Source organism: Macrococcus sp. GL_134, from assembly GCF_057834705.1.
In genome coordinates this window covers 1,787,118-1,843,037 of record NZ_CM174409.1, presented here as the reverse complement: position 1 = coordinate 1,843,037, position 55,920 = coordinate 1,787,118, and the positions used below count along the sequence as shown (strand labels likewise).

General features: G+C 41.0%; 66 protein-coding genes and 1 pseudogene (2 of these 67 running past the window's edge). 42 read left to right on the top strand and 25 right to left on the bottom strand.

Annotated features, from left to right (window positions below; translation table 11 throughout):
* Both AC3IPL_RS09725 and AC3IPL_RS09720 read right to left on the bottom strand, forming a co-directional pair.
* A pseudogene (locus AC3IPL_RS09725) lies at nt 1–113 on the bottom strand (recombinase family protein); its annotated part reaches 436 nt to the left of the window's first position; the annotation flags it as partial.
* 253 nt (nt 114–366) lie between these two features.
* Nucleotides 367–2,292 (bottom strand): heavy metal translocating P-type ATPase, encoded by a 1,926-nt coding sequence (locus AC3IPL_RS09720; RefSeq protein WP_162485230.1) that lies wholly within the window; start codon nt 2,290–2,292, stop codon nt 367–369.
* Nucleotides 2,293–2,659: 367 nt separating this feature from the next.
* Between AC3IPL_RS09720 and AC3IPL_RS09715 the strand changes: the two genes are divergently transcribed.
* The gene (locus AC3IPL_RS09715) at nt 2,660–2,974 is read left to right on the top strand and encodes an ArsR/SmtB family transcription factor (RefSeq protein ID WP_048728532.1); all 315 of its coding nucleotides are present in this window, start codon (nt 2,660–2,662) and stop codon (nt 2,972–2,974) included.
* A 172-nt stretch (nt 2,975–3,146) separates the two neighbouring features.
* On the opposite strand, the gene AC3IPL_RS09710 is transcribed toward AC3IPL_RS09715, so the two are convergent.
* Both AC3IPL_RS09710 and AC3IPL_RS09705 read right to left on the bottom strand, forming a co-directional pair.
* Nucleotides 3,147–4,010: an IS3 family transposase gene (locus tag AC3IPL_RS09710; RefSeq protein WP_232779643.1), complete on the bottom strand. Its 864-nt coding sequence runs from the start codon at nt 4,008–4,010 to the stop codon at nt 3,147–3,149.
* 11 nt (nt 4,011–4,021) lie between these two features.
* Nucleotides 4,022–4,549: a helix-turn-helix domain-containing protein gene (locus AC3IPL_RS09705; RefSeq protein WP_086039228.1), complete on the bottom strand. Its 528-nt coding sequence runs from the start codon at nt 4,547–4,549 to the stop codon at nt 4,022–4,024.
* Between the two features lie 113 nt (nt 4,550–4,662).
* On the opposite strand from AC3IPL_RS09705, the gene AC3IPL_RS09700 reads away from it, so the two are divergent.
* The 3 genes from AC3IPL_RS09700 (at nt 4,663) to AC3IPL_RS09690 (ending at nt 7,361) form a co-directional block, all read left to right on the top strand.
* Complete coding sequence (locus tag AC3IPL_RS09700; protein WP_489240865.1) at nt 4,663–5,406, top strand: class I SAM-dependent methyltransferase; 744 nt, start codon at nt 4,663–4,665, stop codon at nt 5,404–5,406.
* Between the two features lie 18 nt (nt 5,407–5,424).
* Nucleotides 5,425–6,051, top strand: coding sequence for a YczE/YyaS/YitT family protein (locus AC3IPL_RS09695; protein ID WP_489240864.1), 627 nt, complete (start codon nt 5,425–5,427; stop codon nt 6,049–6,051).
* 233 nt (nt 6,052–6,284) lie between these two features.
* Complete coding sequence (locus tag AC3IPL_RS09690; protein WP_489240863.1) at nt 6,285–7,361, top strand: hypothetical protein; 1,077 nt, start codon at nt 6,285–6,287, stop codon at nt 7,359–7,361.
* 31 nt (nt 7,362–7,392) lie between these two features.
* Here the strand turns inward: AC3IPL_RS09690 and AC3IPL_RS09685 are convergent, their stop codons facing one another.
* Nucleotides 7,393–7,899 carry a helix-turn-helix domain-containing protein gene (locus AC3IPL_RS09685; RefSeq protein ID WP_489240862.1) on the bottom strand — a complete coding sequence of 169 codons (507 nt, stop codon included), beginning with the start codon at nt 7,897–7,899 and terminating at the stop codon, nt 7,393–7,395.
* Nucleotides 7,900–8,044: 145 nt separating this feature from the next.
* On the opposite strand from AC3IPL_RS09685, the gene AC3IPL_RS09680 reads away from it, so the two are divergent.
* From AC3IPL_RS09680 to AC3IPL_RS09665, 4 genes are all read left to right on the top strand, one after another.
* On the top strand, nt 8,045–9,328 hold the full coding sequence (locus AC3IPL_RS09680; RefSeq protein WP_489240861.1) for an MFS transporter: 1,284 nt from the start codon (nt 8,045–8,047) through the stop codon (nt 9,326–9,328).
* Between the two features lie 10 nt (nt 9,329–9,338).
* Nucleotides 9,339–10,280, top strand: a complete 942-nt coding sequence (locus AC3IPL_RS09675; protein ID WP_489240860.1) for an ornithine cyclodeaminase family protein — start codon at nt 9,339–9,341, stop codon at nt 10,278–10,280.
* 116 nt (nt 10,281–10,396) lie between these two features.
* On the top strand, nt 10,397–10,876 hold the full coding sequence (locus tag AC3IPL_RS09670) for a glutathione peroxidase (RefSeq protein ID WP_489240859.1): 480 nt from the start codon (nt 10,397–10,399) through the stop codon (nt 10,874–10,876).
* Between the two features lie 79 nt (nt 10,877–10,955).
* Complete coding sequence (locus tag AC3IPL_RS09665; protein WP_489240858.1) at nt 10,956–11,216, top strand: hypothetical protein; 261 nt, start codon at nt 10,956–10,958, stop codon at nt 11,214–11,216.
* Nucleotides 11,217–11,250: 34 nt separating this feature from the next.
* On the opposite strand, the gene AC3IPL_RS09660 is transcribed toward AC3IPL_RS09665, so the two are convergent.
* The gene (locus tag AC3IPL_RS09660) at nt 11,251–11,481 is read right to left on the bottom strand and encodes a helix-turn-helix domain-containing protein (protein WP_489240857.1); all 231 of its coding nucleotides are present in this window, start codon (nt 11,479–11,481) and stop codon (nt 11,251–11,253) included.
* 194 nt (nt 11,482–11,675) lie between these two features.
* On the opposite strand from AC3IPL_RS09660, the gene AC3IPL_RS09655 reads away from it, so the two are divergent.
* Nucleotides 11,676–11,969, top strand: a complete 294-nt coding sequence (locus AC3IPL_RS09655; RefSeq protein WP_489240856.1) for a hypothetical protein — start codon at nt 11,676–11,678, stop codon at nt 11,967–11,969.
* A gap of 43 nt (nt 11,970–12,012) precedes the next feature.
* Here AC3IPL_RS09655 and AC3IPL_RS09650 read toward each other — a convergent pair whose 3' ends face one another.
* Complete coding sequence (locus tag AC3IPL_RS09650) at nt 12,013–12,297, bottom strand: hypothetical protein (protein WP_489240855.1); 285 nt, start codon at nt 12,295–12,297, stop codon at nt 12,013–12,015.
* A 289-nt stretch (nt 12,298–12,586) separates the two neighbouring features.
* Here AC3IPL_RS09650 and AC3IPL_RS09645 point away from each other — a divergent pair, with 289 nt between their 5' ends.
* A complete protein-coding gene (locus AC3IPL_RS09645) occupies nt 12,587–13,588 on the top strand; it encodes an aldose epimerase family protein (protein WP_489240854.1) in 1,002 nt (333 codons plus the stop codon).
* A 563-nt stretch (nt 13,589–14,151) separates the two neighbouring features.
* Here the strand turns inward: AC3IPL_RS09645 and AC3IPL_RS09640 are convergent.
* Complete coding sequence (locus AC3IPL_RS09640; RefSeq protein WP_489240853.1) at nt 14,152–15,318, bottom strand: MFS transporter; 1,167 nt, start codon at nt 15,316–15,318, stop codon at nt 14,152–14,154.
* Between the two features lie 185 nt (nt 15,319–15,503).
* Here AC3IPL_RS09640 and AC3IPL_RS09635 point away from each other — a divergent pair, with 185 nt between their 5' ends.
* Nucleotides 15,504–16,514 (top strand): hypothetical protein, encoded by a 1,011-nt coding sequence (locus tag AC3IPL_RS09635; RefSeq protein WP_489240852.1) that lies wholly within the window; start codon nt 15,504–15,506, stop codon nt 16,512–16,514.
* Nucleotides 16,515–16,555: 41 nt separating this feature from the next.
* Here the strand turns inward: AC3IPL_RS09635 and AC3IPL_RS09630 are convergent, their stop codons facing one another.
* The gene (locus tag AC3IPL_RS09630) at nt 16,556–16,759 is read right to left on the bottom strand and encodes a hypothetical protein (RefSeq protein WP_489240851.1); all 204 of its coding nucleotides are present in this window, start codon (nt 16,757–16,759) and stop codon (nt 16,556–16,558) included.
* A gap of 23 nt (nt 16,760–16,782) precedes the next feature.
* On the opposite strand from AC3IPL_RS09630, the gene AC3IPL_RS09625 reads away from it, so the two are divergent.
* A complete protein-coding gene (locus AC3IPL_RS09625; RefSeq protein WP_489240850.1) occupies nt 16,783–17,583 on the top strand; it encodes a TcaA NTF2-like domain-containing protein in 801 nt (266 codons plus the stop codon).
* Between the two features lie 48 nt (nt 17,584–17,631).
* On the opposite strand, the gene AC3IPL_RS09620 is transcribed toward AC3IPL_RS09625, so the two are convergent.
* The 7 genes from AC3IPL_RS09620 to AC3IPL_RS09590 form a co-directional block, all read right to left on the bottom strand.
* Nucleotides 17,632–17,841, bottom strand: a complete 210-nt coding sequence (locus AC3IPL_RS09620) for a hypothetical protein (protein ID WP_489240849.1) — start codon at nt 17,839–17,841, stop codon at nt 17,632–17,634.
* A gap of 11 nt (nt 17,842–17,852) precedes the next feature.
* On the bottom strand, nt 17,853–18,044 hold the full coding sequence (locus tag AC3IPL_RS09615; RefSeq protein WP_489240848.1) for a hypothetical protein: 192 nt from the start codon (nt 18,042–18,044) through the stop codon (nt 17,853–17,855).
* Complete coding sequence (locus AC3IPL_RS09610; RefSeq protein ID WP_489240847.1) at nt 18,044–18,232, bottom strand: hypothetical protein; 189 nt, start codon at nt 18,230–18,232, stop codon at nt 18,044–18,046. Before AC3IPL_RS09610 ends, AC3IPL_RS09615 begins: the two co-directional genes overlap by 1 nt.
* Nucleotide 18,233: 1 nt before the next feature.
* Entirely contained in the window at nt 18,234–18,425 is a 192-nt protein-coding gene (locus AC3IPL_RS09605) for a hypothetical protein (RefSeq protein ID WP_489240846.1), read from the bottom strand.
* Between the two features lie 54 nt (nt 18,426–18,479).
* The gene (locus tag AC3IPL_RS09600; RefSeq protein WP_489240845.1) at nt 18,480–18,668 is read right to left on the bottom strand and encodes a hypothetical protein; all 189 of its coding nucleotides are present in this window, start codon (nt 18,666–18,668) and stop codon (nt 18,480–18,482) included.
* Between the two features lie 71 nt (nt 18,669–18,739).
* A complete protein-coding gene (gene trhA, locus AC3IPL_RS09595) occupies nt 18,740–19,402 on the bottom strand; it encodes a PAQR family membrane homeostasis protein TrhA (RefSeq protein ID WP_489240844.1) in 663 nt (220 codons plus the stop codon).
* Nucleotides 19,403–19,460: 58 nt separating this feature from the next.
* On the bottom strand, nt 19,461–19,841 hold the full coding sequence (locus tag AC3IPL_RS09590) for a YkvA family protein (RefSeq protein ID WP_489240843.1): 381 nt from the start codon (nt 19,839–19,841) through the stop codon (nt 19,461–19,463).
* Nucleotides 19,842–20,266: 425 nt separating this feature from the next.
* Here AC3IPL_RS09590 and AC3IPL_RS09585 point away from each other — a divergent pair, with 425 nt between their 5' ends.
* Together AC3IPL_RS09585 and AC3IPL_RS09580 are read left to right on the top strand one after the other, a co-directional pair.
* Nucleotides 20,267–21,322 (top strand): LysM peptidoglycan-binding domain-containing protein, encoded by a 1,056-nt coding sequence (locus AC3IPL_RS09585; protein ID WP_489240842.1) that lies wholly within the window; start codon nt 20,267–20,269, stop codon nt 21,320–21,322.
* 82 nt (nt 21,323–21,404) lie between these two features.
* Nucleotides 21,405–22,031, top strand: a complete 627-nt coding sequence (locus AC3IPL_RS09580) for a hypothetical protein (RefSeq protein WP_489240841.1) — start codon at nt 21,405–21,407, stop codon at nt 22,029–22,031.
* A gap of 67 nt (nt 22,032–22,098) precedes the next feature.
* Here AC3IPL_RS09580 and AC3IPL_RS09575 read toward each other — a convergent pair whose 3' ends face one another.
* Together AC3IPL_RS09575 and AC3IPL_RS09570 are read right to left on the bottom strand one after the other, a co-directional pair.
* Nucleotides 22,099–22,800 carry a thermonuclease family protein gene (locus AC3IPL_RS09575; protein WP_489240840.1) on the bottom strand — a complete coding sequence of 234 codons (702 nt, stop codon included), beginning with the start codon at nt 22,798–22,800 and terminating at the stop codon, nt 22,099–22,101.
* Nucleotides 22,801–22,917: 117 nt separating this feature from the next.
* Nucleotides 22,918–23,544: a thermonuclease family protein gene (locus AC3IPL_RS09570; protein ID WP_489240839.1), complete on the bottom strand. Its 627-nt coding sequence runs from the start codon at nt 23,542–23,544 to the stop codon at nt 22,918–22,920.
* An 81-nt stretch (nt 23,545–23,625) separates the two neighbouring features.
* On the opposite strand from AC3IPL_RS09570, the gene AC3IPL_RS09565 reads away from it, so the two are divergent.
* From AC3IPL_RS09565 to AC3IPL_RS09480, 18 genes are all read left to right on the top strand, one after another.
* Complete coding sequence (locus AC3IPL_RS09565) at nt 23,626–24,600, top strand: YeiH family protein (protein ID WP_489240838.1); 975 nt, start codon at nt 23,626–23,628, stop codon at nt 24,598–24,600.
* 220 nt (nt 24,601–24,820) lie between these two features.
* Nucleotides 24,821–26,221 carry an EVE domain-containing protein gene (locus AC3IPL_RS09560; protein WP_489240837.1) on the top strand — a complete coding sequence of 467 codons (1,401 nt, stop codon included), beginning with the start codon at nt 24,821–24,823 and terminating at the stop codon, nt 26,219–26,221.
* Nucleotides 26,222–26,524: 303 nt separating this feature from the next.
* Nucleotides 26,525–26,746, top strand: coding sequence for a hypothetical protein (locus AC3IPL_RS09555; protein ID WP_489240836.1), 222 nt, complete (start codon nt 26,525–26,527; stop codon nt 26,744–26,746).
* 246 nt (nt 26,747–26,992) lie between these two features.
* The gene (locus AC3IPL_RS09550) at nt 26,993–27,361 is read left to right on the top strand and encodes a transcriptional regulator, SarA/Rot family (protein ID WP_489240835.1); all 369 of its coding nucleotides are present in this window, start codon (nt 26,993–26,995) and stop codon (nt 27,359–27,361) included.
* A 190-nt stretch (nt 27,362–27,551) separates the two neighbouring features.
* Nucleotides 27,552–28,235, top strand: coding sequence for a YveK family protein (locus AC3IPL_RS09545; protein WP_489240834.1), 684 nt, complete (start codon nt 27,552–27,554; stop codon nt 28,233–28,235).
* A 3-nt stretch (nt 28,236–28,238) separates the two neighbouring features.
* The gene (locus AC3IPL_RS09540; RefSeq protein ID WP_489240833.1) at nt 28,239–28,931 is read left to right on the top strand and encodes a CpsD/CapB family tyrosine-protein kinase; all 693 of its coding nucleotides are present in this window, start codon (nt 28,239–28,241) and stop codon (nt 28,929–28,931) included.
* A gap of 30 nt (nt 28,932–28,961) precedes the next feature.
* On the top strand, nt 28,962–29,984 hold the full coding sequence (locus AC3IPL_RS09535; RefSeq protein ID WP_489240832.1) for a polysaccharide biosynthesis protein: 1,023 nt from the start codon (nt 28,962–28,964) through the stop codon (nt 29,982–29,984).
* 9 nt (nt 29,985–29,993) lie between these two features.
* On the top strand, nt 29,994–31,103 hold the full coding sequence (locus AC3IPL_RS09530) for a polysaccharide biosynthesis C-terminal domain-containing protein (protein ID WP_489240831.1): 1,110 nt from the start codon (nt 29,994–29,996) through the stop codon (nt 31,101–31,103).
* 2 nt (nt 31,104–31,105) lie between these two features.
* Complete coding sequence (wecB, locus tag AC3IPL_RS09525; RefSeq protein ID WP_489240830.1) at nt 31,106–32,236, top strand: non-hydrolyzing UDP-N-acetylglucosamine 2-epimerase; 1,131 nt, start codon at nt 31,106–31,108, stop codon at nt 32,234–32,236.
* A gap of 4 nt (nt 32,237–32,240) precedes the next feature.
* A complete protein-coding gene (locus tag AC3IPL_RS09520; RefSeq protein ID WP_489240829.1) occupies nt 32,241–33,533 on the top strand; it encodes an O-antigen ligase family protein in 1,293 nt (430 codons plus the stop codon).
* The gene (locus AC3IPL_RS09515; RefSeq protein ID WP_489240828.1) at nt 33,520–34,827 is read left to right on the top strand and encodes an MATE family efflux transporter; all 1,308 of its coding nucleotides are present in this window, start codon (nt 33,520–33,522) and stop codon (nt 34,825–34,827) included. Before AC3IPL_RS09520 ends, AC3IPL_RS09515 begins: the two co-directional genes overlap by 14 nt.
* Nucleotides 34,828–34,853: 26 nt before the next feature.
* Nucleotides 34,854–35,984: a glycosyltransferase family 4 protein gene (locus AC3IPL_RS09510; protein WP_489240827.1), complete on the top strand. Its 1,131-nt coding sequence runs from the start codon at nt 34,854–34,856 to the stop codon at nt 35,982–35,984.
* 2 nt (nt 35,985–35,986) lie between these two features.
* Nucleotides 35,987–37,282: a nucleotide sugar dehydrogenase gene (locus AC3IPL_RS09505; RefSeq protein ID WP_489240826.1), complete on the top strand. Its 1,296-nt coding sequence runs from the start codon at nt 35,987–35,989 to the stop codon at nt 37,280–37,282.
* Nucleotides 37,282–38,463 carry a glycosyltransferase family 4 protein gene (locus AC3IPL_RS09500; RefSeq protein WP_489240825.1) on the top strand — a complete coding sequence of 394 codons (1,182 nt, stop codon included), beginning with the start codon at nt 37,282–37,284 and terminating at the stop codon, nt 38,461–38,463. The genes AC3IPL_RS09505 and AC3IPL_RS09500 overlap by 1 nt, the downstream gene beginning before the upstream one ends.
* On the top strand, nt 38,463–39,356 hold the full coding sequence (locus AC3IPL_RS09495) for an NAD-dependent epimerase/dehydratase family protein (protein ID WP_489240824.1): 894 nt from the start codon (nt 38,463–38,465) through the stop codon (nt 39,354–39,356). Before AC3IPL_RS09500 ends, AC3IPL_RS09495 begins: the two co-directional genes overlap by 1 nt.
* A 5-nt stretch (nt 39,357–39,361) precedes the next feature.
* Nucleotides 39,362–39,922: a sugar transferase gene (locus AC3IPL_RS09490; RefSeq protein WP_489242344.1), complete on the top strand. Its 561-nt coding sequence runs from the start codon at nt 39,362–39,364 to the stop codon at nt 39,920–39,922.
* A 248-nt stretch (nt 39,923–40,170) separates the two neighbouring features.
* Complete coding sequence (locus AC3IPL_RS09485) at nt 40,171–40,734, top strand: YdcF family protein (protein WP_489240823.1); 564 nt, start codon at nt 40,171–40,173, stop codon at nt 40,732–40,734.
* Between the two features lie 83 nt (nt 40,735–40,817).
* Complete coding sequence (locus AC3IPL_RS09480; protein WP_489240822.1) at nt 40,818–42,221, top strand: APC family permease; 1,404 nt, start codon at nt 40,818–40,820, stop codon at nt 42,219–42,221.
* Nucleotides 42,222–42,260: 39 nt separating this feature from the next.
* Here AC3IPL_RS09480 and icaB read toward each other — a convergent pair whose 3' ends face one another.
* The 5 genes from icaB to AC3IPL_RS09455 form a co-directional block, all read right to left on the bottom strand.
* Nucleotides 42,261–43,127 (bottom strand): intercellular adhesin biosynthesis polysaccharide N-deacetylase, encoded by an 867-nt coding sequence (icaB, locus tag AC3IPL_RS09475; RefSeq protein WP_489240821.1) that lies wholly within the window; start codon nt 43,125–43,127, stop codon nt 42,261–42,263.
* Nucleotides 43,120–43,587, bottom strand: coding sequence for a hypothetical protein (locus AC3IPL_RS09470; protein WP_489240820.1), 468 nt, complete (start codon nt 43,585–43,587; stop codon nt 43,120–43,122). Before AC3IPL_RS09470 ends, icaB begins: the two co-directional genes overlap by 8 nt.
* A complete protein-coding gene (gene pgaC / locus AC3IPL_RS09465; RefSeq protein WP_489240819.1) occupies nt 43,545–44,786 on the bottom strand; it encodes a poly-beta-1,6-N-acetyl-D-glucosamine synthase in 1,242 nt (413 codons plus the stop codon). The genes AC3IPL_RS09470 and pgaC overlap by 43 nt, the downstream gene beginning before the upstream one ends.
* Before the next feature lie 14 nt (nt 44,787–44,800).
* Nucleotides 44,801–45,604, bottom strand: a complete 804-nt coding sequence (locus AC3IPL_RS09460) for a GGDEF domain-containing protein (RefSeq protein ID WP_489240818.1) — start codon at nt 45,602–45,604, stop codon at nt 44,801–44,803.
* Between the two features lie 463 nt (nt 45,605–46,067).
* The gene (locus AC3IPL_RS09455) at nt 46,068–46,253 is read right to left on the bottom strand and encodes a hypothetical protein (protein ID WP_489240817.1); all 186 of its coding nucleotides are present in this window, start codon (nt 46,251–46,253) and stop codon (nt 46,068–46,070) included.
* A gap of 108 nt (nt 46,254–46,361) precedes the next feature.
* Between AC3IPL_RS09455 and AC3IPL_RS09450 the strand changes: the two genes are divergently transcribed.
* The 4 genes from AC3IPL_RS09450 (at nt 46,362) to AC3IPL_RS09435 (ending at nt 48,978) form a co-directional block, all read left to right on the top strand.
* The gene (locus tag AC3IPL_RS09450; RefSeq protein ID WP_489240816.1) at nt 46,362–46,601 is read left to right on the top strand and encodes a hypothetical protein; all 240 of its coding nucleotides are present in this window, start codon (nt 46,362–46,364) and stop codon (nt 46,599–46,601) included.
* 65 nt (nt 46,602–46,666) lie between these two features.
* Complete coding sequence (locus AC3IPL_RS09445) at nt 46,667–47,596, top strand: LCP family glycopolymer transferase (protein ID WP_489240815.1); 930 nt, start codon at nt 46,667–46,669, stop codon at nt 47,594–47,596.
* Between the two features lie 88 nt (nt 47,597–47,684).
* Nucleotides 47,685–48,278, top strand: a complete 594-nt coding sequence (locus AC3IPL_RS09440) for a DUF4004 family protein (RefSeq protein WP_489240814.1) — start codon at nt 47,685–47,687, stop codon at nt 48,276–48,278.
* Nucleotides 48,279–48,282: 4 nt separating this feature from the next.
* Nucleotides 48,283–48,978: a hypothetical protein gene (locus tag AC3IPL_RS09435; RefSeq protein WP_489240813.1), complete on the top strand. Its 696-nt coding sequence runs from the start codon at nt 48,283–48,285 to the stop codon at nt 48,976–48,978.
* A 260-nt stretch (nt 48,979–49,238) separates the two neighbouring features.
* Here AC3IPL_RS09435 and AC3IPL_RS09430 read toward each other — a convergent pair whose 3' ends face one another.
* A complete protein-coding gene (locus tag AC3IPL_RS09430; protein ID WP_489240812.1) occupies nt 49,239–49,919 on the bottom strand; it encodes a hypothetical protein in 681 nt (226 codons plus the stop codon).
* A gap of 216 nt (nt 49,920–50,135) precedes the next feature.
* On the opposite strand from AC3IPL_RS09430, the gene AC3IPL_RS09425 reads away from it, so the two are divergent.
* From AC3IPL_RS09425 to AC3IPL_RS09400, 6 genes are all read left to right on the top strand, one after another.
* Nucleotides 50,136–50,522 (top strand): Dps family protein, encoded by a 387-nt coding sequence (locus AC3IPL_RS09425; RefSeq protein ID WP_489242342.1) that lies wholly within the window; start codon nt 50,136–50,138, stop codon nt 50,520–50,522.
* 130 nt (nt 50,523–50,652) lie between these two features.
* Nucleotides 50,653–51,315, top strand: coding sequence for a deoxyribose-phosphate aldolase (gene deoC / locus AC3IPL_RS09420; RefSeq protein WP_489240811.1), 663 nt, complete (start codon nt 50,653–50,655; stop codon nt 51,313–51,315).
* Nucleotides 51,316–51,358: 43 nt separating this feature from the next.
* Entirely contained in the window at nt 51,359–52,660 is a 1,302-nt protein-coding gene (locus AC3IPL_RS09415) for a pyrimidine-nucleoside phosphorylase (protein WP_489240810.1), read from the top strand.
* Nucleotides 52,661–52,671: 11 nt separating this feature from the next.
* Entirely contained in the window at nt 52,672–53,853 is a 1,182-nt protein-coding gene (deoB, locus tag AC3IPL_RS09410; protein WP_489240809.1) for a phosphopentomutase, read from the top strand.
* Complete coding sequence (locus AC3IPL_RS09405) at nt 53,846–54,193, top strand: DoxX family protein (protein WP_489240808.1); 348 nt, start codon at nt 53,846–53,848, stop codon at nt 54,191–54,193. Before deoB ends, AC3IPL_RS09405 begins: the two co-directional genes overlap by 8 nt.
* A 177-nt stretch (nt 54,194–54,370) precedes the next feature.
* On the top strand, nt 54,371–55,261 hold the full coding sequence (locus AC3IPL_RS09400) for a nuclease-related domain-containing protein (RefSeq protein WP_489240807.1): 891 nt from the start codon (nt 54,371–54,373) through the stop codon (nt 55,259–55,261).
* A 392-nt stretch (nt 55,262–55,653) separates the two neighbouring features.
* Here AC3IPL_RS09400 and AC3IPL_RS09395 read toward each other — a convergent pair whose 3' ends face one another.
* Nucleotides 55,654–55,920, bottom strand: the 3' portion of a protein-coding gene (locus AC3IPL_RS09395) for a hypothetical protein (RefSeq protein WP_489240806.1). Its footprint extends 3 nt past the window's final position; the window shows 267 of its 270 coding nt (coding positions 4–270); the start codon falls outside the window, past its right edge; its stop codon occupies nt 55,654–55,656.

Here is a 55,920-nt window from a genome sequence, read left to right as displayed (position 1 = left end):
ATTTTTTCAGTAAGGATCTCATTGCAATTTTGTTCATTGAGTAAATCTAGTTGTCGGTTTAACTCTTGTGATCGTGTACTCACTCTAGCATAGCCATATATATATCCATTCATAAAACTCATCCTTTTTTTGATTTTATTGTATCATAAATGGTTGTTAAAGATTCATACATAAAGAAAAAAGTTTTGATACTGAAAAGGACTACTTTTTTAGTAAAAAAACAGTCCTTAAAAATCGTATCATAATCGATTATTTTTGAGACAAAGTAATTTATAAAAAATATGCCTCTAACGTTTTTAGAACGTTAAAGGCATATTAACTTCAGACAGTTATTACTATACCCTAGCTTTATGGGTTTTGATAGAATTAATTAGATTTTAATAAACGAAGTCCATTCAGAATAACGACCAACGTACTTCCTTCATGAAGGAAGACACTAATTGCAATATCCGTCAAACCTAAGAAACTAGCAATAATTAAAAAGACAACAACGGCCATTGAGAAAAAAATATTTTGCCAAATGACACGATTCATTTTGGTTGCAATATTATGAGATTGTACCAATTTGGATAAATTATTCTGCATTAAAACCAAATCAGACACTTCTACTGCTACATCTGTTCCTTCCCCCATGGCAATACCTACATCTGCATTAACAAGGGCAGGGGCATCATTTACACCATCACCCACCATTGCTGTTACGCCGTATTTCTCTTTTTGCTCGTCAATAATTCGAGATTTATCTTCTGGCATGACATTCGCGATTACTTCATCTATTCCTAATTGTTCTGCAACTGCTTTTCCTGTCATTTCTGAGTCACCAGTAATTAAAGTGGTGTGTATGCCGTGTTCTTTAAAGTAATTAATAGTTTCTTTTGCATGTTCACTTGGAATGTCCATGAGAGCTATAAGTCCAATGACATTCTCATCTTCTGCTACGTATACGACTGTCTTACCTTCTGATGCCCATTCCTTATTTAAACGAATATATTCATTTTCAACATTGTCAAACGAAGTTGGTTTTCCAATCCGATAATTTCTTCCGTTATAATCTCCCGTCAACCCTTTACCAATCTGATTTTCTACTTCAATGGTAAGCTTATTTTTTTGTTCAAACTTTCTTAGAATGGCATCTGCTAAAGGGTGATTGGATTCTTTTTCAAGAGCCACTACGATATCAATAATATTTTCTTCATTCACAGAATCGGCAAAATAATAATTGGTTACTTCTGGTTTTCCTTTGGTCAAAGTTCCCGTCTTATCAAACGCAATTGCTTGAGTATCAGCTAATTGAGACAGATAAGAACTACCTTTTGAAAGGACACCTTTTTTGGCCAGGTTAGAGGTTGTTGATAAGGTTACCGATACGGTAGCTGCTGCTAAAGCACAGGGTGAAGCTGCAACTAAAAGAACCAATCCCCTATAAATACTTTGTGACCATGTCCAATCAAGTAGAACAGGAGCCAATAACACGAACAGGGGAATGGCAATTAAAACAACTGTGACGTATTTCGGTTCGAATTTTTGGATAATACTCGCAGCTTTTGTTTGATTATCTTGGTTCTGGTTCACTAATTGTAAAATTTTTGAAAATACTGTATCTTCGTTTTCTTTGGTGACTTCCATTGTAAACGTGCCTGTCCCATTAATCGTACTCCCAAAAACGGTATCTCCTTTTGTTTTTTCATTGGGTATACTTTCACCATTAATAGACGATTCATCAATGGAAGTAGAGCCAGATAAAATGACTCCATCAATGGGTACTTGGTCACCGTTTAGTACTTGAAGTTGGTCCCCAACTGTTAATTCACTGACGTCAACAATCTTTGTATTCCCATCAGGCAAAATTAACCGAGCAGTTGTTGGGTTCATTTCGAGTAATTTCGTTATTTCTCGTCTACTTCTTCCTTCAGCGTAATCTTCCAGGAAATGTGCGCCTGAAAAAATGAGAATCAACAACGTTCCTTCCCAAAAATTCCCTATCGCTGAAGCTCCTATAGCCGCTAATCCCATTAAAATATGAGAATTAGGCGTAAACTTATTATTTGCTTTTGTATTCTCAATTGTCTCTCCAAGACCTTCCAGAACAATGACATGATAGCCCGCACTAATTGTGGCGAGTGAGAACATGATGTTTTTAATTAATTGATATTCTCCACTTAAGAACAATGCAACAATTGCCAATGCCAAACCAATAAAGTATAGAATAATAGGCATCTTCCCGTGATTGTGATCATGGTCGTGGTTATGTTTCTCTTTTTCCTGTGAATGTTGCTCTTTGGTAGTTTCCATTTCTATCACCTTTCTATTAAATTTCTTTGATTTTTGTTGACTTTTTTGTGCCTTGCAAATTCTGAGCTCGTTTGTTTGCTTAAGTAAGGCAAGGATTCATATGGTTTGGGCTTATCCAGTCTCCATCTCCTTTTATTTGTAAATCGGAATGATTATGATAAAGATATGAAGTTACATTCATATGTTTACAAAATCATAATAACTCACTGTATGAGTTTTGTCAAGACAAGATGCTTCTTATTCAAATGGACTACTATTGCTGATACAAAAGTCTTAATTTTGTCTATAAACAAAAAACTAGCATCGTTTTACTCATGTGGTATTATATATATATGAATGGAAAATCATGTGAGAGGAATAAGATCATATGGATACATCAACAACTTCGCCAATCAATAAAGAGAAGATCCAATCAATAAGCAAAGTATTCAAAGTGATTAGTGACCCTACACGCTTGTCAATTCTCTTTCTTTTACAGAAAGAAGAGCTCAGTGTTGGAAACATTGTGCTTGCATTGGATATGGAACAGTCCGCGATTTCACACCAACTAAAAATATTGAAAGATTCACGTTTAGTGAAGGCAAGAAGAGAAGGGAAAAGCATGGTTTACAGTCTTGATGATCTTCATGTTTTCAGTATTCTCGAACAAGTCTTAACTCATATCAATGAACAAGAACAATAAAAGCTAATAAGGTATAAAAGGTTCTGTTGCAAAGTTTTAAATAAAGAATAAAATCCCTTACGGTATCTATGATTTAAGCTGGGATTCCCAATAATACCTTGATTTCAGTACAGACCGAAAACCCGAAGAGAGTGCCTTCTTTTGTAGTGAACCCAAAAAGTTGAACTTTTTATTAAGCTACTTTCATTAAAGCAAGATTTCTGTATTCTACAGGAGTCTTGCTTTTTAATTTTCTCTTCTTTCTGACTAAATTATAATACTCCATATAGTCAATAATCTCCTCTTCTAGTTCATCATAAGAATCAAATGTTTCTCCATAAAACATTTCTTGTTTTAAAATACCAAAGAAATTCTCCATCGGAGAATTATCAAGACAATTACCTTTTCTAGACATGCTTTGAATAATTCTATTCTTTTTCAAAGATTGTACCCAAGATTTATGCTGATATTGCCACCCTTGATCGGAATGGATTGTAGTTCTATAGGGAAGGTCTGGAATTACATTAATTGCTTTTAACAATGATTCCATAACGAATTCCAATGTTGGACGCTTACTAATTGAATAAGAAATAATCTCTTTCGAACATACATCAAAAATTGTTGACAGATATAGCTTAGTTCCATTTTTAATGTTGAATTGTGTTACATCAGTAAGTAATTTTTGATATGGGCGATTAGTTACGAATCTGCGATTCAATTTATTCTTAGCTGTTTTGCCAACTTTCCCTTTGTACGACTTATATGTTCTATTTCTATGCTTAAACTTTGTACAAAGTAAATTATTTTCTCTCATTATTCTAAGAACTTTTTTATGGTTAACTACAAAACCTAACTCTCTTAGTTCGTCGGTTACTGTACGATAACCTATCCTATTTTTATGTTTGTTAATGATTTCTTTAATCAAAGTAATTAAATAATTGTCTTTATGTTTAGTGACACTAAGTCGTAATTTCCAATAATGGTATACACTTTTCGCTATCATAGCTACTGATAATATTTCTTTTAACTTATAGTTAGATTCATTCCTTAACTCAATAATAGCAGCTACTATTTCTTTGTTTGATTTTTTCGAGCTAAGGATTGTAACTTTTTTTCGAGAGCAATTGCGATTTCTAATCTCCTGTTTTCCTCACGTAAGCGTATTAATTCTTGTCGTTCACTTTCGTTTAAACTAGTGTTATCAACCTTTTTATTTTTCATAGTTTTAGACGCACGACCCTTCGGTTTTGATTCTAAACCTAGGATACCATATTGATTGTATTTCATCTGCCACTGAGCTATTAAAGTAGGATTAGTAATATCAAAGATTCTAGCAGTTTCTTTATATGAAAGTTGATTAGTAATTCTATACTGAATGATTCTTAATTTTTCATCTGTTGAATATTTCTTTCTGGTCATACTGGATATAAGGCCGTCAATACCGAAGGTATCAAATTGGTAAGTCCATGTTTTTAGTTGTGAAGGATCGATATCATATTTGTTACTTAATGAATCATAACCAATATTTCCTTCTTTATATTCTTTGATTAGTTTTAATTTAAAATCAAGATCATGCTTTTTATTCAAAATAAACACCCCTAAAGTTGAATTTTAAGGTTCAACTTTAGGGGTGCACTTCAGATTGGAAAGGTTTTTTTGTGGTATATATGTGTTAAGCGATCCAGAACGGATTTAAGGAGACTGAAACGATGGCTAATAATTTCTTTGATGACAGGACGTTTTTCAACAAATATGATGAGATGCCGCGCTCACAAAAAGGACTGACAGCGGCAGGAGAGTGGGAAGCTTTCCAGAAGATGATTCCTGATCTTGAAGGTGCGCATGTGCTTGACCTCGGCTGTGGTTACGGCTGGCACTGTGAATATGCGGTGGAGCAAGGGGCAGCACATGTCGTTGGTATTGATATTTCTGAGAAGATGATCGACCGCGCACAGACGCAGCCGAACGCTGACAAAGTCACTTATATTCGAGGAAGTCTCGATAACTTGGAAGAGCTTGGCTTTGAGGCACATGAATTTGATGTCGTCATGAGCAGTCTAGCCCTTCATTACTTGCCGAGCTTCAATGATATCGTCGAACAAGTGAAAGAAGTACTGACGATCAACGGTACGTTTGTGTTCAGTGTGGAGCATCCAATCTATACTGCAGATGGTTCCCAGGACTGGATTTACGACGAAGACGGCAGCAAAGTAAGCTGGCCCGTCGATCACTATCATCGTGAAGGCGAACGGCTGACGAATTTCCTCGGGGAACCTATTACGAAATATCATAGAACATTAGCTCATTATTTAAGTGTATTGATCGAACATCATTTTGTCATTAAAGGCATTGATGAGCCGGTGCCATCAGAACGACTGATGGACGAAAATCCGGAAATGAAAGATGAATTGAGACGGCCTATGATGCTGATTATCTCTGCCAGAAGAAAGTAAAATAAAAGGAGCAGTACAATGTATGTAGGACAGTATCGCGTCAGATGGATGTTTTTTGTAACCGGCCTTGCGATTATCGGGCTTGGCATCACCCTTATGCTGAGAGGGAAGCAGTTCGGCCTCAGCAGCTGGGACGTGCTTCATTACGGATTATGGAAGCAGTTCGGTCTGACGATCGGTCTTTGGAGTATTATCATGGGCATTGTCGTTATACTGCTCACAGTGCTGTTCACACACCGCCTGCCGAGACTCGGCGTCTATGTCAATATGCTGACGATCGGTACATTCATCGACATATTTAACGGCTTGCTGCCGGACGTCCATGGATTTTCAGCGCAGATGATAACGTATATACTTGGCATCATCGTGATGACATTCGGCATTGCGCTGTATATTACCCCGCAGCTCGGCGCGGGACCGCGTGATACATTCATGCTGCTCCTGGTTGAGCGGACGCGATTAGATCTCAAGACCGCGCGAACCATCATGGAACTCGTCGTGCTGCTTGTCGGCTGGCTGCTCGGGGGCCCGGTCTTTATCGGGACTATTTTTGTCACTTTTATGATGGGACCTTTCATCCAAATGTGGCTGCCCTATACACGACGGCTGCTTGAACGATGGGTGACAGTGCACGAAGCACTATAAAAAATGAGCCCGCCTAAAAAGGGGGGCTCATTTTTCGCATCATTAAATCGGCCGGCTGTGTGATTCTCGCCCTTGATGAAACAGCGACACTTACACGACCTATTTTGGTATAAATTCAAAGTCAATGTGACGTCATGATTTTATGTATGTTACAATTAATAATTGAATATGAATGAACAGTATACGTATATACTGAATTTATAATAGAAGTAGAAGACTAGTTGAGGTGTATGATGTTAGAAAAACAATTGGATTTGACGACTATGGACAGTGCCCAGATTCGTAAATTTGAGCGGCCCCTTGCTCACTATTTGACTGAACTGAAAAATGATGAATTAAAAGACATCTGCAAATTCTTCGGAATCAAAGGTTATTCCAATAAGAATAAGGATACATTGGTGACGATGATCACTGAATTCGTGTTCAAAGACAACGAAGCGGCAGACAAAATGTTCAATGATATGTCGGTGGAAGAGTACAACGTGCTGAACCATCTGCTGATTTCAGACCATTTTGCTGATGAATTCAACGGCCGGATGCAGCCGCAGCACCTGATCTTTACAAATGGCAGCTATGCCTTCATGCCATCTGACGTCAAAGAATATTTAAGAGCATATGTCGTTGAGAAAAGCAGCGCAGAAGAACAGGACGATGAAGTGAAAGCATTGGTCAGCGCAGTGAACTTGTATGGTTATTTCTCGCTTGCGCATTACAAAGAAGTGCTGAAGACGTATTTCGACATTGATATGACAGTGGAAGAATTGAAAAGCGAGCTGTCCGGTGTAGCAACGCTGAAAGACAACTTCATATTAAACCCATTGATGTCTGAAGGGATGTTCAGCGGTGAAGGTGTAGACAAAGAGCGCATGTATTATCTACCTGACAGCTGGGAAGAATTCCAGAAATATTTCGCCTTTGAATATCACCCGGGCACTGAAGAGCTGAACGCCTTGCTCAGCTACCTGGACGATTATTTGACGAGCCCGATGCGCCGCAAAGATCTGACAGATTCCTTGATCGTCATGATGAAAGTGATGGATCATCCGAAAAACTTGATGAACATCATTACGGATCTTGTCAGCGAAGGCATTTTGACACCAGTGCCAAAGCAGCCGACAGAACTGTATATGATCGCGGCATTCAGAACAATCCGCAACTGGCATCTCGGCGGCCACAAGATGATAGAAGTCGCTGAAACAGTCGCAAAAACGCCGGCTCAGACACAGGAAAAACGCGTCATCAACAAACAGGTCAAAAAGAAAAGTAAGAAACGCAGAAAAAGCCGAAACGTCAGCAGATTCAAAAAATAATGAAAACCCCGTGCCTCTGCACGGGGTTTTGTCATTTCTTGTAACTTTCATTGACGACAAGAAACTCAACTTGTTCATCAGTATGGTTATACCAGTAATGCGGCTGTTCTGCATCGTACATATAGGACTGACCGGATGACAGATGAAATTGCTGATCGCCTACTATCAATGTCAGAGTACCGATTAAACAATAAACGAACTCATGACCCGGGTGAGTCACAGTTTCAATCACACTATGATTAGGATGTATCGTTACTTTGATAGGGGTGAAGTGTGCGTCTGCCTCGTTGGCTAAATTCACATAACCAAAGTTACCTGCAGAAGATGATGGATCTTCAAGGTCGTTATATTCGAAGAAAAGACTGGGATGAACGTTGAGTACATCGGCAATCTTTCTTAAAGTGGCCATAGTGGCATTGCATTTATTAGTCTCGAGCTGAGATAAAAATGCAATAGAAAGCTGTGTTTTTTCAGAAACGTATTTTAATGTTAATTTTTTTTCTTTTCTTATGGCTCTAATCCGCTTCCCTAAAGTCATACATGAACCTCCTTTTGAATTAATGCTATTATATCAAACTCTGTCAGAGAGATGAGCTGAAAAAATATAGTTGACAGAAAATTCAGTTAAAACTATTATTTAAGTAATACTTAAATTTTAAAGTTAACACAAAGGGGTGTTGTATATGGACAAAAGGTTACAAAGAAAAGTATTAACTGCAAGTTTAGTCGGGTCATCTATCGAATGGTTTGATTTCTTCTTGTATGCATCAGTAGCGAGCATTATCTTCAATACGCAGTTTTTCGTCACTGATGATCCTGCGGTCTCAACAATGATCGCCTATTTTGGATTGGCGTTATCATTTTTCATCCGTCCGTTTGGCGGCATTGTATTTGCTCATATTGGTGACAGAGTAGGCCGCAAACAAACTTTAGTGCTTACATTGACATTGATGGGTATAGCAACAGTCGTCATTGGACTGCTGCCTAACTATTCACAAATAGGGATCTGGGCGCCGTTACTTCTATTATTATGTCGATTGGTTCAAGGGCTCGGCATCGGTGGAGAGTGGGGAGGCGCATTGCTGCTCGCTACTGAGTACGCGCCGGAAGAGAAAAGGGGCTTTTTCGGTAGCGTTCCTCAAATGGGTGTCACTATTGGAATGGTACTTGGCTCTTTATCTTTTTATTTAATGACAACATTATTGTCTGAAGAACAATTTGCAAGTTTCGGCTGGAGACTTCCATTTATATTCAGTGGTATTCTTGTTGCATTTGGTCTATGGATTCGTAAAGGTTTAGATGAAACACCTGAATTCAGAGAGACACTGGAATCAGGAAAAGTTCCTCGAGTACCGCTGGTAGATACATTTAAATATCACTGGAAAGAAGTGCTGGTAACAACTGGTGCAAAATTTATTGAGACAGCACCATTCTATATCTTTGGAACATTTGTAGTAGGTTATGCGACAAACACATTGAATATTCACTTTGACTCAGTCATGCTGGTCGTCTTGACTGCTGCCATTTTAACGACGCTGTTAATTCCGATTTACGGTTCATTAAGTGACAGAGTGGGCCGCAAGAAGCTCTATATGATGGGTGCATTCGGCATGATTGCATTCGCATTTCCTTATTTTCTCATCATCAATCAAGGTAATGTTGCTGCCTTATTAATAGGTACAATCATCGGCTTGAGCGTCATCTGGTCACCTATTACAGCAGTTCTTGGAACGATGTTTTCAGAAGTGTTCTCAAAAGAAGTCAGATATACTGGTGTCACATTAGGCTATCAGCTGGGCGCAGCATTAGCAGGGGGGACAGCTCCACTGATAGCAACTTATTTAATGGAACAGTTTAAGGGCTCGTGGATTCCAGTTGCGGTCTATATCATTGTTGTTGCCATCATTTCAATAGCTTCTGTCGCGACAATCAAAGAGAACAAACAAAGCGATACGACTAATCACTAGGAGTGACGATATGAAGTTCATGTCAGAACAAGAAATCATGGATCATTACCATATGACGCATGCAATAAAAGATGTGAAAGAGACGTTGATGTCTTTAGTAGCGGGCAAAATAAAAACAGAAGAAAGAATAGTGATTGAATCAGATGGTAACACGATGCTCTATATGCCGTGTGTGGATTTGAAAGAAAATTTTTCGCTGATTAAGATCATTTCCATATTTCCCGGTAACCCTGACAAAGGATTGTCAACTTCTCAAGCAGTGTCAATACTATCAGAGCTAAAGACAGGTAAACATGTTGCAACGCTGGATGCAAGCTATTTGACGCGACTAAGAACAGGAGCAATAACCGGTATAGCAACAGATTCGCTTGCCCGGCAGGACGCTGAAGTTGTAGGTGTCATAGGGACGGGGGGAATGGCTTTTGAACAATTATTAGGTGTGCTCGCAGTGAGAACTGTAAAGAAGATACTGTTATATAATCGGACCATGGAGAAAGCACAATTATTTGCAGAGCAGTTGCGGTCAGCAGCCGTCGATGCCGATATTGAAGTAGTATCAGAAGTCAATCAATTAACAGCACAGGCTGATATTATTAATTGTGCGACTAAATCACATGAAGCGGTTTTTGATCATCGTGCGGTTAAGCAAGGCACGCACATTAATGGTCTTGGTTCTTACTTGCCATCCATGCGTGAAATTAATGTTGATACGATTGCTGCTGCAGATCTCATTGTTCTTGATGATTGGGAAGGTGCAAAATATGAAGCAGGAGAATTTATAGAAGCAGAAGCGTTAGGACGATTCAACTGGAATGAAGCCCTCTCATTAACTGATCTTATTTCTCAGCAAGTTTCAAGACAACATATCAATGACATCACTATATTCAAATCTGTAGGAGCTTCTTATTACGACTTGGCAGTAGGTGTTGGTGCCTACAAGCTCATGCAATAACCCCGTGCATCTGCACGGGGTTTTCATTACCTCTTAATCAATATATTATTACTCCTATCATTTAATTGCTATAATGAGTGTGTAATTATCAGTGCTCAAAAAGAGGAGAGATTTATATGTCAGTGTATCAATTTGAAGCGACAGACAGCAAGAACGAAACTTATCAACTCGATAAATATAAAGGACAAGTATTATTGATCGTCAACACAGCAAGTAAATGCGGCTTGAGCGGTCAGTTTGACGGTCTTGAGAAACTGTACCAGGAATATAAGGACCGCGGGCTGATGGTGCTTGGATTCCCGTGCAATCAGTTTGCGAATCAGGAACCGGGATCTGCTGAGGAAGCGGAGGCTGCCTGCCGTCTGAACTATGGTGTCACGTTCCCGATGCACGAGAAGATCAACGTCAACGGCAGCGACACGAATCCGCTCTTCAAATACTTGAAAGACGAAACGAAAGGGATGCTCGGCAGCGCGATTAAATGGAACTTCACTAAGTTTCTCGTGGACAAAGAAGGAAATGTCATCGCCCGCTATGCGCCTCAAACAGAACCTGAAAAATTAAAAGGGGATATTGAAAAATATCTGGAAGCCTGATACAAGCCGATTTGCTTATCATTATCTCCGAATCCGTGTACACTAGTAGATAAGTATATGCAACACGAAGGAGATTTAAATGAATAAAGAAACAAGCAATAGACCAAAAATTATGTGGGGTTCCATCTACCGCATCCTTAACATCGCTGTTATCATTATGATTTTAGCGCGATGGTTTACATCAGTCGAAATTGGATTATATATCATTCTGACCCTCGCTGCTCTGTTAATCGTAGGGCTGCTGGATAGTCTCGACACCAATCGTCTGAGAGAGAACCGGGCGCGTCACATTTTTGACGCCATCATCCTGATTCTCTTTATGATGTTATATGCAGGCTAAAAAAAGCTGGGCTCATCGTTTGAGCCCAGCTTTTTTATGCCACTACTTTGTTGACGTCTACACCGTACAACTGGCACAAAGATTCAATTAAATTAAAATCAACAGCAGGATTCACACCTGATTCCATGTCAACGAGTTCACGTTCAGTCAGCTCTGCATAGTCAGCCGCTTCAGCGATAGAATAACCAGCGAGTACGCGTAACTTACCGAGAAGTGTACAGGCATTGACGACATATTTGAAGTTAGTCAATTGAGGATACATCATTATCTCACGCTCTTTTCATATCACTTGTTAATTAAATTTAATCATATAGCGCTATTACTCCGCTATTAAAAATTGACGTTATTTGGAATTTGAATATTATAGATGTTTTAATGCATAAAAATGAACAGATGTTATCAATTGACCGACTGAATGACGTATACTAATAGTTAAGTCAGTGAGATGGAGTGGAATCAATGAAATTTTTAACGATACTGGACTATTCAAATATCGTGGCGCTGCTGCTCAGCACCGTCCTTGTACTGTCCTTGAAATTTGCAGGCTGGGAATCGCCGTATATGATGGCGTTCATGATCCTCATGCTAGTGCTTGTCGTCGTGAACCGCATTAAAAACAGCAAATACAGAAGACAGGTCAAAGAAACGCAGCACGTGACATTGACTGAAGCCGACCGTCGCTTCGGTTACATCAGCATTGCTGTGATGCTGATGCTCTTTTTGTCTATACTGCTGTTTCCTGCCTTAAGATAACAACAACGCGCCGCTCTGTACATTCAGAGCGGCGCGTTGTTTGTTAAACGATAATGTCGTCATTCATATGAATAATAGTGTCATGAGCAATGGTGATCGGATGTTTCTTATCATCTGATGCAGAATTATGGTAGGTAGTAATGAACTTCAGCACTCTGAGCAATGTCTGGTCATCGTTTAATGTATCCATAATCCTGTCGAACCCTAACGTGCGACAGCGTAAACGCATGAACGCAGGGGCATCTCTATAATCGTCATTATTATGGATGGAACATACCCAGCGATTACCGAGGTAATCGAATATTTCATATTCATGCTGCATTCTCATTAAGGTTCCCTCCTGACTATAATCGCTTCTATTATATTATATTTAAGCTTATCACTAAAAGTATTGTAATAAAACAATTATTTTATTGATAATGGACATAATGTATAGGCTGTTGCACAACTTTTTATTTATTTTAAATAATCAATAATGTATTTCACAATAGTTAATTTCCATAATATTGAATTATTAACATAGAGAAAAATAAGTTATATGTTTACTTTTTAAGCTGCTGGAGGCGTCTTTGAACACTTTGGAATATGGGTAGATAGTAGGAAGGAGGCGATGATCAGTGAAAGTAACGACTGAACATTTTGATGAATATCAAGGGAAAGCGATTACAAAATATACGATAACCACTGACACGATGGCGTTCTCATTTCTTGATTTTGGAGCGACTTTGCACAGTGTTATCATGCCGGACAAAGAAGGACAGCGAGATAATGTTGTCATCGGTTTTGACAGCGCTCAAGATTATATCGACAGCAGCGGCTTTTTTGGGATGACGATTGGCAGAGTGGCGGGAAGAATTAGTCACGGGACATTCGAGCTTGCAGGTAAGACGTATCAGCTGCAACAAAATATGCCACCGCACCATCTGCACGGCGGGACGCACGGCATGAGTTACCGCGTCTATGAGACAGAAATCAGTCGCCATGAGAACGGTCATGAGATTGCGTTGATCATGACGACAGTACTTAAGTCTGAAGACGACCATTACCCGGGCAATATGCGGGTGCAGGTAACTCATACTATCAATGACGCGAATGAGTGGACCGTTCATTATCAGGCCGTCACTGATGAAGATACATTGTTCAATCCGTCGAACCACACGTATTTCAACTTGAACGGCATGACGCGGGATATCATGAATCATCTGCTCACCATAGATAGTCATCAAATAGCGGAGACTGATGATGAGCTGATACCGACAGGACGACTAATCGATGTTGAAGAACAAACAGATTACAGCACTGAAAGGCCTGTTGTCGAAGGACTCGATACACCTTATGTGCTGGACGGTAAGCAGGATGACGACAGAATTCGACTCCGTGAACCGGAGTCAGGACGGACAGTCACTATTCAGACAGACCGCCCCGCAGTGATCGTCTATTCAGCAGGGGGAGTCGATTTTACCGCACAAAATGGCTTCCATGTCGGCAGCGGCTACGGTATTGCACTAGAAACACAAGTATTACCGGACGCCATCAATCAACCGCAGTTCGGTGAGATAAGAATCATCGGTTCAGAAACATTCCAGTCAGCAACGATTTATAAGTTCAGCGTAGAGTGATGACATTAACAGCACAAACATGGCCTTCAAACAGGATTAGAGGGCCACGTTTCAGACAAAATCGTCTATTCAGCACAAACATGGCCCTCAAACAGGATTAGAGGGCCATGTTTCAGACAAAATCGTCTATTCAGCGCAAACATGGCCTTCAAACAGGATTAGAGGGCCATGTTTCAGACAAAATCGTCTATTCAGCACAAACATGGCCCTCAAACAGGATTAGAGGGCCACGTTTCAGACAAAATCGTCTATTCAGCACAAACATGGCCCTCAAACAGGATTAGAGGGCCATGTTTCAGACAAAATCGTCTATTCAGCGCAAACATGGCCTTCAAACTGGATTAGAGGGCCATGTTTCAGACAAAATCGTCTATTCAGCATAAACATGGCCCTCAAACAGGATTAGAGGGCCATGTTTCAGACAAAATCACCTATTCAGCACAAACATGGCCTTCAAACAGGATTAGAGGGCCGTGTTTCAGACAAAATCGTCTATTCAGCACAAACATGGCCCTCAAACAGGATTAGAGGGCCATGTTTCATTCTATTTTCGACATCACTGATTAAGCAGATGCTGCTGTTCCATCCATCCGCCAGAAATAGGTGATGACCAGCGCCACTACTAATACAATAGCACTGAAATAATAGGGATAGTTCCAGTTGATATCAAAGAGCACGCCGCCGATAATCGGGCCGAGGACGTTGGCGAGTGAGGTGAAAAATGAATTCATCCCGCCGACAAATCCCTGGTCGCTGCCCGCAATGCGTGATAAATAGGTCGTAATGGCCGGTCGGATCAAATCAAATCCGATGAATACGGTGAATGTGACCAGCAGAATCATCCAGTATGAAGTGACGACTGTCATCATCATGACAAGAACGATCGAGATGACAATTGACCATCTGACAATATTGATTTCTCCGATTTTACGGGTCAGTCGTTCAAACAGCAGAATCTGGCTGGCTGCACCGACGATAGCACCGCCAGTGATCGCGACGGCTATATCAAATGGTGTGAAGCCGAACTTGTGGTCCGTATATAGGCTGAAAAATGATTCGAACGCCGCGAGTCCGAATGATGAAATCAAGATGACGATAAACGCATAGAGAAACATCGGTTTCATCAGTTTTTTGAAGCTGCTGTTGTGAGACACTGCTTTGTCAGCAGACATCTTCTGACGTGTCGGTTCTTTCAGAATAATGAAGCCGACAATCGCAATCAACAGTGCGACGGCCGATGCCGCAAAAAACGGCACGCGTGAACCGAATCCAGCAAGAAAGCCGCCGATACCCGGGCCGATAATCAGTCCGGTACTGATGGCAGCAGACATATAGCCGATTGCCTTCGCCCGCATCTGATCGGTCGTGACGTCTGCGATAAATGCTGTTACAGCGGGCATGATGAATGCTGCACTCATCCCGCCAAGTATACGCGACACAAACAGCCATTCAATAGCTGTGCTGAGACCGAAGAGCAGTTCTGATACACTGAAGACGATGAGGCCGCTGATGATCATCAGCTTACGGCCGTAACGGTCCACTGCCTGTCCCGCAAACGGCGAAATAATCAGCTGAGTCAACGCAAACGCAGCTGTCATATAACCGACCGCTGCCCCGCTGAGATGAAGTTCATTCATAATGGTCGGCAGTACAGGAATGACGAGCCCGATACCGAGGAAAATAATGAACATAATCGATAGTAAGATGGTAAGTGTGATATTTTTATGCATAAGTACCTCCCTGCATTCGTAAAATTTGCCTTAACTACCAGTATGACGGATAACAAAGCTTCGTCAAGAAAGATGTTTCAATCTTCAGTGCATGTACGATTACACAATATTCTAAAATCTTTCTTTGTGAATATGAGTCAATTCACTTATAATGAAGACAAAATATATTAACGGGAATGATTACCATGGATTATAGAGAAGCATTGATGAATTTAAGCGACCAGGATTTAAAATTGATATACAGCTATTTATTTGAAAAGGAAGACGTCGGCGATATTCACCGCATTGAACTGATTGAATCAATCAGACAGGAGGTCCTTGAGACTGACTATATTTCGCAAATGCTGGTGATGATGCCGGAAGACGAATACGGCATTTATATGAAAGCAGTCAAAGCCGGTCACGAATTTGTGCCGATGCCTGCTGACCGCATGCCGTTTGCGCTGCAGCTGCTGCTGATGTTCGAAAGTAAGAAAGGGCTGATGATTCCGTCTGACTTGACAGAAGAAATCAACAAGCTCGACATCAAAGAGATCGAAGCAGAGCGGACGCATGTCGACAACGAAAAAACATTTCTGACAGGAGTCTTATTTTTGTACGGCTATGTACATGAACAGCACGTGGCACGCCTCTACAACGATTATTTCGGCGAACCGCTGCCGATTGAAAAATTCAATGAGTGGATCGCCATTCTTGGCTTGAAACGTGTCAATGATGTCGTCATGATGCCGGCAATCTACGAAGGGTACGAAGGCGAAGAGACACCGCCGTATTCACCGAACTATTATTATCATCCGGCGTCATTGGAAGAGCTTGGTCTGTATGCCGGACCTGACCATCATAGACACACTCAGGAAATGCAGGATTTATTGACGTTCATCGAAACACATACGCAAGAACTGCCAAAAGAAGAACGCGATGAACTCATGGATGCTGCTGTCTTCCTGATCATCGCAAGTAACGATGCCAACGTGACGATGGAAGAACTGATCAACATGTTCGCGAAAAACTTATCGACACAGGAATTCGACATGTTCGAGTCACTGTTCGTCAAAACATTGGATACGACACGCCTCTGGATATATGGTGGTATGACAGTGGAAGAAGTAAGAGAAGCGACAGAAGAACGCGAAAAAGTGGAAGAAGAAGAAAAAGAGAAAAAAGTCATCAACTTCGATGTCTTCAGACAGAACTAAATGGAAATGGTTGTGACGGTCCTGTTCATCTGCGGTGTCCTCTACTGTGCAAGAAAGGGGCTGACAGTGACGCTGCTGCTCGCACTCATGCTGCTGCACCGTGTCCTGCTCGCAGTGCTCAGAATCGTCTGGTACGGTGTGGAGCCCACTGCAGCTGTATCAACGCTTGTCAGTCCGTGGACGCTTATTGTTGCCGCCGCTTTTTGTGCAGCAGTAATCATGCGGATGGTCACGGGGCGGCGCATTTAATGGAAACGGAGGAAACGATATGAAACAACTCAGTCTATTACTAGTTCTGCTGCTGGCTGCGTGCGGCCAGACGGAAGAAGAACAAGTGACGCAGCAAACAGCGAAAAAAGAAACGGCGAAAAAAGAAACAGCAAAAAAAGACGCTGCAACAGAAGAAGTCGACTATCAGTCGTTGACGAAGCGTCAGGTCAATGACTACTTAAAAGCGGTGCCCGCTGCATTCAGTGATAGAGACTATGAGGCGCTCAAGCCGTATATCTACAAAGATTCGGAAGCGGCGAAATATATTAAGAAGACCATGCCGACTGGTCACTTTGACCGCTATACTATCCCGGAATTTTCGGTCGGAGACATCACTGTCAACGGAACGAAGTCAAAGGCCACTGTCACACGCCTGATGTCATCAGCTGCAACTGATGACCAGCTGACAAAAGTCATTACAGTGTATGACCTCAGCTACGACAAAGATAACAACACGATGCTGATCACTGATTTTAATGACCAGTTAGTTCAACCTGTCCCAGCAAGCACGACGAAGCCACCAACGGAAGGGCCGACGACTGAAGCAGCAACGACTGAATCGGCCGTCGAAATGACAGCTGACGACGCACGCGCACTAGTGGAGGCACGTTACCGAAAGCAAGTAGAGCAGGATTATAGCGACGCTAAAGTCACCTTCACCTATACTGATCGCCAGCCGGAAGAAGATGCAGGCGGTACATACTATCCTATTCAAGCCGTCGACAGCAGACAGACCACTGAAAATCTACTGCAGTCATTCAAAGTCTATGTGGCGTCACAAGAAATCGTAGCCGAATAATCGACTCCATACACAAAAACAGCAGCGATGCACCATCGCTGCTGTTTGCTATTCTCCGACGCCATCTTTGTAGTCGGCATGATCTGTGAAACGGTCTTTCTGTTCGGATACGAGACCATGACCTTCCACATCAATCCCGTCGATGCTCTCGTCATAGTCTTTCGTTAAGTCCTCAGGCTTCGACGTGCCGCCTTCCTGCGGGTCGATGCCGTCCATACTACTGTCATAGTGCTTCGTTTCATCTGTGTTCTCAGCCATAACCATCCTCCTTATACGTGCGTTTTACGGTCCTGTTTGACAAGCAGTCTGATGATCTCGTCATGCTGTTCGATGAGGCGTTTCTGATGACGCAGTTGTTTGATGAAGAGTCCAATCACTACAATGAGCAGTATACTAGGTATCAATAACGGCAATGTAGCAATGAAAATATCCATCGCACTGATATCAAACCAATCGAACACTATTCGTCGTCCTCAGCAATCATCTCATCATCCATCAGTGGATCTGGATCCAGTTCTTCCACTCCTGCGTCAGGTGCCACACCTAATGAATCGTTCACGAGTTCTGCTTCCTGCTCGCCGCCCGTCAATGTTTCATTGGTCAGTTGGTTCTGTTCAGTTTCCAAACCTTCATATTGTTCTTCAGCCATGTCATTCACTCCTTTGGGCATCTTCATCTAAAAATAAATCATCAATCAGCTGTTCCATAAAATTCGGGTCTTCCATCTTGTCGTCAGCCGGGTCCTGGTACGAAATTGACGGCGTCGTCGGGTCGTTGTCCTCATACGTCTTCTTTATTCCATCTTCATTGCTGACATCATCAAAATTATTGTTGAAAGTCATAGCCATTCCCTCACTTATAAAAAAAGCACGTTGTATTAACAACGTGCGCTCGTATTATTTTTCGTCTCTTGACGTATCGTCTCTGTCAGCATCAGCTTCCATATCTTTGCCGGCATCGGCATTGTCTCCGCCGAATTTGTCATTGACGTAGTCTTTACCTTTTTCAGTATATTCGTCTTTATTATCCTCGAAATGCTGTTGACCTTTGTCTTTCAAATCGTCTAAACCTTTGTTGAAATCCATTAACAATCACTCCGTTTCATTAAGTTGTTATACAATTAATGTTTACCACGTCACCAGTAAATTAAACATCGTTACAGCGCAAAATATAACAGCGCGACAAAATGGCAGGCGGCACCGATTAAAATGAAGAAGTGCCAGATCATATGGAAATAAGGTCTTGATTTCTGTGCGTAGAACCACGAACCGGCAGAATAAGCGACGCCGCCCGCAACAATCAATATCAGAAAAGTCAGACCGACTTTCATCCATAAGATGGGGAACAAAATAATTCCGAGCCATCCCATAATCAAATACATCGCAAGACTGATTTTCGGATTGACTCTGACGGTCAGCGCTTTGTAGAGAATGCCGCCGATAGTAATGATCCACTGAATGATCATGATTGTCCAGCCGAGCTTCCCACCGACAATACTAAGGGCAAGCGGCGTATAACTTCCAGCTATCGCGACGTAGATCATGCTGTGGTCGATAATGCGCATGACGTATTTGTGAGTGGAGTTATAGGGCATCAAGTGGTAGATGGCTGATGATAGAAACATCAGGAAAATACTGATCAGAAATACCGATATGCCGATTGAAAAGACATTCCCGCCTATTGTATAGCTTTTGACAGCGAAATAGGGAAGAGACAGCAGGATGAACAGTGCAGGAACACCGTGTGACACAGAGTTGCTGACTTCTTCACCAAGCTTCAGCTGAGGGATATTTTTGAAGTTATAGGTTATGTCATTCATTATTATCACCTTTATAGTTAAGTTATAGTTAGTTTACCACGAAATGCATGACAATGAACTACAGATGGATTTGTAAATAACCATATGCGGCACGACCGACAAAATAAATGAACAGTACCCAGATGGTGATGATGAACAGTGTGATGATGTATTGATGTTTAATATCGATATCACCATCCATGGTACGAGAGTCATCGAGAACATGCTTTGGAATGAGTTTGTAGCATATATAGATACCGACCGGCAGTAGGACCAGGTCATCCACAATGCCGAGCACCGGTATAAAGTCAGGAATCAAATCGACCGGACTGATGGCATAGCCGATAATGAAGAGTGTAAGGAACTTTACGGATGTCGGAATATCTTTGTGCTGCGTCGCGAAGTAGAGTGTCAGCAGCTGACGCTTCATCCTGCTTGCAAATTGTTTTAAACGATTCATAGTTGCCTCCTTCAGTCACCTTATTATCGCATGTCATCCAGTCGATGTTAACTAAGAATCCATCGTCTGCAGCATCAAAAAATCATGAGTTTATTACAATTATGTTACAATAGTCGAAAAATTTACACAGTTCATAGATTAAAGCCCTCAACCATTGATTTAATGCGGTTTAACACATCAATAAAATTTACACTTTTTTGACAATGGCCATTTATCCATGAACTGGAAAAGTTCGGCAGGCGAACACGACAATCGTTGTAAATACTCACTTTTCGGCGCTTCTATCTCTCTCGTGTTCGGGTTTGAAATGACTGATATTAAATGCATTTGAAATGATTTGAAAGGAAACTGTAATATTCCGGCCGTGCCACATGTGGCATAATATTGACATATCACAATAATATAACGACATGGAGGACCAGGGCTTGAAGAAAAAAGTTTTTATTATGGCGACGACAGCATCGGCCGCCGCTGCAGCGTACAGTTACCAAGCAGAAGCAGCATCTTACACAGTGAAAGCCAATGATTCATTATGGGCGATCGCTAACAAGTACAATACCTCTGTCACTGAACTGAAACAATTGAATAACTTGACTTCAAACCTGATTTTTCCGAATCAGCGTCTTGTTGTCTCCAGTTCAGGTGGCACGACAGCAGCTAAACCAACCACGCAGAAGAAACCTGAATCGACGACGACGACAACAACAACGACCGCAGGAACACACATTGTTCAATCGGGCGAAAGCTTATCATTGATTGCTATGAAGTACGACACGACGTATACGAAAATCATGGAATTGAACAACTTATCGTCTTACTTGATCTTCCCGGGGCAGAAGCTGAAGATTTCAGAGTCCGTAACGTCAGCACCCGTGAAAACACCAACGACGACGACTAAGACGCCGACGACAACAACAACCACATCAGGCGGCACGAAGTACACGGTGCAGGCTGGGGATTACCTCTACAAAATCGCGACTCAGTACGGGGTTTCTGTAGACAAACTGAAATCATGGAACGGCCTGACATCAAACATCATCTACGTCAATCAGCAGCTCGTTGTCTCTAACGCCGTAACAACAACAGAGAAAGCACCCGCACCAACAGCTGAACCTGTACCGCAGCAGACGACAACGTCTCCCGTATTCAACCACCAGAACTGGTATGACTACGGACAATGTACATGGCATGTCTTCAACAAACGTGCTGCAATCGGCAAAGGTATTTCTACTTACTGGTGGAATGCTAATAACTGGGCAAACGGTGCAAAAAACGATGGCTTCACAGTGAACAGCACACCTGAAGTAGGAGCAATTGCTCAAACAACAGCAGGATGGCTGGGGCACGTGGCATTCGTTGAACGTGTCAATGCAGACGGTACTATTTTAGTATCAGAGATGAACTATTTGACACCTCCAGGCGTTGTTGGATACAGAACGCTGACACGTGCTCAGATGAGTGACTATGTCTTCATTCATTGATTAACTTTTTTTAACACATCCGTTCATTTCGGATGTGTTTTTTGTTATGCTTGTAGCTGAACAACAACAGGGGTGAAGCGCTATGAAGAAAATACTACTACTGGTGGTGATGGTCATGATGACTGCATGCAGTGACAACGAAAAAGATAACAAACTGGAGCGGGTGCTGAGCGCCAATGAAGCCATTTCAAGCTATCACATGGAAATGACAAGTGATAGTGACTACAGCGACCGCGACATCTCACAGTCAATGTCCTACAAAGACGGCATGGCCCAGATCGTCACAGGAGGTCACAAACAATCCGTCACTTATATCACAGACGACACCCAGTATCGACTCGCCCATAACCGCGTCGTGAAGAGTAAAGCAAGTGAAGTCATCGATGTCTACGATGAACAGATGAAGTTCCTTAAGCGATACAAGCAGTATTTCAAAGTCACAACAGAGCAGCAGCAGATCATCTTCACATCAAGCCGGCAGCTGCTGAAAGACAAAGACGCGCTGACAAAGTTGAACCTGAACGATGCACCGGTCGATGAATTCAGCATCGAATATGTATTCGGCCCAGATGACACACTCAAGCAGTATTCCATCGAACGCCTGCAAAAAGACCAGAAAAAACTATATGACACAGTCTATCACTATAGTGATGTCAACAAACTGGAGACGATTGACATCCATCCGCTGATCAAAGAAGAGATGTATTAGGTGTAGTGACGAGGAGAACACATACGCAAACAGGCTGGAACTCGCTTGAGTTCCAGCCTGTTATTGATTAGTTCTGTTCACAGCCGACCTTGTCTTTATCGCGGTCAAATGCTGGGCGATAGGAAGGATGTTTCGATGTGATGCCGTACGGATAATACTTTCTCACTTCCGTACAATTCTTCAAATACGTGGGTGCTGATTTCAGCTTCACTGATGTCGGCTTCTTAGACGTTGCGGCTTTCTTGACGACGAACCCTTCACCATAAGGATTGACGTAGCCTGGTGTCTTCCAGATTCGCAGCTTGGCTTGCTGCGCATGTGTCTGTGCTTTATTCAACGTCGCTAAATATTTACGCTGGCTGTAAATATAGCCGACCCGTGCGTACCCGTTATAGACCAGCTTCTCGTTGATCATCGTGCTGCCGCTGTACAAATAGACGAGATGTCGGCCGTAGTAATCTGTTTTGCCGCCGGTGTCATACTGGATGGACAGCTTGCCGGACTTCGCGAGCTTGGTCAAATATGTCTTTGCTTCTTTGCTGTAAGGTTGAACGGGGGTGTTCGGCTTGACGGATTCAGGGGTATCGATGAGCAGCAGTCTTAATGTCAACAGCTTCCCGCTCGTTGTTGTTACTTTCAGTGTGTCGCCGTCAACCGTGCTTGCATAGTAGACGGTTTGACGCGAGGCTGCTTCGGCACCAGGCAGCGCGCTGAATGATAGCGCGGTGAACAGAACGCTGATCAGCAGTAGGCGGAATAATTTCATCATGATCTTCTCCTTATTGTATAAAAATGGTATAAATTAACTCAATTATACATAAGAAGTTTCAGTTAGGAAATATAATTTTTTGAAGCAAAAAAAACCACTGTCACAAAAACCAGTTGTCTACAGTCTTTTCTCTATTTCTTTGATAAGCGTATCGAGTGCTGCATCGACTATCCGGTAGAGCGCTGCACGAATCTTCTCGACGATATCGACTTCTTTCTCGCGCTCTTCTGTCGTCGTGTTGAACCCTTCACCGTCCTCGTTGACATAGCCTTCCAGTGACCAGATCTTCAGTTTCTTCTGCTTGGCGTAACGCTCTGCCTCCTGCAGTTCGTACAGATGGTCTTTCTGCTGGTAGATGTAGCCGACCCGGGCATACCCTTTACGGACGAGCATTTCGTTGACCATGTCATCACCACAGTACAAGTAGACGAGTTCACGTTTGTAACGGTCATAGCGTCCTTTTGAATCATGTTCGATTGACAAATCGCATGTCTTCACAAGCGATTCTGTATATTTCGCTGCTTCCAGACTATACGGCTGGACAGGAGTGTTCGGCTTCTTTGACTCTGGTGTATCAACTAACAGCAGGCGGACAGTCTTCTTGCGGCCGTTCTGTTTGACGCTGAGCGTGTCGCCGTCAATCGCCCGGTCGAACGTCACGTCATAGCGTTTGGCGTCGGCCGTGCCGCCCGTCATAACGACAGCTGCCAGTATAATCAGCAGTACTTTAGTGAATATCTTCATTGAATCCCTTCCATCTACAAAAATATGATTTATTATAGCATGAATTGTTATGATAAAATAATAAGCAAATGAGGTGGCATTATGAAAACAAAAGGAATCTTTCTGACGACAGCTGTCGCCGCAGCCGCAACAATTCTCGGCAGCTTCGTACCGCTGATAGGAGCGGCAGTGTTCAGCATCATCCTCGGAATCATCATCAGACAGCTGGTAGCGCTGCCGTCTGACTATGAACCCGGCATCAAGTATTCAGGAAAGAAAATACTGCAGTATGCGATTATATTGATGGGCTTCACGTTGAGCTTCAGAACAGCGGTCACTCTCGGCCTGTCATCGCTGCCGATCACGTTGACGACGATAACGGCTGCACTGTTATGCAGCTATGTCATCGGCCGCTGGATGGGCATTCCTGAACGCATCCGTACATTGATCGGCGTCGGCACGGCTATTTGCGGCGGGTCAGCCATTGCAGCCGCGAGTCCGATTGTCGAAGCGGACGATGAGGAGATTGCCTTTTCTATTTCGACGATCTTTCTCTTCAATATCATAGCGGTGTTCCTGTTCCCGGTGCTCGGCCACTTGCTGAACATGACGTCAACCGGCTTCGGTTACTTTGCGGGTGCTGCCATCAACGATACGAGCAGTGTGGTCGCTGCCGGCTATACGTTCAGTCAAGAAGCGGGGGATACAGCGACCGTCGTCAAGCTTGTCCGCGCGCTGATGATTGTGCCGGTATGTCTGCTGCTGTTAGTCATCAAAGTCCGCCGCGAGCAGCAGGAGCAGACAGTAGCCATCAAGAAAATCATGCCGTGGTTCATCGTTTATTTCTTCCTGGCAAGTGTGTTCGTCAGCATCGTCCCGCTGCCTGAGGAACTGGTCGCACTCATCAAGCAGGCGGCGACCTTCATGATTGCCGTTGCACTTGCCGGAATCGGTCTGTCCGTCGACTTGAAGTCATTCAAGGCTATCGGCTACCGGCCGGTTATGCTCGGTGCCGTCACTTGGTTCATCGTCACTGTGACGACACTCATTCTGCAGCAATTATTAGGCATATGGTAGGAGGTTGCTATGACAAAGAAATTAATATTCACTGTACTGCTCGCAGTCATCGCTGTTTTACTGCAGAAGAACGACGCGACATAACACGTGCGGCCCGCTTGTCGTCAGCGGGTCGTCCTTTTTTAGAGATAGGTTGACAATCGAATCCAATCACAGCTATCGCTATGCACGCAAAAAGTAATTTCAGTATAATGGCACTATACACTTTAAGGAGGCAATTATGAGCCCACATTATTTCTGGTTGAACTGCGGCTATAACCGCTTCAATCATGTCGAAGATTTGACCGGGCAGGTCTCTGTCTTTGATTCATCTGTTCATTTCAATCCGTCAGAAGGCTACACGGCATTCAAACGTGCACGGCTCGGGGATAAAGTGATCTTCTATCAAGTACAGAACAAGCTCGGTCTGCTCGGGGCAGGGACTGTCGTCAAATACGAAGAGCCTAGGCGCGGTAAGATTATCATCCATTTCCGCCTGGAAGAGACGCTGAACCCGGTCACGAAGGACTATTTAGCACGCAGCGAACAGCTGAAGACAACGCTGTCCCGCATGAAGGAGCAGCTGCTGAACCCGCTCAGTGAAGAAGACTATGAGCAGATTGTTGCTGTCGGCCGCGGAGAGGAGAAGATCAACCGCTACTTCTTGATGAAGGAGATGGAGCCTTTTGTTAAAGGAGAAGAGTATACAATCTTCGTCCGCACCGTGAACGGTATCGAGCGTAACGGCTTCAAGCATTATCAGGAGATGCAGCAGGGAGACCGCGTCATCATCTACCGGACAGCACCGGAGCGCGGTATATACGGTGTCGCCGAAGTGACGTCAGCCATGCAGAAACTACCGGTCATTCAAGGCCGCACCGATTCAACAGCAGTGATGATCAAGTATTTAGGAGATATCGACTACAAGACCATCTATGATCTGGACCGTGAGCCGATGCTCCGTGCCCAGCACTTCCTCGCTGACAACTGGAACGAATCCGTCACAGAACTGACCAAAGTGCAGTATGACGTCATGCTTGAGGCGGGTGACAAGGAAGAGGAACCGCTTAAGACAACGCCGTACTTGCACGAGCTGATCAAGCAGGCCAATCTGCCGAACCCTGACAGTTCAAAAGTATTCGTCACACCGAGCGGCCGTAAGCTGCCGGACAAAGCGCCCGCTGCTAAAGTCATCCATCTGTTTGTGACTGGCGACATGACCGATCCTTATGATATCGTCAAAAATTACTTGAAGTTAGCGGCAGACACGCCGTACTATATCGCTGACGACACATGGACAGCAGGCACATTGTACGGCCAGTACGTCGAAGAAGAGGTGACGACGTTCCATCCGGGCGTACTGACGAAGCACTTGAATGAGCAGGCGATCATCATTGAAGACATTGATCGGCTGGAGCCGGCAGTACTGAAGCCGCTCTTCCAGGCTTCTCGAGGACATACTGTACACCTGCCGTTCCAACACGACGGCAGTCCGGCAACGCTCGGCAAGACGGATGCCACTTACACAGTTGACCCGGATTTCCGTATCATTGGTATGACCCGTCAGACGGCGGATGACATCCGCCGGCATTATCCGGCTGATATGCACCCTTTGATCAAAGTGTACCAGTTCAAAAAATAAAATTCATAAACTATATTGTGTGAAATTGGATGCATATTGACTGTATGCTATACTGAAATGAATAAGCCCTTCATAATCAAAATTATGAAGGGCTTATTGCAATGCTCTGAACAGAGAGCCCGCTGATTTATCCAAGATAGAAACATGCCAGGAAAGAGAGAGCCATAAAATGAATAGATGAACGACTCATACTGCTGCATCATTACTTATCCGATTGAGAGGTGTTTTTCTGTTGAATGTCAAGCGAAATAGAGTTAAACTAAAGAAAAATATCAGAAAATTCAGATAAGAGAAGGTGAAGCAGTGCGGAAAAAAATGATACTGACTCTCTGTTATATGGCACTGATGACTCTGTTCCTTAATCCTGACATCAGTTTCGCAGGTCAGGTCAGCTACAACAGGCACATACTATCGTTTACAGAAAGTGCTGGTAAGATTGATAGTAATGCCGTAGCGGCAGCATTATTGATTACCTTAATCGGTGGAATCTCTATTATCATCGAAAGAAAACGGGATGATAATTGAAGATTTAAGCCGGTAAGGTTTTTTTCTTTGGAAAAATAGCGGTCAATCATTCAACAGATGAACATCATTGAAATGCTTTATTATATGCATATTGTATATAAAATATAATAAAAATTATTCACTATACGAATTATTTTTGAGAAATCGAACGTATTATATAGTAAAAATATTAACTATACGTTAAAATATATGTTTAAAGAGTATAACTGTCTTTATTGTAGAGACAGAAAGGAAGGAGAAGAAGGAATGCCGTTGAAAAAGAGCTTAGAGACCTCTATGAACTTCTACGAAGCGTTGGGAAGAGAATATCAATTACTCTATAATTTTACTGAAAAACATGAATTAAGTATACATGAATTTAAGTTATTGCTAATCATTTATAAGAACAAATCGATTCAATTAAGATCGATTATTCAAAGTGAAATGATGAAGACGAATCAGATTAATAAATCTGTTAAAAATTTATATGATAACAGGTTGATACATAAAGAAAGAGTGCCGCTGGACGAAAGAACAGTGGAGCTGTCGATCCGGGAAGATAGTGTAGAAAAGGTTGAACAGATGATCAAGGAATTTGGAAGTCTGGTGAATGATTTTTATAAGGATGATGAATAGGAAGAGTCGCAGGTTACTGTGGCTCTTTTTTTGGCATAGTTGGAGCGTTACGGGAATGTAAATGATATTAAGTATGTTAAGTGTATGTAACGTAGAGTGAAAAATTTGCCTATCAATCTGCTTTTGCTATTTAAAGGAATTTAAAATTGAGGTATAGTTAAATAAAACATGTTAGCATTTAGGAGGAAATATGGAAGAAGTTATTGATTTAAAGGAAGTTTTGGAGATATTGAAAAGAAATATGAAATGGATCATAGGATTGGCTGTGACTTTTGCATTGATTGCTTTTCTGTATTCTGCATTGCTGAAATCACCAGTCTATCAATCAGAGGCACAAGTCATCATTAACCAAAAAGGCAAAGATACAAACGTCTATAATCCGGGACAAGTGCAGACCAACCTGCAACTGATCAATACATACAGCCAGATGGTTAATTCTAAAGTTGTGCGTCAAAAAGTAATTGATAACTTAAAATTAGACCTTAATGAAGAAGATATGGCCGGCAGAATTGCTGTGACCAGTGAAGCGAATTCCCAGCTGATGAAAATTAATGTAACTGGTCCGCAAACGAAGCAGAATGCACAAATAGCAAATGAGCTGGCAAGCATGACACAAAAAGAAGTTAAACGGGTTATGGGCGTCGATAACTTATCTGTATTCTCAAAAGCAGATGAAAATGAAGAACAGTTTCCCATTAAGCCTAAACCATTGAATAATGCTATTATCGCAGGTCTACTAGGGGCGATAATAGGAACAGCGATTGCATTCTTGAAGAAGATGTTAGACAACAGATTGAATACAGAAGAAAAAGTAGAACAATATCTTGGACTGCCGACATTAGGTAAGATTCACAAGATAGAAGAGCAGGGGTAAATTATGGCGAAGAAAAGAAAGAATGTTATCAACCAGTTAGAAGTAATGAACAGACCGAAATCGGTAATTTCAGAACAGTTCAGAACGTTAAGAACTAATATATTATTCACGTCATCAGACAAAGAGATTAAACGTGTTATGATCACGTCATCTGAACCTGGAGAAGGAAAATCAACAGTCACTGCAAATACGGCGACAGCTTTTGCACAAGCGGGATATAAGACGGTAGTCATTGATGCAGATATGCGTAAACCTACTCAGCACAAAATATTTGGAGTCAATAATGTGATAGGGCTCTCAACGGTTATCTCAGGACAAGGCGAATTAGAGCAAGCTATAAAACCAACTGAAGTTGAAAATCTTCATTTGATTACATCGGGAGCTGTTCCGCCGAATCCATCGGAATTACTTGGGTCATTAGTGATGGAGGATTTATTGGAGACTCTAGACCAAGCATACGATATTGTCATTATTGATACAGCACCTATACTAGCTGTTACTGACTCAAAAATTGTCGCTAACTTAGTAGATGGATCATTACTGGTGGTTAATGCAAACAACAGACACCGTGAAAAAGTAGTCGATGCAAAAACTGAACTTGAGAAAAGTGAAGCAAAGATTTTAGGTGTTGTATTAAATGAACTAGATGTAAAAGAAGAAGGATCTAATTATTACTATTATGCACAAGGTGAATAGTAATCACTAATATTAATGAGGTGACTTTAATTGTTTAAAGATAAAACATTGCTTATTACAGGCGGTACGGGGTCTTTCGGTAATGCGGTACTTGATCGATTCCTACAGACCGACATTAAGGAAATCCGTATCTTCTCACGTGATGAGAAGAAGCAGGATGACATGAGAAAGCAATATAATAACGATAAGATTAAATTCTATATCGGAGATGTTCGTAATGTAAACAGTTTAAATTATGCAATGAAAGGTGTAGATTATGTCTTTCATGCGGCCGCACTCAAACAAGTCCCTTCGTGTGAATTTTTCCCGATGGAAGCCGTACAGACGAATGTTATTGGAACTGATAATGTATTGAATATGGCAATTGATAATAAGGTCCGTAAAGTCATCTGTCTGTCGACAGATAAAGCTGCCTACCCTGTCAATGCAATGGGTATCTCAAAAGCGATGATGGAAAAAGTATTTGTAGCAAAGTCTCGTAATATCAGCCCGGAAGAAACGCTGATTTGTGGTACACGTTATGGTAATGTGATGGCATCACGTGGCTCTGTTATTCCGCTCTTCATCGAACAGATTAAGTCAGGACAGCCGCTGACAGTGACAGACAGTGCAATGACACGTTATTTGATGAGTCTTGAAGAAGCGGTTGAACTTGTAGTGCATGCTTTTGAACATGCCAATGCAGGAGATATTATGGTTCAGAAATCACCAGCTTCTACAGTAGGTGACCTGGCACAGGCAGTAAAAGAATTGTTCAATGCTGATAATGAAATCAAAGTCATCGGTACACGTCATGGTGAGAAGAAATATGAGACGCTTCTTACAGTTGAAGAGAGTGCACAGGCAGAAGATATGGGGCAGTATTACCGTATTCCAGCTGATTCCCGTGACTTGAACTACGAGAATTACTTCGAAGAAGGTTCTCAAGAAATCAGTCAGGCACAGGAATATAACTCAGATAATACATATCGATTGAATATAGAAGAGATTAAGCAGAAGCTGCTTGAACTGGATTATGTGAAATCAGAACTTAAAAACTACAAAGTTAAATAGGAGGATCTCATGAAAATCGTCATTACAGGAGCAAATGGATTTGTCGGTAAGAACTTGAGTGCGGAGTTATCAAGCAATGAAGTCTATGAAGTCATTAAAATTACACGTCAGTCATCTGCAGAAGAAATTAAAGAAGCGATGCAGACAGCAGATTTTGTCTTTTATCTGGCCGGTGTCAATCGTCCTGAAACTGAAGATGAGTTTCAGAGAGGCAATGTAGACACACTTCGTTCGATGCTGGATGCATTGGCTCATAATGACAAGAAACCTTCAATTGTCTTCTCCTCGACTATACAAGCAGCACTAGATAATCCATATGGCAGAAGCAAGAGAGCAGCAGAAGAAGTGCTCGAGGCATTCGGCAAAGAGAACGGTAATGAAATACTGATTTACCGTCTTCCGAACTTATTCGGCAAGTGGTCACGCCCGAACTACAATACAGTGATTGCAACGTTCTGCCACAAAGTTGCACGTAATGAAGAAATTCAAGTGAACGATCCATCTGTTGAACTGACACTTAATTATATTGATGACATTATGGATGAGTTCAAGCGTGCACTTGAGGGGAATCCGACCATCATCAACGGTGAGTATACTGTGCCTAACCAGCATCAAGTGACGTTAGGTCGTATTGCATCATTGATACAATCATTCAAGGAAGACCGCGAAAGACGTACGTTACCAAAGTTCGACGATGCGTTTGAGAAAGCATTATATAGCACTTATTTAAGCTTCCTGCCGGAAGATGAATTCAGCTATCCATTGACAATGCACACAGATGATAGAGGATCATTCACGGAGTTCTTGAAAACACCGGACAGGGGACAAGTGTCAGTCAATATCAGTAAGCCTGGTATTACTAAAGGGAATCACTGGCACCATACGAAGAATGAGAAATTCTTAGTTGTGTCAGGCAAAGGAGTCATCAGATTCCGCAAGCCGGACGAAGAGAAGGTTATTGAATACTTCGTATCGGGAGATAAACTTGAAGTCGTCGATATACCAGTCGGTTATACACATAACATCGAGAACCTGGGCGATACTGATATGGTTACTGTTATGTGGGTGAACGAAATATTTGATCCGAATACACCAGATACATATTTCTTGGAGGTTTAATCATGGAAAAATTAAAATTAATGACCATTGTTGGTACAAGACCAGAAATCATTCGTTTGTCAGCAACAATCAAAGCATGTGATAAATATTTCAATCAAGTATTAGTGCATACGGGTCAGAACTATGACTACACGCTAAATCAAGTTTTCTTCGAAGAACTTGAGTTGCGTGAGCCGGATCATTTCTTGGAAGCAGTAGGGAGCGACTTAGGTGAAACAATGGGTAACATTATTGCCAAATCATATGCCGTTTTAGCGCAGGAGCAGCCTGATGCACTTTTGATTCTTGGAGATACTAACAGCTGTTTATCAGCAGTAGCAGCGAAACGCCTGAAGATTCCAGTATTTCATATGGAAGCAGGTAACAGATGTTTTGACCAGAATGTACCTGAAGAAATTAACCGTAAGATTGTTGACCATGTGTCAGACATCAACTTACCTTATACAGAGCATTCAAGACGCTACTTGTTAGATGAAGGATTCAAGAAAGAACATATTTTCGTAACTGGTTCTCCAATGAGAGAAGTACTCGAACAATATGAAGATAAGATCAATAATAGCGAAGTATTAAAACAACTAGAACTTGAAAAAGAAAAATACATCTTAGTATCTGCTCATCGTGAAGAGAACATTGATAACGAAGAGAACTTCAATTCACTGATGAATGCGATTAATGAAATTGCTGAACAGTATCAAGTCCCAGTCATCTACTCTACACATCCAAGAAGCTGGAAGAAAATTGAGGAACGTAACTTTAAATTCCACCCGCTTGTAAGACAATTAAAACCATTTGGGTTCTTTGATTATAACCACCTTCAGAAAAACGCATTCGTTGTATTAAGTGACAGTGGAACATTGTCAGAAGAATCATCAATGCTGAAATTCCCAGGAGTGTTGATCCGTACGTCGACTGAAAGACCGGAAGTAATTGATAAAGGAACAGTAATTATTGGGGGAATTAAATATGATAATTTAGTTCAATCAGTTGAACTCGCTAAAGCAATGCAAGAGGATAATGCACCGTATATTGATGCACATGATTATATTGATACAAACGTTTCTCAAAAAGTTGTTAAAATCATACAAAGTTATACAGAGATTGTTAACAGAGTGATTTGGAAGAAAGCAGATTAAATATATGATAGTTAGCAAGAATAAATTAAACATAACAATAGAGTGGATTTTGATTATCTGCTTAATGATATTAAGCTTAATAAACATCCCTTTATTACTTTTATCGATTATTCTTTCAAGTATTTACTTTCTAAAAAAGCAAGAAGGATTACTAAAACTTATAATAATATTAGTTTTTAGATTTGTAATTAATCCTGGATTAAATTTGGAAGGAAGCGAAGTATATATTCAAAGTTTTAAATACTTGCTTCTTTTTGGTGTTTCACCGATCTATCTTATATTAATTTTACCTAAATGGTGGAAACAAAAAAATATTAGAAGTTTCTTATTAACAACTTTTTTAATATTTATGCTTCTTTTAATACCTAGTTTAATAGTTTCACAATATCCTCATATTTCTTTTTTGAAATTAGTAAATTATTTTGTGCCATTAGTAATTATCGTTATTTTGGTGAACATCCAAAACAACTTATACAATTTTTTCACCTGGTTCTCAACTTTAAATAAAGTAATAATTATTTTATCTCTTATTTTTATCCGTAGTCCAATAGGTTATTTAAGAAATGGTTTTTCATTTCAAGGTATATTAAATCATCCTAATTTATTTGGCATTACAATGGTAATTGCAATTACAGTTATAGTGCTAGAACAATTTCTTAGAAAAAAGATTTCTAAAATAGACGTTATTATTTTAATAATTGCAATTATAGAATTATTGTTATCAAATTCTCGTACATCTTTTATCTCGTTATTTGTTTGTCTATTTTTAGTATTTATTTTTTCGAAGATAAAATTAAATATTAAAATTTTAACTCTCTTACTTAGTAGTTTATTATTAGGATTTTTATATTCGCTTCCTTTAGTAAATTCTTATATAACCAACTATATAAGAAAAGGGCAAAGTTCTGATGATATACTGCTTTCACGATATGGACAAATAGGGAATGCAAAATATGTTCTGAATAGTGAACCCCTATTTGGAATAGGTTTTGGTATTCCTTTAAACAGGACTTCAATTTCGTTAGATGACTATGTTTTTGAAGCTGGGAACTTATTATTTGGAATAATAATATTCTCTGGTTTGTTTGGACTAATATGTTATATCGCGTATATATTATCTATAATTTTTATAAATAAAAAAATTAATTTCGTTACCTTGCCTTTATTTATATGTACATTAATGATCAATATGGGTGAAATGATAATGTTTAGTACAAATAATTATGGAGTTTTATGCTATTTACTCTGGGGTTTATATATAAATAAAGGGAAGTATCTAAGCAATGAACAAATATAAAATTAATGTAATATTAATAACGTTATTCACTATATTAACTTTATTATCTAATTTCTTATTTTATCGAGTAGCTCACATATATTTGAATAGCCAAGAAAAATATGGAGTATGGTTAGTTATTCTCTCTTTAATTACTTGGTTCTACGTAATGGATTTAGGAATATCTAATTCACTTAGAAATTATTTGACACAAGCAATCGAAAGTAAAGATTGGAAAAAAGCAAGGCAATTAATATTTACTACATACATTATTATGCTAATTCCCTTAAGTATATTAATTATTTTTGGATTTATAATAAACCAAATAATTGACTGGGCTAGTTTATTAAATGTTGTAACATATAAGAAAGAAGTTAATTCACTATTATTAATATCTTTTCTTATGTTTCCTGTAGTATTTTATCTTAATACAATCACTTACATTTTTCATTCTTTCTATAAATCCTATCTTGTAAATTTAATTCAGTTTATAAATTTATTTATTAACTGCGTAGTACTGTATGTAATGTCATTTTCTCATGAGAATGACTTGGTTCTCATGGGTATTATATATTTTGGTATAAATATCCTTATTTATTTTTTAGCTACAATTCTATTTTTCAATACTCTACAAAATAAAAGTACTCCCATATTTAGATTTAAGAATTATGATGTTTCATTGATAAGGCCATTATTATCTATTGGAATTGCATTTTTTATTCTTGATGTATCAAGTATAATTTTATATAATTCTGGGCCCTTGCTTATATCTTATTTCTTTAAAGCAAAAGATTCGGTAACTTTTCAATTGCCCTATAAGTTATTAAGTATTTTTGTAACATTATCATACATTTTTCTGTCTCCATTAAGAACATTAGTTATAAATGAATTAACCAAACACAATTTTAATTCTATAAAAAAATTAAATATTAGAATTATTAAATTATTATCAGTGGTTATACTTTTAATAGTTATTAGCACTTTCTTTGTAAACTATGGGATTTTTCTTTGGATTGGGAAGAATTATAATATTGATTATTTATATATATTTCTAATTTCTACAATAGTCTCAATGTCAATTATTTGTCATACTTATACTACATTGTTGAATGCTATGGGAAAAGTTAGTCAGCAAATATATTATTTTATAATTGCGATTATTATAAGTTTAGCTTTGATGTATATTTTTATAGATATTTTAAACTTTGGGAAATATGGATTTGTAATTTCTCTGAATTTGGGTTTAATGGTACCGACAGTCATACTACCTTATATATTTAATCTTTATATTAACAAAGAAATAAATTCTCATTAAAATACTATTAAATATAAGGAGAATTCATGAAAATTTTAATTGTTACTAATTATTACTTGCCAGGAGTAAATGGTGGGGGACCGATTAAGTCTTTGAAGAACCTGACGGATTATATGAAACAAAATTATGATATTAATATACTTACTGTTGCTAAAGATGTAGGATCTAAAAAAAACTATCCAGATATAAAAATAAATAAATGGATTTATAAATATGGACATAATATTTATTATGCAGATTCTTTTACTTTTAACAATACAAGAAAAGCACTTAAAGAACTAAAGCCAACTATTATTTATATTAACAGTTTTTTTGCTTCTTCTTCTCTGTTATTTTATATGACTATTCCATTCTACTCGAAGGGTAAATATATTGTAGCTCCTCGAGGAGAATTAAATTCTAATGCTCTTAATTTGAAAAATAGGAAGAAAAAAAACTTTATAAGACTAATCAAAAAGTTTAATTTGCTTAAGAATGTCCATTTTCATGCAACTAGTGAAAGTGAAATGAATGATATTCTATCATTTTTCCCTCATAATAAAGTAACTGTTATCCCTAATTTACCTTCGATAGCTAGCAGTGAAAATTTAAGGATTGGTAAGGAAAAAAATTCTTTGAGAATTGTTTCAGTGTCACGGATTAGTAAAATGAAAAATATTGATTTTGCTATAAAGTCACTAAATAGAATTACAGAAGGAGAAATAGTATTTGATTTGTTTGGCCCTATAGAAGACAAGACGTATCATGAAGAATGTTTAAAGGAAATAGAAAAATTAAGTTCAAATATAAAGGTTAACTTTAAAGGTCCTTTGAACAATTCAGAAGTATCAGAGCAATTAAGAAATTATGATTTGTTTTATTTGCCTACGTTAGGTGAAAATTATGGTCATTCAATAGTTGAGGCTATTCAAAATCAAGTACCCGTATTAATAAGTAGTAATACACCTTGGATAAAATTAGAGGAAAAGAAGATTGGAAAAGATTTAAGTCTTAGCAATATAGATGAGTTTACTGATTTTATAAAAAGCTTGATACCTCTTAATGATGAAGAATATCGAGAAAGGTTTACAGGCTTTGAATCGTTTATTAAAAAAGAATTGAATGTTGCTGCTACTATTGAAAAATATAAAAAATTATTTGATGGAAAGAAGGATTAATAGTGAAAAATAATGTAGTTACTATTGTTGGTATGGGTTATGTAGGTATGCCTATTGCTGTTGAGTTTGCTAAGTATATTAGTGTGAATGGATTTGATATTAACGAAGATAAAATTAATCAGTATAGACTAGGTAATGATCCGACTAATGAAATAGGCTCAGATGTTATAAAACAAAGTACTGTTAATTTCACATCTGACCAAACTTGTATCAAAGAGTCAGAATACATAATTGTTGCAGTCCCAACTCCGATTAACCAAGACAAATCCCCTAATCTTGATCCAATTATTTCAGCTTCAGAATTAATAGGTAAAAATCTTAGTAAAGATAGTTATGTTGTATACGAATCAACAGTATATCCTGGTGTAACTGAAGATATATGTGTACCTATTTTAGAAAGAACTTCTGGATTAGTATGTGGTAGAGACTTTTATGTTGGATATTCACCTGAAAGAATTAACCCAGGTGATAAAGTTCATAAGTTATCAAATATTAAAAAAATTGTAGCAGGACAGGATGAAGCTACTACTAATAAGTTAGCTGATCTCTATTCAATCGTAGTACAAGTAGGAGTTGTAAAAGTAAGTAATATTAAAACAGCAGAAGCTACTAAAGTTATTGAAAATAGTCAACGCGATATTAATATAGCATTTATGAACGAAGTAGCAATGATTTTTAATGAGATGAATATTGACACTTTGGAAGTAGTTCGAGCAATGAATACAAAGTGGAACGCTTTGGGATTTACACCAGGACTAGTAGGGGGACACTGTATTGGAGTTGATCCTTATTACTTCATCTATGAAGCTGAAAAATTAGGCTATCACTCAGAGTTGATCTCTACTGGTAGACGCATTAATGATCATATGGCTCGATTTGTAGCAGAAAATACGATTAAACAATTAATTAAAGGTAATAAAAAAGTTAAAGGTGCTAACTTATTAGTTTTAGGGCTGGCATTTAAAGAAAATACTCCTGATTGTCGAAATAGCAAAATGGCTGATGTAATTCAGAGCCTTAAAGAATACGATGTAAGTTTAACAGTAGTTGATCCATTAGTAGATAAAAATGAAGCTGAAAGAGAATATAATATCCATCTTGATGAATTAAGTGATAATATGCAATATGATGGGATCATTATTGGCGTTAATCATGATGAATTTAAAGATTTATCATTAGATATTTTAGTAAATAAACTTAAAAATAATGATGAAGAAACAGGAGTAATTATTGATATCAAAGGTCTTTATAAGCCTGATGAAGCAAAAAATCATACAATTAACTATTGGAGATTATAATGAAAGTTTTAGTCTTTTCTCAATACTATGAGCCTGAACCATTTCTTATTCATGATAAAATGAAAGAGCTTGTTAGAGCTGGTAATGAGGTAACAGTGATTACCGGACTTCCGAATTATCCCAAAGGAAAAATATTAAAAGGTTATAAGGCAGGAATAGAAGTCAAAGATGGGGTAAATTTAGTTAGATTACCTGTGCGACCGAGAAAAACTGGTAGTAAAAACTTATTTTTAAATTATATTTCTTATGTAAAACAAGCTAATAAATATGTAAACTCTTTAGATGACAGTTTTGATGTTTTATATGTATATCAATTATCGCCAGTATTTATGGCTATCCCCGCTATAAAATACAAAAAGAAATTCAAAAAAAATCTTGTGATTTATTGTTTGGATTTATGGCCGGAAAGTTTAGTTTCTGGAGGTATCAAAAAAGACACATTTGTTTATAACGTTTTTAAAATGATAAGTAAACGAATTTACAAACAAGCAGATTCTATCCATATTTCTAGTCGTCAATTCACTAAATATTTCAATGACGTATTAAACGTTAAGAAAAAATTTATCTATAATCCTCAATATGCTGTCGAAACATCCACAACTATCATAGAGAAAAGTCCTTATGATAGTAAAAAAATAAATATTACTTTTACCGGTAATATTGGAGAAATGCAGTCTCTAGATACTGTTATTAATGCTATGTCTATTATCGAAAGCGATAATGTTCAATTAAATATTATAGGTGATGGCTCTCAGTTAGAAACTTTAAAGAAACTTGTTGAAGATTTGGAGATTACTCATAAAGTAATTTTTCATGGAAGAAAACCTGTTGAACAAATGGATAGTTATTTACATTATTCTGATGCTTTGATTATTTCCTTGAAAGATGATGAAGCTATTTCTTATACGATGCCAGCTAAATTACAGACTTACCTTAATAGTGGGAAATTTATTTTAGGATCTATAAATGGTGAAGCAGCTGAAGTAATCAAGGAAGCAGATTGTGGAATCACAGCACACGCAGAAGATGCTGAACAACTTACTAAAAATATTGACTTCTTTGTTCAGAATCAAGACGAATTAATGGAAAAAGGTCAAAATGGCTTGAAATATTATAGAAAACATTTTGGGAAAGATAGTTTTATTAATATACTAATAAAAGATTTGGAGAGATTATCATAATGAAGCTTCTTGTTACCGGTATTACAGGACACTCAGGAAAATGGTTTTTAAACAATCTCGAGACCAATAATTTTAATGGAGAAGTAAATGTTGTGGTGCGTGAAAGTTCTAAAACTGATATATTAGATAACTCTTCGCTTAAAATAGTAAAACATATTGGTGATTTAGATGACAAAAAATTTCTTAATAAAGTAACTCAAAATGTTGATACTGTTATACAAATTGCCCATATCAAATATTCTTTGAACATTCTTGAAGCTGCTGTTCAAAATAATGTCGATTGGTTTATTGGCGTCCATACTACTGGTATATACTCTAACTTTAAAGTTGCATCTGAAGAATATATCGCTATTGAAAAAGAACTAGAAAAATATAGAGATGATATAAACATCACATTATTAAGACCAACAATGATCTACGGCTCATCTATGGATCAAAATATGTTTAAGCTAGTTAAATTTATTGACAAGTCCCCTGTATTTCCACTCTTTGGCTTAGGTAAAAATCTAATGCAACCAGTACATGCTAAAGATTTAGGTAAAGCTTATTATAACGTTTTGATGACACCTGAAATAACAAAAAATAAGAGTTATATTCTCTCTGGAAAGTATCCTATTACATATAAAGAACTAGTTAAAACAGTTGCTGCTGAATTAAATTCTCACGTTAAAATAATTAATATTCCAATTAAATTAAGTTACTATAGTGCTCTAGTTGGTAATAGGATAATTCCGAAATTTCCCATTAATGAAGAACAAGTTTTACGAATGAAAGAGGATAAGAATTTTCCTCATCTCAGTGCCGAGAGAGATTTTGGTTATGATCCAGTAAGTTTTAAAGAAGGAATTAAAGAAGAAGTAGAAGAGTATTTATCAATGAAAAGAGGCAAATAAGAATGATCAAAAGAAGTTTTGATTTATCGTCTTCTTTAGTAGGTTTAGCGGTCATTTCTCCTATTTTAGTTGTAACAGCAATAGCTATTAAGACAGACTCTAAAGGACCGGTTTTATTTAAGCAGCAGCGTCCAGGTCTAGATAATAAACTATTTACTATTTATAAATTTAGATCAATGGCTATAGATACTCCGAATATTGAAACAGCTAAATTAGGTGAAGGAGTATCTTATATCACACCAGTTGGGAAATTTATTAGAAAAACATCTATTGATGAGCTGCCGCAGTTGATCAACGTGGCAAAAGGCGAGATGTCTATAGTAGGTCCACGTCCAGCACTTTATAATCAGTATGAATTGATTGAGAAAAGAACTGCCTTGGGTATTCATAAAGTCAAACCGGGTATTACAGGGTATGCCCAGGTCATGGGTCGTGACGAGATTTCAGATGATGAAAAAGTAAAATACGATAAGTATTATGTAGATCATCAAAGTTTTATGTTCGACATGTGGATTATATGGCAAACCATTAAAGGTGTAATTACTTCTAAAGGTGTAAGTCATTAGTAATATGTTAAAGGCAAAACTAACATGTAGGAAACCGGAAATTTTAAATTTCCGGTTTCCTACATGTTTTATATTTTAAACCTATATTCTCTGATTAATTCGAATTGAAAATACAGATTTATTAATAATGTATGGAGGAATAGGGCTGAGATTATAGTTAAATTTAATAAATTATCCTCAATCACTTAATTATTGGTATCGGATTTAAAGTAGTTCGCAATGATAAATAAAAGGAGTAATTCATTAAGATGTTTAATAATATTAAATATTTTGTAATAGTAGCAGTATTATTTATCGCTTTATTGTACACGTTATTATTAAATAGTTTGGACTTAGGACGAACTGATATTCCAGAACACTCTGATTTAATCGTAGTATTTGCAGGTGATAATGGTAGGTTAGAAAAAGCAGCAGAACTTTATAAATTAGGCTATGGTAAGAAAGTGTTATTTACTCCATCACAGAATGACCTAACTACTCAAGCAGCTGTTGCCGCTGGTATTCCTGCTAGTGCGTTAATATTAGATCAACAAGCGACTAGTACGTATAAGAATGCTGTCGTAACCCTAGATGTCATGAAGAAGAATGGTTATAAGAAAGCATTGGTTGTCACGAGTGATTATCATATCAGGCGGTCACGTTTTATACTAAACCGATTAAATGAAGATGGCTACGAAATCAATATCGTCGGTGCTCTCAATACTAAAGAACAGCACTGGACTGAACGCTCTAATGCTAATGCGATTTGGTGGTCTGAGTTTAGAAAATTGATGGGTTACCGATTAGGATTGTACCAATGGATTGATGAATAACAGAGATCATTACCTATCATTTAGGTGATGATCTTTTTATTATAGGGTATAAAAATCAATAATCACATTTATCGGAGGTCATTATGAGTCCATCTCATTCAAACACAAGCAGGACAACGTTAACGAAATCCTTATCTGAGAAATTCGTCTGGGCGATTGCTTATGGCTCATGTGTCGGGTGGGGTGCATTCATCTTACCAGGCGACTGGATTGAGCAGGCTGGTCCGATTGGTACTGCTATTGGTATTGTCATCGGTGCGTTGATGATGATGATTATCGGCTTCAGTTACGGCGCACTAGTCAAACACTTCCCCGTATCCGGCGGTGCCTTCGCATTTGCCTACGCGGGTTTCGGTCGCTACGTATCGTTCATCGCCTCATGGTTTTTAGTGCTCGGCTACCTATGCATCGTCGCTTTGAACGCTTCCGCCTTCGCGCTGCTGTTCAAATTCGTCTTCCCCGACCAGTTTCTCAAAGTCAGACTCTACAGTCTCGCCGGCTGGGACGTCTATTTGACAGAAATTATCGTCGCATCACTCATACTGATCATTTTCGCGTACATAAGTATTAAAGGCACCGGCATGTCAGGCTACTTGCAGTATCTCTTCTGTCTCCTGCTGGCTCTTATGGTAGTCTCGCTCTTCTTGATTAGTTTCTTTGTCGGTGATTTCTCGCTGGATAACTTGAAACCATTGAACAACCCGAGTGTCGGCTGGACTGCCTCCATTCTTTCTATTGTCGCCATCAGTCCGTGGGCTTTTGTCGGCTTTGATAACATCCCGCAGAGTGCTGAGGAATTTGATTTCCCGCCGAACAAGACGTATAAGCTGATTGCGTTCAGCTTAATTGCTGCGGCACTTACCTATATTGTCATGACACTAGTGACGAGCTGGATCTTTGATGATGAAGCGGACGGCATCTGGGTGACAGGCAGTGTGATACAGAACTCAATGGGTGTCATAGGTCTACTGATGTTATCACTCGCTATTTCGTTTGGTATTTTCACAGGACTGAACGGATTCCTGATGTCGACAAGCCGTCTGATGTTCGCTCTTGGTCGTGCAAAGTTCATTCCTACAGTCTTTAGTCGCTTACATCCGAAATATCAGACGCCGTATATCAGTGTCTTGTTTGTCACGATCATATGTCTCCTCGCACCGTGGCTCGGTCGTACGGCACTCGTATGGATTGTTGATATGAGTGCAACAGGTGTATCGATCGCTTACTTGACCACATGTTTAGTCGCTTTTAAGGTATTTAAAGGTAGACGACTGTACAGACTAATCAGTTTAGTCGGTGCAATGTTCGCGTCTGGTTTTCTTGTGCTGCTGCTATATCCTGGTTCACCGGCGTCTTTGACGACACCGTCATATATTGCACTTGGTGTATGGGGGCTTATAGGAATGATATTCTTTGCCATCAGGTTCAAGGATTTGAAAAACGTCACTAATGAAGAGCTGGATCATTTGATTCTTAATAAACAGTAAAACCAAGGCCTGGGCCTTGGTTTTTTAGATGAGGATAAATTATTGTCTAAACCCTTTCCAATGCTTCACTTGATGTTCAAACGTATCATCATCGACCATCACTCGGTTCATCAAGTACTCATAATTATCCGTCGTCACCGCCGCGGGAGCGAGTATATAACTATAGTCGAATCCTGCGTCTTTAACGACTTTTATCGTGTCATCAGTCGCATTCCCATACGGATACGCAAAGGTCTTCACATCAATCCCCAGTTCCTTCTTAAGCGTCTTCTTACTCTTCACCAAATCCGCTTTGAACTGCTCCGCGGGCACTTGATTAAAGATCGGCGTGTTATCCACCAGCTCATGCATATCATAGGTATGTGAACCGAATGAGATTAAGTCGCTCTCCTGCAGAGCTCTTAATTCTCCCCACGTCGCGAGTTCAATATTATTGAACGACGGATTGCCGACCTGTCCTGCAATGACGAATACGGTCGCTGGGACGTTATATTTTTCAAGCACGGGCAGGGCGTTTGTAACCATCGTCTTGTCGCCGTCATCAAACGACAGCCAGACGCATCCTTTCGGGAACTGCTGTGTTTCGTAGCTGTGCTGCAGTTCTTTCTCCGACACGAACGTCGCCCCGTGTTCTGTCATCCACTTGAGCTGTGCATCGAAGTCTTCCTGAAACACACTGTACTTCTGCAGTTCATTGCTGTTCGACATCGTCTTCAGCATGCGTTCGTACAAGTTCCCGCTTCTGATTCTATGGTAGTTCAGCGCAAGACAGCTGTTCTCTGATTCCAATGTTTTGTAGTCTTCTGTTGACTTGTCGTTAATAATGTTACGGTAGATCCACCATCCAAGTGCCATCACGATGATCAGGATAACGATCCAGAGAAGGATGCTTCTGGCTTTAGCCATGAGCTTTCTCGACTTTCTCGTCTCTGATCGGATTGCGTTCGAATGTGATGGTCTTAGCACTCTGCAGTTCTTCGTAGACGTCTCGCTGGATATAGTTCAAGTTCAGCAGTTCGTCTGTCGTCGTTGCTCCTGGATACTTCCGGCGGTTGAGTCTGCCGTAGCGCAGTTTGTTGTACAGCCCCCAGAAGTAGAACAGTCCGAAGATGAAGAGGGTGTAGTACAAGAGTGAGGCACTGAAGTTAATGATGTCATTGTTCTTCAAGTTCAATACGATACGCAGAATGTTGACAATATCAATGGGCAGTTTGAAATATGCAGCGATGAAGAACGTCACGGCATACAAGACATACAGCCAGAGCAGTGTAGAGAGGATGAACATGAAGGTTTCAACGACCGGATTTTTCTTCGTTCTGACGATTAAGTCGTTTCTTCTCTGTTTCCTCTGTCGGGGCTTGACCATACTGCATAACCTCCTTTGATTCGTGATTTGATGGCCTTCGGAAATGCGACGACAGCAATTGCTGCATTGATGATCCAGTAGACGAACGGATACCAGGCAATCCAGAAGTACATCTTACTGACGTCATCGTACCTCGCATCGATCAACAGCGACACGGTCAGCTGTATGACTGCGACGATGGTCAATGTGAATGCTGAGAATGTTAACAGCAGCATCAAGTCCTGGAATGAGTTGACTTGAAACAGCAGGTAGTAGATAGTGAGCAGGAACAGTGAATAGCTCCAGAAGATACTGAGCCATTGTTCGATGTAGATCGGCCAGAGGCGTCGATACTTCCAGCTCTTCAATACACCCCAGTGGCGCATGATGACTTCCTGACCACCTTGTGCCCAGCGGACACGCTGCTTCCAGTAGCCGCCGATCTTCTCAGGGACAAGCATCCAGCACAGTGCTTGCGGCTCATAGCGGATGTCCCAGAATCGTTCGTGGAACTTCCACGATACAGAAATATCTTCTGTAATCATATCAACATCCCATAAACCGACGTCGACGAGTGCTTTCTTACGGAATGCGACGATGACACCTGACACTGTCATGATCTTACCGATGATGCGCTGCGTGCGCTTAATTGAACCGATGATTGATGCGTATTCCACGACCTGCAGTTTGCCGAGCAGTGTGTCACGGTTTCTAATCCGCGGGTTACCTGTTACTGCCGCGACGCGTTCGCCTTTGTGGAAGAAGTGCTTGATCAAGTGATACGGTGCATCGTTATCGATAATCGCATCTGAATCAACGCATAGTAAGTATTCACCGTGCGATGCAAACAGACCGAGGCGAAGTGCATTGGCTTTACCTTTGTTCTCCTGGTTGTTGATGGCCCGGACGATGTCATGCTGACCGGCAAGCTTCATAATGATGTCAGCTGTATGATCCTTTGAGCCGTCATTGATCAGTATAATCTCCTTATGAGGATAGTTGAGCTTGATCAAATTGTCGACTGTTTCTTCGACAGTATCTTGTTCGTTATAACAGGGCACTAGAATACTGATAAGCGGCCAGTCGATGTCGGTCGGGATGTCGTTTGAACCGGCACGCTCGCGCCGGAAGTAATAGATGATAGATCCTGCAAGCCAGACGATGGCCATGAGTAGTGGATAGAGAAAGACGAAATTAGACCAGTAATCTATCATATGCATAGAGATTCTTCCCTTCAAGTGGTTTTGTAGTACTTCTTGCTGTTCTTATTGGCGTACATTGCTTCATCTGCCTTCTTCATCAGCGTCTTCAGCTCCATGCCGTCAATGCCGTATTCACTTGTACCGAGACTGATATCCATCGGCATCTCAATACCTTGAATATCAAACGGGTGCCGGAACATTGCCTGCAGCTTCGTCGTATAGAGAAAATGCTGCTCGTCTCGTTTGAGTGATGATACGAGCACAAATTCATCTCCACTGAGCCGGAACAGCCGTTCATTCGGTAGTAAAATGCTGTTAGACCGCTGGCTGATCGTTATCAGCACTTCGTCCCCGATATTATGACCATACGTATCATTGATGGTCTTGAAGTTATCGACGTCGAACAAAGTGATGTAATGGAGTCGTTCATCGTTCGACTTGATGTCATTATTGAAGTATTGAATGAGCGCCTGGCGGTTCGGCAGGCCGGTCAGTTCATCTTTGTACATGTTTGTCTGCAGTGTGTTCAGCGTCTCATGTATTTCTTTAGTGAGCAGCGATGTGCTGTCCGCTGTTGTACATGATTCTTCTCTGAAATTACCGGTCTTTACGTCTTCCAGCACGTCTTCCAGCTGACGCCGTACATAGTTGTAGATCATGCTCCAGGCACTGTAGTTGATCACTGAACTGATCAACGTAGATAGCAGCAGGAGTTCAAATGATGGGCGCGAAATCGGCTCAAACAGCAGATTGACTCCCATAGAGCTCAAGCTGATCAGGAGTGCAAGCGCAACAGAGAGGAAGATGATTTTTGTGTTGAATGGTAGTTGTCTCATGACACTCACCCTTTCTTTAGTCATGATAATGTTGTTGAGTATGTGAATGGCATATTCACAGACAATGTTTAAATCATTGAAAAAATACACATAAACAATGAGTATAATTCAAAAAGTGCTGGTGTAATACTATCGTTTTAAAATTAAATTTTAATAGTGTACTGTCTTTATTGGACATTTTCATAACATTATTAAGTACCTCATCTTACTAATCTTAAACAATTTTATCAAGAAAATAAGATTATTTTAAAATAATTATATGAGTATAAAATGAAACTGGCACAATAATAATGAATCCGCATAATATATATCTTATTTTGCATATTAAGTAGACATATTTTGTTTATATGTCAAGTTTTTAATCAGAAAATCGTATAACCATAAGTGGGGTGATGATATCTGTGAGTAACGGCGGAGGTATTGAAGCACTGTCAATGATGACCAGCATCGATGGAAATAGCAGCTAAATGAATGGTTCGGAACGCTCGAAGTCTTCCAGTGTCATATGTTCCATACCGCAGTCCAGGCAAATAAAAAGTGTGCCTGCTGGTTCGACCGTGACAATATGGTCATGCGGACAGCTCGTCTGGTCGTGCGGATAAGTCCCCTGCGTCAGATGGGCGATTTCGTCGGGTGTCAATTTTCTCATACGGCATTCCTCCTTATCTTATCTTTAACTATACCCCTTTTTATTCACCTTTGGTCAATGGTCGTCTCGTGTCACTTCCATCGATATATGTAGCAGGGAGGTGAAGAAGTGGCTGTATTGAAAATGGTGGAGTGTGTGCTGTGTATGGCGCTGTGCATCTTGTTTGTCATCGTCTGCAGCGGGGCGTGGTGGCTGTTCAACAGTGCGTGCTACGCGGTCGTGATCTATGCGCTGTTCAGTCTCGTCGTCATTCTGTTTGACGTCGATGGTGTGTTCTGGCAGCAGGCAGTAGAAGCGGTCGGTCTGTCGGTGCTGATTTTATATTTATTATTTTTTGTTTGTTGTTAATTATCAGTCTTAAGGTGGATGCAAAACGTGTATAATAAAAGTAGACTATTGGTTGAGGTGTATATATGAAGAAAAGAAAATGGGGATGCTTTCTACTGCTTGTATTATTAAGTCTATTGATCATTGGAGGTATCGTCAGCTATGCCTACTTCAAAGTGAAGGGCACAGCAGACGCGATTCATGAACCGATTTCGGGGCGTTCGAAGTCCGATCTGCGTGATGAAGAGGTCAGCATTAAAAACAATGAAGCAATTTCAGTCGCACTGTTCGGTGTCGACTCAGACAAAAACAGATTAGCAACAGGCGATGCAGGACGCAGTGACTCAATCATACTGCTCAGCATCAATCCGGAGAAGAAGAAGACCGTGATGATCTCTATTCCTCGTGATACGTACAGCGAGATGGTCGGCAAGGGCGACTACGAGAAGATCAACCATGCCTATGCATACGGCGGCCCGGATATGGCGGTCAAGTCAGTCGAGAAGTTGATGGGGGTACCGATTGATTACTATGCGACCATCAATATGGACGGCATGAAAGAAATGATCGATACGCTCGGCGGCATCGATGTGACAAGCAATGCGACATTCGATGTCCGTGACTACCATTTCGTCGAAGGGCAGAAGGCTCACCTTGACGGCGATGCTGCGATGGCGTTCATTAGAAGCCGTAAAGAGAACGGGGCAGGTGGCGACTTCGGACGTCAGGAGCGTCAGCAGCTTGTCATTCAAGGGCTGGCACAGAAAGCAATGAACGTCGGCACTGTGACGAAGCTCGACAGCATTCTCAAGACAGTGAAAGGCAATGTTGTGACAGACGTGACGTTCTCAGAGCTGACAGAGTTAAGAAACGGCTACGCAGCGACATTGAACAACGTCGACAAATATCAGCTTGAAGGCACAGGACAAGTGTTGGATGACGGCCTCTGGTATTTCATGGCGGACGATGCAAAGAAGAAGCAAGTAGCAGATGTTTACTTGAATAATTTGAAGTAACAGGAACTCCGGCGTGGAAGCGTCGGGGTTTTTGTTTTGAGTTGTTCTTCGTAACAGTGTTATGTTATATTAATAGTGGGGTGACAATATGGATGACTTAATCTCTAAAAAAGAATTGCTGAAAGTGTGCGATATCAGTTACGGCCAGTTATACCGGTGGAAGCGGAAAAAGTTGATTCCGGAAGAGTGGTTTATTAGAAAATCTACTTATACGGGTCAGGAGGCTTTCTTTCCCCGCGCATTGATAGTCAAACGTATCGAGCAGATCAAAGCATTGAAAGATGAACATTCACTGGATGACTTAGTGACATTGTTTAATGAGGGGGCACCTGTTGAAACGACAGATAACTTTGATGCAGCAGTGTTTCCCGATTATCTATGGGAATATGTCAGCTTTGATCGTAACAGTGTGACACTCGAGAAGTCCGTCATACTCGTGTTCATTGATGAAGCATTATCAAGTGGACAATTGACAGAGCAGGAAGTGACAGACGCTGTAGCAGTGTTGACAACAATCGACTTGAAGCAGGATATGTCGCTGATGGTTGTTCGTAAGCGCGGCATCGGGCTGTTCATTGCGGCAGAAGGCAATGTATGTGTCGATCAGCAGTCGACTATTGTATTTGAAAGGCGCTACCAGGAATTAGTGACGCAGTTGAAAATCAATTATTTAAGGGGATGACATAATGAAAATCAGTGGATCTTCAGTACTTACAGCTGGGACTTATGATGATATCAACGTATCGGGTAAAGCCGTGATCGAAGGAGATGCAGCAGCGGCGAATGTCGCTGTTTCAGGAAGTATGGTGGTTAAAGGTGTGCTCCGCGCCGACACAGTCAGCGTTCAAGGTAAGATGGTCGCAGGCGATATAGTAGCAGATGAGCTGAAGACTAACGGAAAGACTTCAGTGACAGGGGATGTCACAGTCAAGAATCATCATAATAACGGAAAACTCACTATTGACGGCAATTGTTACGGTGATGTCTTTGGGGTGTCGGGGAAGACATCTATTTCCGGCAACTGCGAAGTGGAACAGTTCACGAGTAACGGTCAAGTTCATATCGACGGGCTGCTCAATGCCGATGAGATCACGCTCCAGTTGATCAATGAGTCCTTCATAAGGGAGCTCGGCGGCAATCATATCATCGTTAAAAAGAAAGCTTCGGGCGGTCTGTTCAACTTTGGTAGTCAAGAAGGTATGCTCACAAGTGAATTGATTGAAGGGGATGATATTACGCTGGAACATGTCACGGCGAATGTCGTCAGAGGGAGACATGTGACAATCGGCACCGGCTGCCATATCGACTTAGTGGAGTACAGCGGTTCAATTGATATTGACGGCCGGAGTACAGTCAAAGAACAGCTTAATACCGGAATGTAATTATAGGACTGTCGGTAGTGGCTGAAAACATGGCCTTCAAACGGGATTAGAGGGCCACGTTTGAAGGAAAAACAAGAAATTGGGCGAAACATGGCCTTTAAACAGGATTAGCGGGCCACGTTTGAAGGAAAATCATGAAACAAGCCAAAACATGGCCTTCAAACGTCGGCTGCCGCACTATTTTTCACACTTCAACCTGAAAAGAAAGCAGTTAAATATAAAATGAAAAAACGGAAATCCGACATGGATTTCCGTTTTGTTTACATCATGCGTCTGACGGTGAACTGATAGACGATGTTGATGAGCATTGCACTGCCGGCAATCAGACTGAGTGCGAAGTGCTGCGACTGACCTGTCGCATAGCCGTACAGCGTGATGAACAGCATGATAGCAGGGAGCAGAATATTCGTCATCTTGAAGGCATTGTAAAGGCCGGTGAAAATGACGATCATTTCGTCCTTTGTCAGTGAATCGATGAGCTTGTCATCAAAATCCGATTCAAAGTTATTCGGCAGCTCGCGTTCAGGGTAGAGCTTGTTGATCATGCTGTAGCCGTAATAGCGGAGGACGATGGCGAAAATCAGCACGATGATACTTGCGATGCCGAGCCAGAGCGGTGCCTGATTCAATGTGACGAGCATGATGGAACCGAGCGCAAAATAAAATGTGATGATCAATGCGATGTTCATCAGTGAGAACTTCTTGAACGACTGACGGTCCTGCTCAGCGTGTTCAAGAGACGGGTCATTATCGACTTTGTAGGCGATGCGGCTGTAGATATAGCTGATGATGCCGGCAAGGATCGCGATAATGATGATAGTGATGATATAGCTGTCCGTATGCAGTAAGTCAGAGAGCGGATTTTTCCACCAGTCGATGGTGAATAACAACACAGCCATTAATATGACAAGTAAGACAGGAACAATATAATGTTTAAACATAAGACCCTCCTTTTTAATGTATTATACCCGGAAATTCAGGGTAAAGACATAGTGTACAGAATTATCAGTGTCAAACCAACAATCATTAGGAGGCGTTTGTTCATGGCTAAAGATAAGAAGACGACAGTTTCAAAGAAAGTCACTAAAGCACCGAAAGAGAGAGAAGATTCACCTGTTATTGACGTGTTGAATCAGCAGGTTGCGAATTTTACGGTAATGTTCACAAAAATACACAACTATCATTGGTATGTCAAAGGGCCGAACTTTTTCTCGCTGCATGTGAAATTTGAGGAAATGTACAATGAAGTCAGCCAGTATCTTGATGTAACAGCAGAACGTGTGCTTGCCATCAACGGTCATCCGGTTGCGACATTGAAAGAATGTCTCGACCAGTCCATTATCAAGGAAGCAGGGAAGAACTTGACTGCTGAAGAGATGGTCCGTGATTTATCTGAAGATCTTCAGAAGCTGATTGAACAGTTGAAAGAAGGACAGCACATTGCTGAAGAAGCAAAAGACGAAATGACAGCAGATATGATTCTCGGTATGATCACACAGTTTGAAAAGCATAACTGGATGTTTGCCTCTTATTTAGGCAAATAATGAAGAAACGGACTTCCGTATATATGCGGGAGTCCTTTTTTGATGGATGAATGGTTCAAAGAGCATGACAAGACATGATTATTTACAGCAGATGGGGTATAATGAAGTTGATAAAAAGGAGGAATTTTCAGTGGAATTAGCTAAATACATTGATCATACGTTATTAAAACCAGAAGCAACAACATCTCAAATCGACACATTGGTCGCTGAAGCAAAAGAACATGGCTTCATGAGCGTGTGCGTCAACCCGACTCACGTCAAGCGATGTGCAGCAGCATTGCAGGGCACTGACGTATTGGTCTGCACAGTGATCGGATTCCCGCTCGGTGCAACGACATCAGCGGTCAAAGCATTCGAAACGAAGGATGCGATTCAAAACGGTGCCGGTGAAGTCGATATGGTCATCAACATCGGCGCTCTAAAAGAAGGTAACGACGCGCTTGTGCTTGAAGACATCAAAGCAGTGGTCGCTGCAGCAGATGGGGTGACGACAAAAGTCATCATAGAAACGAGTCTATTAACTGACGACGAGAAACGTCGTGCGTCAGCGCTAGCGAAAGAAGCGGGTGCGACATTCGTCAAAACATCAACCGGCTTCTCTACAGGCGGTGCTACAGTAGAAGACGTTCAATTAATGCGCGACACAGTCGGTTCTGACATGGGTGTCAAAGCATCAGGCGGCGTGCGTTCAACCGAAGATGTGAACAAAATGATTGAAGCGGGTGCGACACGTATCGGGGCAAGTGCCGGGGTGCAGATTCTGCAAGGACAAACAACAGACGGAAACTATTAATCCGTCTGCTTTTTTATCTGACAAACGAAGGGGAGATATTCACATGAGAATGGTAGATATCATAGCAAAGAAACGTGACGGCGGTGCGTTGACGAAAGAAGAAATTCAGTTCTTCGTCAATGGATATACGAACGGGGATATCCCGGATTATCAGGTATCGAGCTTAGCGATGGCAATTTATTTCCAGGATATGAACGATGAAGAGCGAGCGAACTTGACGATGGCGATGGTAGAAAGCGGCGATCAGATAGATTTGTCAGCGATCGACGGCGTCAAAGTCGACAAGCACTCAACCGGCGGCGTCGGTGATACGACGACGTTAGTACTCGCACCACTTGTCGCAGCGCTTGACATTCCAGTAGCTAAGATGAGCGGCCGCGGCCTCGGACATACAGGCGGTACAATCGATAAGCTGGAAGCAGTGGACGGGTTCCACGTGGAAATTTCAGAAGATGACTTCATGCGTCTCGTCAATGAACACAAAATCGCAGTCATCGGTCAGACGGGTAACTTGACGCCTGCTGATAAGAAGCTCTATGCGCTGCGCGATGTGACGGGCACGGTCAACAGCATTCCGCTTATCGCATCAAGCATTATGAGCAAGAAGATTGCGAGCGGTGCTGACGCAATCGTCCTTGACGTGAAGACGGGGGCAGGCGCCTTCATGAAGACCAATGAAGATGCAGAACAGCTGGCGCATGCGATGGTTCAGATCGGTAACAATGTCGGCCGCCGCACGATGGCGATTATTTCTGACATGAGCCAGCCGCTTGGGTATGCGATCGGCAATGCGCTCGAAGTGAAAGAAGCGATCGAGACACTGCGCGGCGAAGGGCCGGAAGATTTGAATGAGCTGGTGCTCACGCTCGGCAGCCAGATGGTAGTACTCGGCGGCAAAGCAGAGACATTGGACGAAGCACGCGAAAAACTGCAGGCGGTCATCGATAACGGTGCAGCGCTTGAGAAGTTCCGCGACTTTCTGACGAATCAAGGCGGCGACGGCAGTGTCGTTGATGACGTCTCAAAATTACCGCAGGCGGATTACGTCATTGAAGTGCCGGCGAAATCAAGCGGTGTTGTCAGCCGGATCGTGGCGGATGAAATCGGGATTGCGTCCATGCTGCTCGGTGCGGGGCGTGCAACGAAAGAAGATACAATCGACCTTGCAGTCGGCTTGATGCTCCGCAAAAAAGTCGGTGACAAAGTTGCTGAAGGCGAGTCGCTCGTGACAATCTATGCGAACCGCGAAGACGTAGAAGACGTGAAACAAAAAATATACGACAACATTGACATCAGCGATCATGCAGAGGCACCGACGTTGATTCATACAATCATTACAGAGTAGGAGTGGTCTTGATGACTAAAGCGTTTAAAAGAATTCATTTAATCGTGATGGACTCAGTCGGAATCGGCGAGGCACCAGATGCTGCTGATTTCGGTGACACGGGCAGCCATACATTGAAACATACACTGGAAGGGTTCAGTGAGTCACTGCCGAACCTTCAGAAACTCGGTCTCGGGAACATTGCAGAACTGCCGGGTCTAGAAGCAGTGGACAATCCTGCTGCATTCTATACGAAGCTCAGCGAAGCATCAGTCGGCAAAGATACGATGACCGGCCACTGGGAAATCATGGGACTGAATATCGATCAGCCATTCAAAGTATATCCGGACGGATTTCCTGATGAACTGATCAAAGCAATCGAAGAGATGACCGGCCGCAAAGTGGTGGCGAACAAACCAGCGTCAGGCACTGAAATTATTGAAGAATACGGCAAACACCAGATGGAAACGGGTGACTTGATCGTCTATACATCAGCGGACCCAGTGCTGCAGATTGCGGCGCATGAAGACATCATTCCGCTTGACGAGCTGTATGACATTTGCGAGAAAGTCCGTGAACTGACAAAAGACCCTAAATATTTGATTGGACGTATTATTGCGCGACCTTATGTCGGTGAACCGGGGAACTTCACCCGCACATCGAACCGTCACGACTATGCACTGAAACCTTTCGGCCGCACAGTGATGAACGAACTGAAAGACAAAGGTTATGACGTCATCGCTATCGGTAAGATCAACGATATTTATGACGGTGAAGGTGTGACAGAAGCGATCCGCACGAAAGACAACATGGACGGCATGGACCAATTGATGGAAGTGGTCGGCCGTGATTTTGAAGGATTGAGCTTCTTGAACTTAGTCGACTTTGATGCGCTGTATGGCCACCGCCGCGACAAAGAAGGTTATGCCAATGCCATCAAAGCATTCGACGACCGTCTCGGCGAACTCATTCCGCAGCTGCGTGAAGACGATCTCGTCATCATTACAGCCGACCACGGGAATGATCCGACAGCACCAGGTACCGATCACACACGTGAATATGTACCGCTGCTCATGTTCAGCCCGAAAGTTAAGCATTATCATGAACTGGAAGGTCACGACACATTTGCGTCTATCGGTGCGACGGTTGCTGATAACTTCGGTGTAGCACTGCCGCAGTTCGGCCGCAGCTATTTAGGTGATATGAATGTTTAGACGACTTCTATATGGTACTGTCTATACATTTGCCGGCATCATGCATTTCAAAAACGAAGAAGGCTTCCGCAAAATCGTGCCGAAATCACTGCCGTACCGGAAACGCATCGTGCAACTATCCGGTGTCATAGAAATACTGTTCGGCTTGAGTCTGTTCATCAGAAAGCCCGGGCGCATGACGAAGCAGCTGCTCAAGCTGTTTTTAGTCGCAGTATTTCCGGCGAACGTCTATATGGCGAAGAACAACATCGGCTTCAAAGGTAAGCAGTTACCGGCATGGGCATTATGGGGCCGACTGCCGCTGCAAGGATTTCTGATCAAGGAAATGGATAAATTATAATAGTGAAGACCTGAATTTTTCAGGTCTTTATTTTTTTGATAATGGTGCAGAATTTTAAGTAATAGGGGAAGTGGATGATGATTATGTGATGAACATACTGACGTTCTTGATATTTTGCAGCGACGGCTGAAAACAGAGAAATTCACTTCGTGCTATGATAGTTTCGGAGGTGATAGGTTGCTGCTGAAAGACCATATCAAAAGTGTGGAATTGTGCTATCTCGAGGCACTCGAACAACGAATGGATCTGTCTTTGGAAGACGCCGGAAAGCTGAACAAATATCAGCGGGGCTATGAAGGGGAACGACAGTTTTTTGATAGCATAGCAGGGATTGATGCGCTAGTCATCTGGGACTTGCTGCTGAAAGACGGCGAATATGTCCAGTATGATTTCATTGTCATCGGCGACGGTACAGTGTACATTTTTGAGATTAAGAATAACAGCGGTCCGTATCGTTATGACCGGGGAAATATAGTGAACCGGCATCATGTGGTCATTAAGGATTACCGGCCGCAGCTGGAACGTGCGCATACGATGATGGAACATTTTTTGAGGATGCACGGGATGATAATGAAAGTGGTGAGCCGTATCGTATTTATCAACGACAGCTTCAGCCTTGCCGGATTTAATGGCGATGCACGGATGGTGTTTCACGGCCAGTTGCAGCAGGTGGTGAATCATCTCAAAAAGATCAAACCATCGACGTATGAATGTGAAGTCGGCCAGATGCTTGTCGGGGCCCATGTCGACAAATATCCTTATCAGAATGTCAGACAGGTGGAGGTAGATGTTATAGATCCAAGGCTGCGATGTCAGAGCTGCCGGCAGTTGATAGCAGGGATCGATACGATGAAGAAATATATCACATGCAGCTGCGGCCGGAAAGTCAAACGCGAAGACATCATGCTCGCCAATCTGCGGGAATTTGTATTGCTCAAGCAGGGCGCATTTACGATACAAGAGGCGATGGACTGGACGATGAGTCCGAAAACAACAGTCAAACGCCTATTGAGAGAACATGCAGTGAAGACAGGAATCGGTAGAGCCACGAAGTATTATTTGAAATGAAGACATAGTAGGATTAGCGGGCCATGTTTGAAGGAAAATCATGAAATTAAGCAAAACATGGCCCTAAAACAGGATTAGCGGGCCATGTTTGAGAGAAAACTATGAAATTACGTAAAACATGGCCCTAAAACAGGATTAGCGGGCCATGTTTGAGAGAAAACTATGAAATTACGTAAAACATGGCCCTAAAACAGGATTAGCGGGCCATGTTTGAGAGAAAATCATGAAATTAAGCAAAACATGGCCTTCAAACGAGATTAGCGGGCCACGTTTGAGGGGAAATCATGAAATCACACAAAACATGGCCCGCAAAGCCAGCTGCCATGACAATGCCGCTGCTGCTACTCTTTGACTTGGATCGCTCAACAAAATGACCAGCCTTCACTGGCTGGTCATCCTTCGATTTGTCGTTGAATGGCTCTCAATGTATGCAGCCAGTCGACGATATCGTCAAAATTTTCTCGGCGGTGCGTGTAGCAGTAATCGATAAAGCAGATGGCATCATATAGATGGCTGTCGTTATGAAATTCTCTGTCTAACGCCGCCTGATGTCGATTCAGTTCTTCTCTAGATATGATGGCTGCTTCAGCATTATAACGAGCAAGAGCATCTTCTCTGCCATATGCTTCAATGAGCTGCAGGCGTTCTTTTCTGTTAAA

What these genes read in the sequence shown, in the direction of transcription:
- AC3IPL_RS09720 (WP_162485230.1), bottom strand. Translation starts at nt 2,292, where the DNA reads ATGGAAACTACCAAAGAGCAACATTCACAGGAAAAAGAGAAACATAAC.
- AC3IPL_RS09715 (WP_048728532.1), top strand. Translation starts at nt 2,660, where the DNA reads ATGGATACATCAACAACTTCGCCAATCAATAAAGAGAAGATCCAATCA.
- AC3IPL_RS09700 (WP_489240865.1), top strand. Translation starts at nt 4,663, where the DNA reads ATGGCTAATAATTTCTTTGATGACAGGACGTTTTTCAACAAATATGAT.
- AC3IPL_RS09695 (WP_489240864.1), top strand. Translation starts at nt 5,425, where the DNA reads ATGTATGTAGGACAGTATCGCGTCAGATGGATGTTTTTTGTAACCGGC.
- AC3IPL_RS09690 (WP_489240863.1), top strand. Translation starts at nt 6,285, where the DNA reads ATGTTAGAAAAACAATTGGATTTGACGACTATGGACAGTGCCCAGATT.
- AC3IPL_RS09685 (WP_489240862.1), bottom strand. Translation starts at nt 7,899, where the DNA reads ATGACTTTAGGGAAGCGGATTAGAGCCATAAGAAAAGAAAAAAAATTA.
- AC3IPL_RS09680 (WP_489240861.1), top strand. Translation starts at nt 8,045, where the DNA reads ATGGACAAAAGGTTACAAAGAAAAGTATTAACTGCAAGTTTAGTCGGG.
- AC3IPL_RS09675 (WP_489240860.1), top strand. Translation starts at nt 9,339, where the DNA reads ATGAAGTTCATGTCAGAACAAGAAATCATGGATCATTACCATATGACG.
- AC3IPL_RS09670 (WP_489240859.1), top strand. Translation starts at nt 10,397, where the DNA reads ATGTCAGTGTATCAATTTGAAGCGACAGACAGCAAGAACGAAACTTAT.
- AC3IPL_RS09665 (WP_489240858.1), top strand. Translation starts at nt 10,956, where the DNA reads ATGAATAAAGAAACAAGCAATAGACCAAAAATTATGTGGGGTTCCATC.
- AC3IPL_RS09660 (WP_489240857.1), bottom strand. Translation starts at nt 11,481, where the DNA reads ATGATGTATCCTCAATTGACTAACTTCAAATATGTCGTCAATGCCTGT.
- AC3IPL_RS09655 (WP_489240856.1), top strand. Translation starts at nt 11,676, where the DNA reads ATGAAATTTTTAACGATACTGGACTATTCAAATATCGTGGCGCTGCTG.
- AC3IPL_RS09650 (WP_489240855.1), bottom strand. Translation starts at nt 12,297, where the DNA reads ATGAGAATGCAGCATGAATATGAAATATTCGATTACCTCGGTAATCGC.
- AC3IPL_RS09640 (WP_489240853.1), bottom strand. Translation starts at nt 15,318, where the DNA reads ATGCATAAAAATATCACACTTACCATCTTACTATCGATTATGTTCATT.
- AC3IPL_RS09635 (WP_489240852.1), top strand. Translation starts at nt 15,504, where the DNA reads ATGGATTATAGAGAAGCATTGATGAATTTAAGCGACCAGGATTTAAAA.
- AC3IPL_RS09630 (WP_489240851.1), bottom strand. Translation starts at nt 16,759, where the DNA reads ATGCGCCGCCCCGTGACCATCCGCATGATTACTGCTGCACAAAAAGCG.
- AC3IPL_RS09625 (WP_489240850.1), top strand. Translation starts at nt 16,783, where the DNA reads ATGAAACAACTCAGTCTATTACTAGTTCTGCTGCTGGCTGCGTGCGGC.
- AC3IPL_RS09620 (WP_489240849.1), bottom strand. Translation starts at nt 17,841, where the DNA reads ATGGCTGAGAACACAGATGAAACGAAGCACTATGACAGTAGTATGGAC.
- AC3IPL_RS09610 (WP_489240847.1), bottom strand. Translation starts at nt 18,232, where the DNA reads ATGGCTGAAGAACAATATGAAGGTTTGGAAACTGAACAGAACCAACTG.
- AC3IPL_RS09605 (WP_489240846.1), bottom strand. Translation starts at nt 18,425, where the DNA reads ATGACTTTCAACAATAATTTTGATGATGTCAGCAATGAAGATGGAATA.
- AC3IPL_RS09600 (WP_489240845.1), bottom strand. Translation starts at nt 18,668, where the DNA reads ATGGATTTCAACAAAGGTTTAGACGATTTGAAAGACAAAGGTCAACAG.
- trhA (WP_489240844.1), bottom strand. Translation starts at nt 19,402, where the DNA reads ATGAATGACATAACCTATAACTTCAAAAATATCCCTCAGCTGAAGCTT.
- AC3IPL_RS09590 (WP_489240843.1), bottom strand. Translation starts at nt 19,841, where the DNA reads ATGAATCGTTTAAAACAATTTGCAAGCAGGATGAAGCGTCAGCTGCTG.
- AC3IPL_RS09580 (WP_489240841.1), top strand. Translation starts at nt 21,405, where the DNA reads ATGAAGAAAATACTACTACTGGTGGTGATGGTCATGATGACTGCATGC.
- AC3IPL_RS09575 (WP_489240840.1), bottom strand. Translation starts at nt 22,800, where the DNA reads ATGATGAAATTATTCCGCCTACTGCTGATCAGCGTTCTGTTCACCGCG.
- AC3IPL_RS09570 (WP_489240839.1), bottom strand. Translation starts at nt 23,544, where the DNA reads ATGAAGATATTCACTAAAGTACTGCTGATTATACTGGCAGCTGTCGTT.
- AC3IPL_RS09565 (WP_489240838.1), top strand. Translation starts at nt 23,626, where the DNA reads ATGAAAACAAAAGGAATCTTTCTGACGACAGCTGTCGCCGCAGCCGCA.
- AC3IPL_RS09560 (WP_489240837.1), top strand. Translation starts at nt 24,821, where the DNA reads ATGAGCCCACATTATTTCTGGTTGAACTGCGGCTATAACCGCTTCAAT.
- AC3IPL_RS09550 (WP_489240835.1), top strand. Translation starts at nt 26,993, where the DNA reads ATGCCGTTGAAAAAGAGCTTAGAGACCTCTATGAACTTCTACGAAGCG.
- AC3IPL_RS09545 (WP_489240834.1), top strand. Translation starts at nt 27,552, where the DNA reads ATGGAAGAAGTTATTGATTTAAAGGAAGTTTTGGAGATATTGAAAAGA.
- AC3IPL_RS09540 (WP_489240833.1), top strand. Translation starts at nt 28,239, where the DNA reads ATGGCGAAGAAAAGAAAGAATGTTATCAACCAGTTAGAAGTAATGAAC.
- AC3IPL_RS09530 (WP_489240831.1), top strand. Translation starts at nt 29,994, where the DNA reads ATGAAAATCGTCATTACAGGAGCAAATGGATTTGTCGGTAAGAACTTG.
- wecB (WP_489240830.1), top strand. Translation starts at nt 31,106, where the DNA reads ATGGAAAAATTAAAATTAATGACCATTGTTGGTACAAGACCAGAAATC.
- AC3IPL_RS09520 (WP_489240829.1), top strand. Translation starts at nt 32,241, where the DNA reads ATGATAGTTAGCAAGAATAAATTAAACATAACAATAGAGTGGATTTTG.
- AC3IPL_RS09515 (WP_489240828.1), top strand. Translation starts at nt 33,520, where the DNA reads ATGAACAAATATAAAATTAATGTAATATTAATAACGTTATTCACTATA.
- AC3IPL_RS09510 (WP_489240827.1), top strand. Translation starts at nt 34,854, where the DNA reads ATGAAAATTTTAATTGTTACTAATTATTACTTGCCAGGAGTAAATGGT.
- AC3IPL_RS09500 (WP_489240825.1), top strand. Translation starts at nt 37,282, where the DNA reads ATGAAAGTTTTAGTCTTTTCTCAATACTATGAGCCTGAACCATTTCTT.
- AC3IPL_RS09495 (WP_489240824.1), top strand. Translation starts at nt 38,463, where the DNA reads ATGAAGCTTCTTGTTACCGGTATTACAGGACACTCAGGAAAATGGTTT.
- AC3IPL_RS09485 (WP_489240823.1), top strand. Translation starts at nt 40,171, where the DNA reads ATGTTTAATAATATTAAATATTTTGTAATAGTAGCAGTATTATTTATC.
- AC3IPL_RS09480 (WP_489240822.1), top strand. Translation starts at nt 40,818, where the DNA reads ATGAGTCCATCTCATTCAAACACAAGCAGGACAACGTTAACGAAATCC.
- icaB (WP_489240821.1), bottom strand. Translation starts at nt 43,127, where the DNA reads ATGGCTAAAGCCAGAAGCATCCTTCTCTGGATCGTTATCCTGATCATC.
- AC3IPL_RS09470 (WP_489240820.1), bottom strand. Translation starts at nt 43,587, where the DNA reads ATGGTCAAGCCCCGACAGAGGAAACAGAGAAGAAACGACTTAATCGTC.
- pgaC (WP_489240819.1), bottom strand. Translation starts at nt 44,786, where the DNA reads ATGCATATGATAGATTACTGGTCTAATTTCGTCTTTCTCTATCCACTA.
- AC3IPL_RS09460 (WP_489240818.1), bottom strand. Translation starts at nt 45,604, where the DNA reads ATGAGACAACTACCATTCAACACAAAAATCATCTTCCTCTCTGTTGCG.
- AC3IPL_RS09455 (WP_489240817.1), bottom strand. Translation starts at nt 46,253, where the DNA reads ATGAGAAAATTGACACCCGACGAAATCGCCCATCTGACGCAGGGGACT.
- AC3IPL_RS09445 (WP_489240815.1), top strand. Translation starts at nt 46,667, where the DNA reads ATGAAGAAAAGAAAATGGGGATGCTTTCTACTGCTTGTATTATTAAGT.
- AC3IPL_RS09440 (WP_489240814.1), top strand. Translation starts at nt 47,685, where the DNA reads ATGGATGACTTAATCTCTAAAAAAGAATTGCTGAAAGTGTGCGATATC.
- AC3IPL_RS09435 (WP_489240813.1), top strand. Translation starts at nt 48,283, where the DNA reads ATGAAAATCAGTGGATCTTCAGTACTTACAGCTGGGACTTATGATGAT.
- AC3IPL_RS09430 (WP_489240812.1), bottom strand. Translation starts at nt 49,919, where the DNA reads ATGTTTAAACATTATATTGTTCCTGTCTTACTTGTCATATTAATGGCT.
- AC3IPL_RS09425 (WP_489242342.1), top strand. Translation starts at nt 50,136, where the DNA reads ATGTTCACAAAAATACACAACTATCATTGGTATGTCAAAGGGCCGAAC.
- AC3IPL_RS09415 (WP_489240810.1), top strand. Translation starts at nt 51,359, where the DNA reads ATGAGAATGGTAGATATCATAGCAAAGAAACGTGACGGCGGTGCGTTG.
- deoB (WP_489240809.1), top strand. Translation starts at nt 52,672, where the DNA reads ATGACTAAAGCGTTTAAAAGAATTCATTTAATCGTGATGGACTCAGTC.
- AC3IPL_RS09405 (WP_489240808.1), top strand. Translation starts at nt 53,846, where the DNA reads ATGTTTAGACGACTTCTATATGGTACTGTCTATACATTTGCCGGCATC.